This window comes from Streptomyces monomycini (assembly GCF_022271435.1).
In the GTDB taxonomy this organism is placed as follows: Bacteria; Actinomycetota; Actinomycetes; order Streptomycetales; family Streptomycetaceae; genus Streptomyces; species Streptomyces monomycini.
The window spans coordinates 1-54,212 of the sequence record NZ_JAFIQY010000046.1; the positions used below are offsets into that span (position 1 = coordinate 1).

The following is a 54,212-nucleotide window of genomic DNA, read 5'->3' on the forward strand; positions in this document are numbered from 1 at the left end:
GGGCGGGGCGGGGCGCGGGGCGCCGGGCGGGGCGGTCGCGGCCCGTACGCGGTCGGCGCGGCCCGTACGCGGCGGTCGCGGCCCCGGCGTGCGGCCGGTCACGCCAGTTCGCGCCACATCGTGATGTCGTCCCGGTAGTCGTCGTCGGCCAGTTTGATCGCCTCCGGGACCCGGCCGACCTCCTTGTAGCCGCAGGAGGTGTAGAAGCCGTCGACGCCGGTGTCACCCCGGCAGGTGAGGCGGATGCCCTGAATGCCGTCGATCGCGCGGGCGGCCTCGTCGACGGCCGCCATCAGGGCGCGGCCGGCCCCCTGTCCCTGGAGGGAGGGGTGCACCATCACGGTGTAGACCCACAGCCAGTGCTTCATCAGGCGGTGGTGGTTGAGGTGGAGGAACGCGGTGGCGAGCACCCGGCCGTCGCGCGCGTCGCGGCCCGCGATCAGCCGGGCGCGCCCCTCGGACATCGCCACCAGGTGGGAGAGCAGGTCGGGGCGGACGTCCTCGGCCGTCACCGGCGGGACGAACCCGACGGCACCGCCCGCGTTGGACACCTCGGCCCACAGCGTGCGGATGCCGTCGGTCAGTTCGGGGGTGACGGCGGGGTCCAGGTCGAAGCGGAGATCCATGGTGCGGACCCTAATCGCCTCGGGTGACACCCGCCCCCGGCGTTTCGTGCGCCTCCGGCGCCACGCCCGTTCCCGCCGTCCCGGCTGCCTCAGGCTTCCTGTCCGCCCCTGGCATCCCGTCTGCCCCTGACGTCACACCCGCATCGGCTGCGGTGCCTCGCGGCGCTCCGCGTCGGGGCCCGGGTACTCCCGGATGATCTCGTAGCGGGTGTTGCGCTCGACCGGCCGGAAGCCCGCGTCGCGGATCAGTTCCAGCAGGTCGTCACGGGTGAGCTTGTTCGGCGTGCCGTAGTTGTCCGCGTCGTGCGTGATCTTGTACTCGACGACCGAGCCGTCCATGTCGTCGGCGCCGTGCTGGAGCGCGAGCTGCGCGGTCTGCACGCCGTGCATGACCCAGAAGACCTTCACGTGCGGGACGTTGTCGAACAGCAGCCGGGAGACCGCGAAGGTCTTCAGCGCCTCGGCGCCGGTCGCCATCGTGGTGCGCGCCTGGAGCTTGTTGCGGACCTTGCCGTCCTTCATGTCCACGAAGTCGTGCTGGTAGCGCAGCGGGATGAAGACCTGGAAGCCGCCCGTCTCGTCCTGCAGCTCGCGCAGGCGCAGCACGTGGTCGACGCGGTGCCGGGGCTCCTCGATGTGCCCGTACAGCATCGTCGCCGGGGTCTTCAGCCCCTTCTCGTGCGCCAGGCGGTGGATGCGCGACCAGTCCTCCCAGTGGGTGTCGTGGTCGACGATGTGCTGACGCACCTCCCAGTCGAAGATCTCCGCGCCGCCGCCGGTCAGCGACTCCAGGCCGGCGTCGATCAGCTCGTCGAGGATCTCGGAGGCGGGCAGCCCGGAGATCTTCTCGAAGTGGTGGATCTCGGTGGCGGTGAACGCCTTGAGGGAGACCGTGTCGGGCAGCGCCTCCTTGAGGGCGCTGAGCGAGCGCGGGTAGTAGCGCCACGGCAGGGTCGGGTGCAGGCCGTTGACGATGTGCAGCTCGGTGAGCTTGTCGCCCTCCATCGCCTTGGCGAGGCGGACGGCCTCCTCGATGCGCATCGTGTACGCGTCCTTCTCGCCCGGCTTGCGCTGGAAGGAGCAGTACGCGCACGAGGCGGTGCACACGTTGGTCATGTTGAGGTGACGGTTGACGTTGAAGTGCACCACGTCGCCGTTCTTGCGGGTGCGCACCTCGTGGGCGAGACCGCCCAGCCACGCCAGGTCGTCGCACGCGTAGAGGGCGATGCCGTCCTCACGGGTCAGCCGCTCCCCGGACCGGACCTTGTCCTCCAGCTCGCGCTTGAGACCCACATCCATGGATGCAGTCATCCGGCCGCCTCCCATATCTCTGCCAAAATCGGGCTTCACCGAGCGTACTCCCCCGTTTTCCGGGCCGGCCGGGCCCCCATGCCTGTACGGCCGGGAGCCCGCCGTACAGGCGCGGGAGCGGGGTTCGGCGTGTCGTGCGGCGGGCCGCCTACGCGTCCTCGGGCAGCTCGCCCACGCGGTTCTCCCACTTGGTGGAGAGCACGATGGTGGTGCGCGTCCGGGAGACGCCCTTGGTGCCCGAGAGCCTGCGGATGGTGCGCTCCAGCCCGTCCACGTCGCCGACCCGGACCTTGAGCATGTACGAGTCGTCGCCCGCGATGAACCAGGCGTCCTCGATCTCCGCGAGGTCGCGCAGCCGCATCGCGACGTCCTCGTGGTCGGCCGCGTCCGACAGGGAGATGCCGACCAGTGCGGTGACGCCCAGGCCCAGCGAGGCCGCGTCGACGGTCGCGCGGTATCCGGTGATCACGCCGGCCGCCTCCAGGCGGTTGATCCGGTCGGTGACGCTGGGCCCGGACAGGCCCACGAGCCGGCCCAGCTCCGCGTACGAGGCCCTGCCGTTCTCCCGCAGTGCCTGGATGAGCTGCCTATCTACGGCATCCATACGCCCCTGACCTTCCATTCACTCTGCAATCCCGGCTTTTACATGTAGAATCTAAGGCATACAGGGGCTGTGACCCTGTAGACCGTCAATCCCAGTTGATCAAAGACGATCTTTCCCAGGAGATGTCACCGTGTACTCGATCGAGATGGCCTACGCCCGCATGCGTGAGCTGCAGGAGCTGGCCAATCGTTCTCGTGCTCACCGTCCCGCCGCCCCCCAGGGCAAGCGCCGCACCGGCCGCAACGGCTCCACCGCCGAGAAGCGCTAGCTCCCCTCCTTGGAGCCCGATCCGAGCTCCCCTTCCCACCGCCGGTAGAGCCGGTGCGGCACGTCCGCCGCATCCAGCACCCGGCCCGCGACGAAGTCCACCAGATCCTGGATGTGCGTCGCTCCCGCGTAGAACGCCGGCGAGGCGGGCACCACGACGGCGCCCGCCTCGTCCAGCGTCACCAGATGCCTGAGGGTCTGCCCGTTCAGCGGGGTCTCCCGCACCGCGACCACCAGCCTCCTGCGTTCCTTGAGCGTCACGCTCGCCACCCGCTGGAGCAGGTCCTTCGACAGCCCCAGCGCCACGCCCGCCACACACGCCGTGCTGGCCGGCACGATCAGCATCCCCTTGACCGGGTACGAGCCCGAGGACGGCCCCGCGGCCAGGTCACCGGCCGGCCAGTACCGCACCAGGTCCAGGTCGGCGTCCGTGACGCCAAACGTCCCCGGCTTGCCGTCCGCGCCGCGCGCCAGCCACTCCCGCAGGTCCGCGCGCCAGTGCGCGTCCCGGAAGGAGATGCCCGTCTCGTCCAGCAGCGTCAGCCGCGAGGCCCGGCTGACGATCAGGTCCACCGCCTCGCCCGCCGCGAGCAGGCCGCGCACCACGGACGCCGCGTACGGCGTGCCGGACGCGCCGGAGACACCCACCACCCAAGGGCGGCGGGGCACGTCGGCGGACCCGGCGGCAGGGCGGGCGGAGTGGCCGCCGGGCCTTGTGACACCGGGCTGACTGGGGTTGTTGTCCTGCGGTTCCACGGTTCGAGCCTATCCGGCGGAACCATCGGACCCCGCACGGCCGTTTGTTCCAGTGAACGGGGAAGGGGAGGTGCCGCGGATGATGACGCGAGCGCTGGAGCGGGCCAGGCCCGCCGCCGTACTGATGCTGGGCTGGGTCGCCCTGCTGTGGGTCCTGGAGATCGTGGACGCCGCTTCCGGCAACGCGCTGGACACCTTCGGCGTGCGCCCACGCGAGATGAGCGAGCTGGCCGACGTGCTGCCCGCCGCCTTCATCCACTTCGGCTTCGACCACCTGACGGCCAACACCCTGCCGCTGCTGCTCCTCGGCTTCCTCGCCGCGTTCCGCGTCGGCCTGCGCCGCTTCCTCGGGGTGGCGCTGCTGACAGCTCTGGCCAGCGGCCTGGGCGTCTGGCTGACCGCCCCCGCCGGAAGCAACACGGCCGGCGCCTCGGGCGTCGTCTTCGGCCTCTTCGGCTATCTGCTGATACGCGGCTTCATCGACCGCAAGCCGCTGGACATCGGCCTCGGCGTGCTGGTCGCCGTGGTGTACGGCTCGATCCTGTGGGGCGCGCTGCCCACCGACAGCGGCATCAGCTGGCAGGCCCACCTCTTCGGGCTGGTGGGCGGCGTCCTGGCGGCCTTCGTCTTCCGGCAGCGCCCGGCCGAGCGGATATCCGGGGCGGGCACCCGGGCGGTCCCGTAGGGGGTCCGGCGCCCGGACTGTGCGGTGGCCGTTGCGATGGCCGCCACAACGTACGGCGCTCCGGAGGCAGCCACCCCCGGAGCGTCACGGCTCGTACCGACCGTCAGGCCGGTCAGGTCCGTCAGACCGTCAGGCCCGTCAGACCGTCAGCCCCCGAACGATCAGATCGAGCAGCGCGCAGACGAACAGCGCTATCCCGATGAAGCCGTTGACCTGGAAGAAGGCCCGGTTGAGACGGGAGAGGTCGTGCGGCCGCACGATCGTGTGCTCGTAGAGGAAGGCACCCACGACGATCACCAGACCGGCCCAGAAGAACACTCCGGCGTGGGTGGCCAGCGCGTACCAGACCAGCAGGGCCGTGGTGACGGCGTGGCAGGCGCGGGCGCCGTGCAGCGCCGCCGGGATGCCGAAACGTGCCGGGACGGACTTCACGCCGTGCGCCCGGTCGGCCTGCACGTCCTGGCAGCCGAAGATCAGGTCGAAGCCGCCGATCCAGACGCCGACGGCGACCCCGAGGATCACCGCGTCCCAGGACCAGGACCCCGTCACGGCTATCCACGCGCCGATCGGGCCGATCGCCTGGGCGAGGCCCAGGATCGCGTGCGGAAAGTTCGTGAACCGCTTGCCGTACGGGTAGACCACCATCGGGATCACGGCGATCGGCGCCAGCGCCAGGCACAGCGGGTTGAGCAGCGCCGCGGCGCCCAGGAAGAACACCAGGGCGACCAGGGCGCCGGTCCACGCGGAGCGCACGCTCACCGCGCCGGTGACCAGTTCGCGGCCCGCGGTGCGCGGGTTACGGGCGTCGATCTCCCGGTCGATGATGCGGTTGGCCGCCATCGCGAACGTCCGCAGGCCCACCATCGCGACCGTGACCAGCAGCAGCTCGACCCAGTGGATGCTCTTGTCCGAACCGTGCATCGCGGTCAGTGACGCGATGTAGGCAAAGGGCAGCGCGAAGACCGAGTGCTCGATCATCACCAGCCGGAGGAAGGCTTTGATCTTGCCGGGCGGTGCGGGTTCGGGGGCGAAGAGTTCCGGTGTCGCTGAATCGGCGCTCATGTCTAGAACCCGTACTCCTTCCAGCGGCGGTCGACCTTCGCCGCCGTCTCGGTGTCCGACTCGACCATCTCCGGCCAGCCGCCGTCCCTCGTGTAGCCCTCCTCGGGCAGTTTGCGCGTCGCGTCGATGCCCGCCTTGCCGCCCCAGAACTGCTGGTAGGAGGCGTGGTCGAGGTGGTCGACCGGGCCCTCGACGACGGTCAGGTCGCGCGCGTAGTCCGTGTTGCCGAGGGCCCGCCAGGACACCTCGTGCAGGTTGTGCACGTCGCAGTCGGCGTCGACCACGATGATCAGCTTGGTCAGCGACATCATGTGCGCGCCCCAGATGGCGTGCATCACCTTCTGGGCGTGCTTGGGGTACTTCTTGTCGATCGAGACGATCGCGCAGTTGTGGAAGCCGCCGGACTCGGGCAGGTGGTAGTCCACGATGTCCGGAACAATGATCTTGAGCAGCGGCAGGAAGAACCGTTCCGTTGCCCGGCCCAGCGGCCCGTCCTCCGTCGGCGGCCGGCCGACGACGATCGACTGGAGCAGCGGCCGCTTGCGCATCGTGACGCAGTCGATGGTCAGCGCGGGGAACGGCTCCTGCGGCGTGTAGAAGCCGGTGTGGTCGCCGAACGGGCCCTCCGGGAGCATCTCGCCCGGCTCCAGCCAGCCCTCCAGCACGACCTCGGCGTTGGCCGGGACCTGGAGCGGCACGGTCTTGCAGTCCACCATCTCGATCCGCTTGCCCTGCACGAACCCGGCGAACAGGTACTCGTCGATGTCGCCGGGCAGCGGCGCGGTGGAGGCGTACGTCACGGCCGGCGGGCAGCCGAAGGCGATGGCGACCGGCAGCTTCTCGCCGCGCTTGGCGGCCACCTGGTAGTGGTTGCGGCTGTCCTTGTGGATCTGCCAGTGCATGCCGATGGTGCGCTTGTCGTGGCGCTGGAGGCGGTACAGGCCCAGGTTCCGTACGCCCGTCTCCGGGTGCTTGGTGTGGGTCAGGCCCAGGTTGAAGAACGATCCGCCGTCCTGCGGCCAGGTGAACAGCGCGGGGAGCCGGTCCAGGTCGACGTCGTCGCCCTGGAGCACGACCTCCTGGACCTGGGCGCTGTCGCCCTTGACCTTCTTCGGCGGTACGTGCGTCATGTTCGCCAGCTTGCCGAACGCCTCGCGCACCCCGACGAAGCCCTGCGGCAGCTCCGGCTTGAGCAGCCCGCCGATCTTGTCGCTGATGTCGTCGTACGACGTCAGGCCGAGCGCCTTGAGCAGCCGGCGGTCGGTGCCGTACACGTTCATCGCCAGCGGCATCGACGAGCCCTTGACGTTCTCGAAGAGCAGCGCGGGCCCGCCGGACTTCTGCACCCGGTCCACGATCTCGCCGATTTCCAGGTGCGGGTCGACCTCGGCCTTGATCCGCTTGAGGTCGCCCTCCCGGTCGAGCGCGCGCAGGAACGAGCGAAGGTCGTCATAAGCCATGCGTTCCAGTATCCGGTACGCACTACCCTGGACGGGTCACCGGGCCCCGCCGAGGCCCGCCCGTCAGCTCTGGGGGGCTGCTTCCGCAATGCTCAGGTATCTGCCGTTCCTCGTGATCCTGGCGCTGTGGATCTATGCGTTCATCGACTGCCTGAACACGCCGGAGAACCAGGTCCGCGGCCTGCCGAAGATCGCCTGGGTCTTCATCATCCTGCTCTTCGGCGAGGTGCTGATCGGCCCGGTCGCCTGGCTGGTGGCCGGCCGGCCCCGCCGCGAGCACGCCGGGGGCGGCGCCGCGTCGCCGTGGCCCCGCGGCGGGCGCGGCGCGGCCCGGAAGTGGGTCGCACCGGACGACAACCCCGACTTCCTGCGCTCCCTCAAGGACGAGGGCAAGAAGGGGGACGGCCCGAAGGACGAGGGCAAGCGGGACGAGGCACTCCTGAAGGACTGGGAGGCCGACCTGCGGCGCCGCGAGGAGGAACTGCGGCGCAAGGAGAACGGCCCGGCGGACGGCGAGGGCGGCAACAACCCGCCGCCGAAGAGCTGAGGCTCCGCCGAGGAGCGGGCCCTTCGCCGGCCGGCGCCCGCCCCCGCCCCGCCCTCCCCCGTACCCCTCCCGCTCCGGCCTGATCACGTCGCACGCGTTGCCCGGACGACCCGAGGCGAGGAGAGTGGCCGTCGTGAGGGACCGGGAGCGGGAGATGCTGGCGACGGCGGTCGCCGAGGCACGGGCCGGACTGGCGGAGGGCGGCATCCCCATCGGCGCCGCGCTGTACGACTCCGACGGCACCGTTCTCGGGCGCGGCCGCAACCGGCGTGTCCAGGACGGCGACCCGTCCGCGCACGCGGAGACCACCGCCTTCCGCGCCGCGGGCCGCCGCCGCGGCTACCGCGGTACGACGATGGTCACCACCCTCGCCCCGTGCTGGTTCTGCTGCGGCCTGATCCGCCAGTTCGGCATCTCGCACGTCCTGATCGGCGAGGCGCGCACCTTCCACGGCGGACATGCCTGGCTGGCGCAGAGCGGCATACGGATCGTGCTGCTGGACGACACGGAGTGCAGGACGCTGCTGCGCGAGTTCATCGCGGCCCGGCCCGCGCTGTGGAACGAGGACATCGGCCATGAGTGAGCCCCCTCCGCCCCCCGCCTCCCCCATCCCCACCATCGACCTCGCCCACTGGCGGACCGGCGACGCGGACACCCGCCGCCGTGTCGCCGAGACCGTCGACACCGGGCTGCGCGCCGGCGGCTTCCTCCTCGTCACCGGCCACGGCATCGACCAGGAGCTGCGCGACCGCGTCCGCGCCACCGCCCGTACGTTCTTCGCCCTGCCCGCCGCGGAGAAGCAGCCGTACGCCACCGAGGTCGGCGGCCGCGGCTGGCTCGGCCCCGGCGCCGAGGCCAACGGCGCCGCCGAAGGCACCGCGACCCCGCCGGATCTGAAGGAGTCGCTGTCCTTCGCCTCCGAGGAGCCGTCCGGCGTCCCGGCCGTGGACGCGGAGTGGTTCCTGCCCAACATCTGGCCCCACCAGGTCCCCGCCCTCCGCATCGACGTCCAGGACCTCCTGACCGCCCTGCGCGCCCTCTCCGACCTCCTCCTCGAACTCCTCGCCACCGCGCTCGGCGCCGCCCCCGACCGCTTCACCCGGCACACCACCCACCCCACCTGGGGCTTCAACATCAACTGGTATCCGGGTACGGAGACGGTGGGCGAGGCCCTGCCCGGCCAGTTCCGCATCGGCCCGCACACCGACTTCGGCACGGTCACGGTCCTGGACCGGCAGTACGGCAAGGGCGGCCTCCAGATCTGGACCGACCCCGCGCACGGCGGCACCGGCTGGCAGGACGCCCCGTACGTACCGGGCTCCCTCACCGTCAACATCGGCGATCTGATGGCCCACTGGACCGACGGCCGCTGGCGCTCCGGCCGCCACCGCGTCCTGCCGCCCCCGCCGGACGTCCCCACCGAAGAGCTGATGTCCCTGGTCTACTTCTACGAGTGCGACCCCGGCACCCGCGTCGGCGGCCTGGCGGACTCGCACACGTACCTCCGCGGACAGCTCGACGCCATCAACGCGCAGGGCATCTCCTGACGCCCCGGGCCACCGCCCTAATCCGGTGGCCGTCCGAGCCGCCGCTCGCCCAGACTGACCGCCCATGAACGTCACAGACGCCCAGCTCGGCCGCACCACCGGACACGCCGACCGCCCCGAACCGCTCCGCCGCGTCCGCGCCCTCCACACCGACACGACCATCACCGTCTACCAGGCGTACAGCCCGGCCCTCGGCCTCCCCGCCGCCCGCGACGGCCGCTTCCCGCCCGCGTGGAAGCGGGAGCGGATGACGTGGATCAAGCCGTCGTTCCTGTGGATGATGTACCGCTGCGGCTGGGCCACCAAGCCCGGCCAGGAGCGTGTCCTCGCCATCGAGCTCGACCGCACGGGCTTCGACTGGGCGCTGCGTCACGCCTGTCTGTCCCACTACGACCCCGCCGTCCACCCCGACCGGAACGCCTGGAAGCAGCAGCTGCGCGACTCCCCCGCCCGTATCCAGTGGGACCCCGAACGCGATCTGCGCCTCCAGGCCCTCCCCCACCGCTCGCTCCAGCTCGGCCTGTCCGGCGAGGCGTCCCGCCGCTACGCCGACGAGTGGGCCGTCGCCATCCGGGACGTCACCCCGCTCGCCCACGAGATCCACGCCCTGGTCACCCGCGGCGACCTGACCACCGCCGCCGGCCTGCTCCCCGAGGAGCGCCCCTACTCCCCGGCCGCCGCGTAGTCCGCGCGCAGCTCCCGCCACCGGTCGAGGTTCCAGGTGGACCAGTCCTTGGGGCGACCGGCGAGGGCGTCGGTCAGGAATTCGAAGTGGTGGTGCCAGCCGGCGAGGCAGTCCAGACGGAAGGCGGCCGGACCGGTGCACTCGTTGGTGAAGCACAGCAGCGTGCCGGATGCGCCGGGCCCGTCCCAGGGCCGGAGATCGAAGCGGATCCGACCGTGGACATCGACGGTGTACTCGGCCAGCCGGGTCGGCCCCCAGCCCGTCACCTGCCCGGGGGCCACCGTCGCGACACCGTGCTCGTCGGTGTTCTGCCAGCGCAGCGTGATCGCCCCACCCTCGCGCCGCACGAACGGATCGGCGGCCGCGAGCCACCCCGGCAGCCCTTCCTGGGTGGCCACCGCACCCCAGACCCGCTCCACAGGCTGGGGAAAGCTCAGCTCGTAGCGGAGGGTGTGGGTGTCGTCGGCGGACACGGCGGTGCCGTACGGAACGGGGCTCTCAAGACGATCCATGAGGCCACCGTCGCGTACGGCACGGGTTCTCGCCGGGGGACTGCTCCGACCGGGTCAGACCCCCGAGTAGGAGTGCAGCCCCGAGAAGAAGTAGTTCACCACGTAGTAGTTGAAGATGTACGTCAGGAAGGCGAACAGGCCCAGGTAGGCGGCCTTGCGGCCCTTCCAGCCGGCGGTGGCGCGGGCGTGGAGGTAGGCGGCGTAGGCGACCCAGGTGACGAAGGACCAGATCTCCTTGGAGTCCCAGCCCCAGTAGCGGCCCCAGGCCTCGCCGGCCCAGATCGCGCCCGCGATGATCGTGAAGGTCCACAGGGGGAAGATCGTGGCGTTCACCCGGTAGGAGAACTTGTCCAGGCTGGACGCGGCGGGCAGCCGCTCCATCACGGAGGTGGCGAAGGCGCCGGGCTGCTTGCCGGACGGGTCGGCCAGCTTGCTCTCGTAGCGGTCGCGGAAGAGGTAGAGCAGCGTGGAGACGGCACCGAGGTAGAGGAAGGCGCCGGAGATGATCGCGCAGCTGACGTGGATCCACAGCCAGTACGAGTGCAGGGCCGGGACCAGCTGGGAGCTGTCGGTGTAGAGCCAGGTGACGGCCACGCCCAGGTTCAGCAGGACGGTGGCGGTCAGCAGCAGGCCGATCCAGCGGACGTTCTTCTTCAGGGCGAGGAGGACGAGGTACGCGGCGACCGCGACCATGCCGAAGGTCGTGGAGAACTCGTACATGTTGCCCCAGGGGGCACGCTGCACGGACAGGCCGCGGGTGAGGACGCCGCCGAGGTGGATCAGGAACGCGAGGGTGGTCAGCGAGATGGCGATCCGGCCGTACAGGTCGCCCTTCTCGGTGCCGCCCGCGGCGCCCGGGCCGTCCGGGACGTCCCGGCTGCCGTTCGTCGCACGGGTGACGACCTTGGGGCGCTCCAGTACGGCGGTGCCGCCGCCCCGCTCCGCCGTGCGGGCCGACGCCTTGGCGGGGGCGGGCACCGTGGCGGTCAGGGCCGCCGCCGTGCGGCCGACCTTGCTGCGGCTGCCGAAGGCCCACTCGGCGAGGTGCGCGAGGAAGGCGAGGGTGTAGACGGCCATGGCCGAGTAGATCAGCACGTTGCTGATACTGGCCAGGTTCTCGTTGGTGGCTGCGGCAGCGAGGTTCACGCGCGCGCTCCTTCGGAGGGATCAGCAGGATCGGCGGAGTCGGAGGGCTTCGCCGCGTTCTCGGGCTCGGTGGGGGTGGGGGTGGGAGCAGGCTCCGAGGCCTGCGGCGCGTCCGGGCCCAGGGCTTCCGCCAGGTCCGCCAGTTCCTCCGGCAGGCGGGCGGACTCGCTGCGTCCCAGGCCCGCCATCTCGACGACGGTCACGCCGTCGGCGCCCGGCACGGCCCGTACCCACACCCGGCGGCGCTGGATGAACAGCGAGCCGGCCAGGCCGAGCAGCACGGCGATCGCGCCGATCAGCGCGAGGCCGTTGCCGGGCTGGTGGGAGACCTGGAAGGTGGCCCACTGCTTGACGCCGACGAACTTGATGCTGCCGTCGCCGCCGGGCAGCTTCATCGTCTCGCCGGGCTGCATCATCTGGGCGACGGCGCGGCCGTCCTGCTTGTACTGCTTGAGGTTCTTCTTCTCCAGCTGGTACACGCTCTGCGGCAGCCCGGAGTCCACGCCGAGGTCACCGTGGTACGCGGTCAGCGTCAGCCGCGGGTTGTCCAGCGCGGGGAACGTGGAGAACATCGAGCCCGAGCCCTTGCCGCCGTACGTCGGCACGAAGAAGCCCGAGAAGCCGAGCTGGTTGCGCTTGCCGTCCGGGGTGAGCGCGTTGGGCACCTTGACCACACCGGTGGAGGTGTAGTTCTGCATGTCCTGCGGCAGGAACGGCACCGCGCCGCTGTAGACCTTCTTGCCGCGGCCGTCGGTGACCTCGACGACCGGCGCGTAGCCGTGCGAGAGCAGGAAGATCTTGGAGTCGGCGATCTCCAGCGGGTGGTTGACCTCGATCTTGCCCTGGTGCTCCTGGCCGTCGGCGCCCCGGAAGTACGAGATGTTGGCGCGGAACTCGCGCGGGGTGCCCTTCTGGGGGCCGGTGCGCTCGTAGGACGCGTCGAAGCTCTTGAGGGTGAAGCCGAAGGGTTCGAGATCGTCGGTGTCGTAGAAGGCGCCCGACTTGAAGTTGTCGTACTGGGTGAGGCTGTTGGCGAAGCCGTCGCCCTCGGTGATCAGCTTGCCGCCCTCGGACTTCCACAGGCTGCCGACGGCGACCGCCACCAGGATCACGATCAGCGAGATGTGGAAGACGAGGTTGCCGGCCTCGCGCAGGTAGCCCTTCTCGGCGGCGACCGCGTCACCGACCGTGTGGGCGCGGAAGCGGCGCTTCTTCAGCATCCGCTGCGCGGCGCCGAGCACCTCCTCGGGCGCCCGGTCCGTACGCCACGTGGTGTACGCGGGCAGCCGGGTCAGCCGGCGGGGGGCGCCCGGCGGGCGGCTGCGCAGCTGGCCGACGAACTGCCACGTACGCGGCACGATGCAGCCGATCAGCGAGATGAACAGCAGCAGGTAGATCGCGGAGAACCACACCGAGCTGTAGACGTGGAACAGGCCCAGCTTGTCGTAGAGCGGCGCCAGCGTGGTGTGGTCGGCCCGGAACTGCTCGACCTTGGTCGGGTCGATGCTGGTCTGCGGGACCAGCGAGCCGGGAATGGCCCCCAGGGAGAGCAGGAACAGCAGGATTAGCGCGACCCGCATGGAGGTCAGCTGCCGCCAGAACCACCGGGCCCAGCCGATCGGCCCGAGGGACGGCAGGGAGACGGAGGTCTCCTCCTCGGGCGCGGTGGACAGCTGCGAGCCCGCGGCGCCGACATCGGCGTCGTCGGCGTCGCGGGCGGCGTCGGTCTTGGTGGTCATCGATCAGATCCCTGGGGTGAAGCTGTTGGTCCAGCTCTGCAGGCCGGACATCAGATCGGCCCACGCGCCGGTGAGGAGCAGGACGCCGAGCACGACCATCATGCCGCCGCCCAGCCGCATCACCCACACGTAGTGGCGCTTGACCCAGCCGAAGGCGCCGAGCACCTTGCGGAAGGCCAGGGCGACGGCGATGAAGGGCAGGCCCAGTCCCAGACAGTAGGCCACGGTCAGCAGGGCGCCGCGCCCGGCACTGGCCTGGTCGATGGCGAGCGAGCTGACCGCGGTGAGGGTCGGGCCCAGGCACGGCGTCCAGCCGACGCCGAAGAGCACACCGAGCACCGGCGCGCCGGCCAGGCCCATGGCGGGCTTCTTGTGGAAGCGCAGCTCGCGCTGGCCGAAGTTCTTCAGAATGCCGGCGAAGGCCAGGCCGAGCAGGATCAGCAGGACGCCGAGAACCTTGTTGAGCACGTCCTGGTGTTCCTGGAGCACGCTGCCGAAGAACCCGAAGAGCGCGCCGGTGGAGACGAAGACGGCGGTGAAGCCGAGGATGAAGAGGGAGGCGCCGGCGAGCATCCGGCCGCGCTTGGCGTCGGCGAGGTCCGTACCGGTCACGCCGGTGACGTAGGACATGTAGCCGGGTACGAGCGGCAGCACGCAGGGCGAGAAGAAGGAGACCAGTCCGCCGAGGAGGGCGACGGGCACGGCGAGCAGCAGCGCGCCCGAGGTGATGGTGTCGGCGGGGCCGGAGGCGGCGAGGGTGATCACGTGATCACTTCTCGTCGATCAGGGGCTGCAGCATCGTGCGCAGCTCGTCCTCGCTGAGCGGGCCGATGGACCGCGCGGCGATCTTCCCCTGCCGGTCGACGGCGATGGTGGACGGGATGGCCTGCGGGTTGAGACTGCCCTTGGGGAAGCGCAGCATCAGCTTGCCGGTCGGGTCGAACAGGCTCGGGTACGGCACCTTGTGCTGTTCCTCGAAGCTGACCGCCTGGGACTTCTGCGAGTCGCGGGTGTTGATGCCGACGAACTGGACGCCCTTGGCCTTGGTCTCGTTCGCGACCTTGGCGAAGTTGGGGGCCTCGGCGATGCAGGGGGCGCACCACGATCCCCAGACGTTGAGGACGACGACCTTGCCCTTGTAGTCCGCGATGTCCAGCTTCTCGCTCTGGGTGGTTTCGCCGGAGATGTCGGGGACGGGCTTACGGTCCGCCTTGGCGACCCGCTCGACGCCGTCCTTGCCCTCGACGAACTGGGTCTGTTCGGAACCGCCCGAGGTGCCCTCGCCGCAGGCGCTCAGCGTCAGCGCGGCGAGCGCGGCTCCCGCGGCGAACAGCGCGGTGCGGCGCTGACTGGCGAGTCGTCGGGGGACGCGGCAGGCACTCATGTGAAAAGTTTCGCATGGGGCCGTGGCGGATCTTCCGCACCCCCCTCGCCGGGGCCGTACCGGTCATGTCGGGGCACGTCAGGCGGGTTGCGGGGGCGTCGCGAGCCGTGTCGGCCCGCTCGTACCTGTTGGCAGGTACGGACCAGGAGCCGCGGGGCGGGTACGGACCGGGAAGCACGTGGGCGGGTACGGACCGGGAGGCACGTGGGCGGGTACGGACCCGGGCGCGCGGCCCCGGCCCGTACCCCCGCGCCTCAGGCGCCCGAGAGGAACGTCTTCCAGCCGCCCGTCGGCTTCCGGCCGACCGGCAGGCCCTGGAGCTTGGTGACGACCTTCGGGTCCTGCGCGTCCAGCCAGTCGGTGAACTGCCGGAAGGAGACCAGGCGCACGTCCTTGCGCTTCTCGTCGGCGATGTGCTTCAGCGCTTCCTCGACGGCGTCCATGTAGAGGCCGCCGTTCCACTGCTCGAAGTGGTTGCCGACGAACAGGGGGGCGCGGTTGGTCTCGTAGGCCCGCTCGAAGCCCTTGATGTAGGCGCCGGTGGCTTCCTTGCGCCAGCCCGGGTAGTTGGCGGGCGGGCCCTTGGTGGAGTTCTTCGACTGGTTCGCGAGGATGTTGTAGTCCATGGAGAGGACCTCGAACCGGTGTCCGGGGAAAGGTATCTGCTGGAGCGGGAAGTCCCAGATGCCCATCTTCTTCTTGGGCCACATCTGCAGGCCGCCCGGCGAGCTGGCGTCGTAGCGCCAGCCCAGCTTCTTGGCGGTGGGCAGCAGATTGTCCTGGCCGAGCAGACACGGCGTACGGCCGCCGATCAGTTCCTTCTTGTAGTCGAAGGGCAGCGGCTCAAGGTCGGTGAAACCGGTGTTGGTCCGCCATTTGGTGACGAAGTCCATGGCCTGGTCGATCTCGGACTGCCACTGGGCGGGGGTCCAGTGCTTGACCGAGGTACGGGCCTCACCGCAGAAGTGCCCGTTGAAGTGGGTGCCGATCTCGTGGCCCTCCAGCCACGCCTCGCGCACGTTCTGCAGGGTCGCCTTGATGTGCTCGTCGGAAAGATAGCCGATGTCCGAGGCGCCGACCTTGTTGTTCGGCGGGCGGTAGAGGTGCTTCTTCGACTCCGGGAGGCAGTAGAGCCCGGAGAGGAAGAAGGTCATGGCCGCGTTGTGGTCCTTGGCCAGCTTGCGGAAGCGCGGGAAGAGGCCGTTGCCGACCTCGCCCGCGCCGTCCCACGAGAAGATCACGAATTGCGGCGGGGTCTCGCCGGGCTCCAGCCGGCGGGGCTTCTCCGGCTGGTGGGGCTGCGGACCCGCGTCGGCCGTCGAGCCGTCGCCGATCGGCTTGGCCTTGGCCTGTACGGCGTTCTTGTCCTCGCCGGAGGCGGACCCGGAACCGGAGCCGGTGGAGCAGCCCGCGACGCCGAGCGCCGCGGCCGCACCCACTCCCATGCCCAGCACGTTCCGCCGACTGATCGCGCGCATAGCGTCGTCCCCATCCGTACTCGTCACACTCAATATCCGTATAAACGGACATCGAGTAAGAGGCATTGTCGAACACGGAGGTTCCGGGCTATTGGCGCGAATTTATTATTTTGCTTGTAGATGACCTCACGTCACACCGGCCTCTTGCATCCCTCACATCACACGATGCGAAAACCCGGCCGGAGGTTACGCTCCGAAGGCCTTGGATTTCCCGGCCTGCGGCTTGGCACCCGCCCGCAGGTGCGCCGGCACCAGATCGATCGCCGGCTCGCTGTAGCCCACCGAAATGATCTTGTCGCCACGGAAGGTGAAGGAGGTCAGCGAGGCGAGCGTGCACTGCCGCTTGCGCGGGTCGTGCCACAGCCGCCGCCGCTCGGCGAAGCTGCGCACGATCCAGATCGGCAGCTGGTGGCTGACCGCCACCGCCTCGTGCCCGCGGGCCGCGTCGCGCGCCGCGCCGAGCGCCCCCATCATCCGTACGACCTGCTCCAGGTACGGCTCGCCCCACGACGGGCGGAACGGGTTGGTCAGGTACTTCCAGTTGCCGGGCTTCTTCAGCGCGCCGTCGCCGACCCCGAAGGTCTTGCCCTCGAAGACGTTGGCCGCCTCTATCAGCCGCTCGTCGGTGGCCAGGTCCAGGCCGTGCGCCTTGGCGACCGGCGCCGCGGTCTCCTGCGCGCGCTCCAGCGGGGACGCCACGACGTGCGTGATGTCCCGCCCCGCCAGATGCTCGGCCACCCGGTCGGCCATGGTCCGGCCCAGCTCGGAGAGGTGGTAGCCGGGCCGCCGCCCGTACAGCACGCCCTCCGGGTTGTGCACCTCGCCGTGCCGCATCAGATGTACGACGGTGATGTCTTCGCTGCTCATGTCACCCATCTTCCGGTCCGCTCCGCCGTCCGCCGCGCTCACGCGCTCGCTTCGGCGGCGGCGCGCGCGGCCGACGGCAGGGCGGCGGCGATCCGCTCGACCGCCCGCTCGTCGTGGGCGGTCGAGACGAACCAGGACTCGAACGCGGACGGCGGCAGATACACGCCCTGGGACAGCATCGAGTGGAAGAAGGCGGTGAAGCGGAACGCCTCCTGCGCCTTGGCCGAGGCGTAGTCGGTCACGTCCTGGTCGGTGAAGGCGAACGAGAACATGTTGCCCGCGACCTGGAGGCGGTGCGCGACGCCCGCCTCCGTGAGGGCGTCGGCGACCAGCGAGCGCACCTGCTCCGAGACCGCGTCGACCTTCTCGTACGCCGCCTCGTCCAGCAGCTTCAGCTGGGCGATGCCCGCGGCGGTGGCGACCGGGTTACCGGACAGGGTGCCCGCCTGGTAGACCGGGCCGACCGGGGCGAGGTGCGCCATCACGTCGGCACGCCCGCCGAACGCCGCGGCCGGGAAGCCGCCGCCCATGACCTTGCCGAAGGTCATCAGGTCGGGCCGGACGCCGTCGATGCCGTACCAGCCGGTGCGGCTGACCCGGAAGCCGGTCATGACCTCGTCGGAGATGTAGAGCGCGCCGTTCTCCGCGCAGAGGTCCTTCAGACCCTGGTTGAAGCCGGGCAGCGGCGGGACGACGCCCATGTTGCCGGCCGCCGCCTCGGTGATCACGCAGGCGATCTCGCCGGGGTGCGCGGCGAAGGCGGCCCGGACGGCCTCGATGTCGTTGTACGGCAGCACGATCGTGTCACCGGCCTGAGCGCCCGTGACGCCGGGCGTGTCCGGCAGCCCGAAGGTGGCGACGCCGGAGCCGGCCGCGGCCAGCAGCGCGTCCACGTGCCCGTGGTAGCAGCCGGCGAACTTCACGACCTTGGTACGGCCGGTGAAGCCGCGCGCCAGCCGGATGGCGGACATCGTCGCCTCGGTCCCGGAGGAGACCAGCCGGACCTGCTCGACCGGGTCGATCCGGTCCACGATCCGCTCGGCCAGCTCCACCTCGCCCTCACCGGGCGTGCCGAAGGAGGTGCCGCGGGCGACAGCCTCCTGGACGGCGGCGATCACCTCGGGGTGGGAGTGCCCGAGGATCATCGGGCCCCACGAGCACACGAGGTCGACGTACTCGCGTCCGTCGGCGTCGGTGAGGTACGGACCGGTACCGGACACCATGAACCGGGGCGAACCGCCCACGGCGCCGAACGCGCGCACGGGAGAGTTCACCCCGCCCGGCGTCACAACGGCCGCACGGTCGAAGAGCGTCTGCGAAACTGGGGCTTCATAGGGAAAAGGCACTGTGATCCTGACCTGCGCAAATGTAGGAAGGGGCGGCGGCCGGCGGCGGCACCCGGGCGGAGCGCGGAGCGGAAATCCCCTCGCTACCGACCAGGTGTCAGACCCCGCGGGTCTGCAAAACTGGGGCAACGGACGAGTAAGTCACGCAAGCAATGGTCTCAGAGGCGCACGGGGGCGCGCGGCCGGGCGTTTCGCGCGCCGGTGACGGGGGAGGTCTCTGAGACGATGATCGGGTTGCGCGGCTGGGGCTGCGAGTGGTCGGGTGGAGATATGCATCGCGGTGGCGGACTGGGCGAGGGCACCGATGACCGGGGTCCTGAGCGCGACCAGCGGGGCCGCCACCGGCGCGAGGAGATCAAGGGCGGGGGAAACAGAGGCGGCCGCATGGGGGTGACGTACAAATACTTCGGCGCGCCGAACGGAGCCACGGCGGCGCGCGTGCCGATCTCGATGCGGCCCGAAGAGCTCGGCGGCGACGAGCTCGGCATGGGCGGCATGTTCACGAAGATCAAGCCGGAGACGATGGCCGCGATGGTCCTCACCGGCATAGAAGGCATACCGCTGCACAAGGTCCCCCCGCTCGAACTGGTCGTCCTCCATCCCGACTACGCCGTCGTCAAGCTCCCCATGACGGTCGTCGACCCGCTGCGCGGCGTCGGCGAGGAGTCGGTGGGCGCCGCGGCCTTCATCTGGTCCACGGTTCCCGACCGCGGCGGCCCCCGGGACGCCTTCACCGTCTACCAGCTGCTCCACGAGTGGCAGGACTTCTCCCACCGGCTGCACGACGCCGGGCATCAGGCGTACTGCCTGGTGTGGCCGTGACCTGCGAAGAGGTCTCAGGAGCCGGTCCGCTGCCGGGCCCCGGCAGGGGCTTCGGCGGCGGGTGACGGCTGTTTCGGCAGTGGTCGGCCGCGATCTCGGCGGCGGGTGACCGGAACCTCGGAGCGGGTGGCCAGGACCTCGGCCGCGGGTCACCAGGGCTTCCGCAGCCGGAGTACGGACGGCGGATCCGTACGGCGCGCGCCGTACGGGTGATGCGCCGTCAGCACGCCCCCGTTTCCGACCGGTCGGTCACGCATGCTGTTCGCGCCACCCGCCCCGCACTACCCTGGACCGTGCAGCCCGAGTCCCCGGCAGCGCGGAAGCCCGTCCGCCCCGAGGAGGCGCGTGCTGATGGCAGACCCCGGAACCTCCCTCGACTTCCCGCGAGTCGGCGCGGTGGGCGCTCGGGTGCCCCCGACCCGCCACAACGCCCGGCACGCACCGGCACGGACCGCCGTGCCGGCCGTTCCGCCGGGGCCCGCCCCGGACAAGGCGCCGTCGGTCCCCGTGACGGACACCGACTTCGCGGTCCTCATCGTGCGCGGCAGGGTGGACCTGGCGACGCTGCCCACCCTGCGCGAACGCCTGCGGCGCCTGCCCCGCGCCCCCGGCAGTCTCCTGATCGTCGACCTGTCCGAGGTCACCGACTGCTGCGCGCTCGCCCTCGGTCCGCTCGTCGCGGCGGCCAGGCGGGCCCGCTCCCAGGGCGGTGACCTGCGACTCGTCCAGCCGAGCCCGGTCGTCCTCGCGGCGTTGCAGGCCAGTGGGCTGAACCGGTTGCTGCCGGTCTTCGCCGGACTGGACACCGCGACCGGCAGCCCGGCCGCGGCCTAGGAAGCGTTCCGAAGGGCGGGGCGCTTCCCCTCACCCGTCACCGCACACTGTGGGAGGTGCGCAGTGTTCCCGCTTCTGCTCGTCTCGTTCCTTCTGACGGTCGCCGCCGGGTTCGCGAACCCGGTGTGGTGGCTGGCTTCCGCCGTACTGCTCTATCTCGCCGTGCGCTACCGGCAGGGCTACCTGGGCTACGACGCGGAGTACCGCGCCTACCGGGAGCGCCGCATCCGCCAGGACCGCTACGACAAGCGGTACCGCGCGGAGCGTGGCAGCGCGGCGAAGGGCAAGTGACCCGCCGGGGCCGGGCGGACGGCACGGGACGGGCGGGCACCGGGTGAGCGGTCACCAGGTGGGCCTGGCCGACACCCCGCCGTCCACCACCAGGTCGTGCCCGGTCACCCACGCCGCCATCGGCGAGGCGAGGAAGACACACGCGTCGCCGACGTCCTCGGGGCGGCCGAGCCGGCCGGCCGGTACCGCCTGCCGGTAGCGGGTCACGCCGTCCGGCCAGGCCTCCGCCAGGCCCTCGCGGTCGATCAGGCCCGGCGAGACGCTGTTGACGCGGATGCCGTCGGGCCCGTACTCCAGCGCGGCCGTGCGCGCGTGCATCACGACGGCCGCCTTGGACGCGCAGTAGTGGGCGTGGGCCGCCGTGGGCTGGTGCGCCTCGATGGAGGCGATGTGGGTGATCGAGCCGCCTCCGCCGTCCCGCATCACCGCGGCGGCGGCCTGGGTGCAGGCGAAGACGCTCAGCACGTTGGTGTCGTTGACCGCGCGCCAGTCGGCGACGGACATGGCGGCCAGGTCCTGGACGGGCTGCACGCCCGCGTTGTTCACCAGGGCGGTGAGCCGGCCACGCCACTCCGCCGCCGTACGCACCAGGCGGTGGCACTCCTCCTCGGCGGACAGGTCGGCCGGTACGGCAAGCGCGCTGCCGCCCTGCGCCTCGATACGCGCTACGAGCGCCTCGGCGGCGGTGGCGTTCGTACGGTAGTGGGCGACGACCGCGGCGCCCGCCGCGGCGAGGCGCAGCGCGATGCCGGTGCCGAGGCCGCCGCCCGCGCCCGTCACCAGGGCCACCTGACCTGCGAGGGAGGGCAGCTGCGGGCTGCCTGCGGGCGCGCTCACGGGCGGGACAGCGCGGTGATGCGCGCCGCCTCCTGGGGGTAGCGCGCGGCCAGTTCGGCGGCGTCCCCGTGCTCGTACGCGTCGAAGGTGAAGCCCGGCGCCATGGTGCAGCCGAACAGCGACCAGGCGCCGACCTCGGCGACCTCGGCGGCCATCCAGGTGCCGGCCGGCACCGTGAACTGGACGTGCTGGCCCCCCAGGACGTCCGGGCCGAGGGCGACCGTCCGGGTGCCGCCGGACGGGTCCAGCAGGAGCATCGAGAGCGGGTCGCCGAGGTAGAAGTGCCAGACCTCGTCGATGGGCAGGCGGTGGAGCGCGCTGTGGCCGTCGGGTTCCGCGGTGAGCAGGACGACGATGGCGGTGCCGTCCGGCCGCCCGTCGGGGCGTGGGGGCCCCGCCCAGGTCTGCCGGTAGCGGCCGCCCTCTCTGGGCAGCGGCTCCAGTCCGTAGAGCTCGACGATCTCCTGGGGTGACGGTGACACGGACGGCTGCCGGGCCATGCGTCTCCTTCCCGGTCCACTGCGGGTACGGCGGCACGTACGGCTGGTACGGGCACCACCGTAGAACGGCGGTGCCGCGGCGTCCGGGGATCACCGAAGTCGGGCGCGTCCGGGACGGACCGGGGCAGGAATCCGGCCGGAGTCGCACCAGGGCGCGCTCCGGTTCTACGGGTGCTCGGCGGTCAGGTAGTGCTGGATGGTCGGCCCCAGCCAGCTGACGACCTCCTCGCGGTCGAGGTCGACGGCGGGCGGCAGCAGCAGGACGTACCGCAGCATGCCCATGCCCACGAGCTGGGAGCCGACCAGTGCCGCGCGGGACGCGTCCTCCTCCGGGACCGCGCACACCGCCGCGAGCGACGGTCTGATCTGTTCGACGAAGACGCCGCGCAGCCGATCGGCGCCCGCTTCGTTGGTGACGGCGACGCGCACCATCGCAGTCAGCGTCTCGTCGCGCTCCCAGCGGTCGAGGAAGTGCCGCACGAGGGTGGCGCCGAGCTCCTCGCGCGGTACGGACGTCAGGTCGGGCAGCTTCAGGTCGATCTCGGAGGCCGCCGCGAACAGGCCCGCCTTGTTGCCGTAGTAGCGCATGACCATCGACGGGTCGATGCCCGCGTCCCGGGCGACGGCCCGGATGGTGGCGCGTTCGTAGCCGTCGGCGGCGAAGCGCTCACGGGCGGCTTCGAGGATCGCGGCACGGGTGGCGTCGGAGCGGCGGGGGCGGTCCGGCGCGGCGTCCGGTGCGAGGGGGGAGGAGGGGGTATCAGCCATGCCAACGACTGTAGGCCAACAACTGTTGACCGGCCAGCAGGCCGGCCCTATCGTTGCCAACAAGCGTTGACCAACAACCGTTGGCAAACACTCGTTGGCATTGGAGGCGGCCATGCACCGCGATCCCGGCACCACCGACGACCCGAACCCCACGACCCTCATGGACACCACGCACACCGGCGGGACCGCCGACGTCCTCGTGGTCGGCGCCGGCCCCACCGGACTGCTGCTCGCCGGGGACCTCGCCGTCGCCGGCCTGCGCGTCACCCTGCTGGAGCGCCGCGCCCCCGGCCTCAGCAACCTGACCCGCGCGATGGCCGTGCACGCCCGCAGCCTCGAACAGCTCGACGCGCGCGGCCTCGCCGACGAACTGCTGACGCACGGCCACGCGCTGCGGAGCATGCGGCTCTTCGGCGGCGTCGTCCTGAAGCCGACCCGGCTGCCCTCCCGCTTCCCGTTCGTGCTGATCGCCCCGCAGTACGAGGTCGAGCGGCTGCTGGAGCGGCGCGCGCAGAAGGCCGGCGTCACCTTCCGGTACGGGGCCCGGGTGACCGGCCTGGACCAGGACGGCCACGGCGTGCAGGCCCGCGTACAGGAGGAGGACGGGACCACCACGGCCTACCGCGCGTCCTACCTGGTCGGCACGGACGGCGTGCGCAGCACCGTCCGTGAGGCACTCGGCCTGCCCTTCCCCGGCCGGTCCGTGGTCAGCTCCGTCGTCCTCGCCGACGTACGGCTCGACGAGCAGCCCGACCTCCCGATGGTCGGCAACGCCACCGGCGACGCCATCGCGGTCGTCGCCAACTTCGGCGACGGCTGGTACCGCGTCGTCGGCTGGGACCGCCGCCGTCAGATCCCCGAGGACACCCCCGTCGGCCCCGACGAGATCCGCGGGTACCTGCGACTCGCCCTCGGCACCGACTACGGGATGGGCGAGGTGCGCTGGACCTCCCGCTTCCACAGCGACGAGCGCCAGGTGCCCCGCTACCGCGTCGGCCGCGCCTTCCTCGCGGGTGACGCCGCGCACGTCCACTCCCCGGCCGGCGGCCAGGGCATGAACACCGGGCTCCAGGACGCCGCCAACCTCAGCTGGAAGCTGGCCGCCGTACTGCGCGGCGACGCGCCCGACAGCCTGCTGGACAGTTACGACGCGGAGCGCCACCCGGTGGGGAAGATGGTGCTGCGCAGCAGCGGCACGCTCATCCGGGCGGCCCAGCTGCGCAGCGCGCCGGCGCGGGCGCTGCGCGCGTCGGTCGCCGGGCTGCTGAACCTGGCGCCGCCCCTGACGGACCGGGCGCTGGGGGAGATCAGCGGGGTGGGCATCTCCTACCGGGCCGAGCGCGGCGCCCACCCGCTCACCGGCAAGCGGGCCCCCGACCTGCGGCTGGCGGGCGGCACCCGGCTGTACGAGGCCCTGCGCGGCGGCCGGTTCGTCCTCGTCGTGCCGCGGGACGACGACCTGCCGGGGACCGAGGGGCTGCCGAGGGCCGAAGCGCCGGCGGACGCCGGGTCGCCGGACGCCGGGTCGCCGGACGCCGGGTCGCCGGACGCCGGATCGCCGCTCGCCGGGACCGCCGAACCGCACGACGGGACCGCTGCGGAGGGCGGTTCCGCCGCCGGCCCCCGTCTCGTACGGGCCGCCTGGGCCGGTGACCGGCGTACCGCGCTGCTCGTGCGCCCCGACGGCTACATCGCCTGGGCCACCGACTCCGCCGACCCGGACGTACGCGCCGAGGCCCTGCGCGGCGCCCTCGGCCGCTGGACCGGCTCGGGCCTGGCCGCGGTACGCGCGACGGCCCTGGCCTGACCGGCACGCCACCGTCCGCACCCGGTGCGGCTCGCGCGGACCCGTCCCCCGGCCATGAACGGGGGACGGGCCCGCGCCGCCCGGTACGCCCGGCCGTCCCCGGGCCGGGCGGACGGACGCTCGCCGGGCCTGGCGGCCGGACCGGATCCCGCAGCTGCCCGGTGCCCGCCGCCCGCCACCGAAGTCCGTACGGTCGCGTGCGCTGGAAGGTGAGACCGGTCCCCGAAGAAGCGGAGCGGGCCGGGCGCGCCGGTGCGCACCCGGATGCTCCGCCCGGAATTCGAGGTGGTCACCCGTTGTCGTCCGATCAGCGGAAAGCCGCTTTCCCGCTCTGTCCGCCACCCGCCGATCAGCGTCGTACCCCCCGGTAAAAGGGGAATCTAGGGACGCCTCTGCCGCCTGACAAGGGGCCCGGCCAGGGCATGTGACGCCCTGTACGGTTTTTGGCCAGTGGTTCGCCGTTCACGCAGCGGCGACCGTCGGCGCGGCCCCCTCACCCGTCGATCCCCGCTTCCGGACAACGCTCCCCGGCCTCTCTCCCGGCCCTCCCTTGCGGGCCACGCTCCCTTGCATCACCCCCGGCTCAGTCGATGATGTGCCGCAAATACGCCCGAGGGTCGGTGAGATAGCGCCGCCAGTGGTCGACGAGGGCCAGCTCGTCCCACTCCACCGACCGCATGCCGTGCTCACCGACCTCGACTATCTCCGCGCCGGGCAGGGCCGTGAGCAGCGGGGAGTGCGTGGCGCAGACGACCTGGGCACCGCCGCGGCGCAACTCGTGCAGCACCCCCAGCAGTTCCAGGCAGGAGGAGAACGACAACGCGGCCTCCGGCTCGTCCAGCACATACAGCCCCGGCTGCCGGAACTTCTCCCGGAACGCCATCAGGAACCCTTCGCCGTGACTCATCTCGTCCGGCGCCCCCGACAGCCGCTCACGGCCGAGCGCGTCCCACGCCGTCTCGGCCCGCAGGAAGAAGCCGCGCCGGCGCGTGCGCGGCCCGCGGACCATCCGGCGGCCCGCCGTCGTCGCGTCGAAGCGCATGGCCATGCCCAGTACGGACGGCACGCGTGAACTGGCGTACTTGTAACCGGCCGAGCCGCCGTACGAGTCGAGCCCGAAGCCCTCCGCCAGGGCCTCGGCCAGGGTGGACTTGCCGGAGCCGTTCTCCCCCACGAGAAAGGTGACCGGCGCGCTGAACTTCAGCCCGTCCGCGACCAGCCGGCGCACGCACGGCACCGTCCAGGGCCAGCTGTCCCCGGTCTCCGCCCGCTCCTCCTCGGAGAGATCCACGTACGCGCGTTCGATGAGCATGTCCCGAAGCTCTCACACACCACTGACAATCGCCCCACGCACCGACCGCCCGGTCACCTCCGCAACGCCCCGCCCGCCACCCCCGCCCCGCTCCCCCGTCTCCTTACGCTGGCCCCATGCTCATCGCCCGTTCCGTCGCCCTCTTCGTCCTCGCCGCCCTCTTCGAGATCGGCGGCGCCTGGCTCGTCTGGCAGGGCGTGCGCGAACACCGCGGCTGGATCTGGATCGGCGCGGGCGTCCTCGCCCTCGGCGTGTACGGCTTCGTCGCCACCCTCCAGCCGGACGCCGACTTCGGCCGCATCCTCGCCGCGTACGGCGGTGTCTTCGTCGCGGGCTCGCTGGCCTGGGGCATGGTCGCCGACGGCTACCGCCCGGACCGCTGGGACGTGGCCGGCGCCCTGATCTGCCTGGCCGGTATGGCCGTGATCATGTACGCGCCCAGGGGCCGCTGACCCGCGCATATCCTGCGTAGGCACCACGACCGACGCCCGCAGCGCCCGAGGAGCCCGCCGCATGACCGCCGTACCCGACGCGCCCGCAGACCGTACCCGTACCGCCGTCGTCACCGGAGCCAGCAGCGGCATCGGCGCCGCGACCGCCCGCCGGCTGGCCGCCGAGGGCTACCGCGTCGTCCTCGCCGCCCGGCGCAAGGACCGCATCGAGGCGCTCGCCGCCGAACTGCCCGACGCCGAGGCCCACCAGCTCGACGTCACCGACCGAGCCGCGGTGGACGCCTTCGCCGCCCGCCTGCGGGAGCAGCACGCCTCGGTGGACGTGCTGGTCAACAACGCCGGCGGCGCCCTGGGCGCCGACCCCGTCGCCACCGGCGACCCGGCCGACTGGCGGACCATGTACGAGGTCAACGTCCTCGGCGTCCTCCACGTCACCCAGGCCCTGCTGCCCGCCCTGACCGCCTCCGGGGACGGCACCGTCGTGGTCGTCTCCTCGACCGCCGGGCACGGCACCTACGAGGGCGGCGGCGGTTACGTCGCCGCCAAGCACGGCGCGCACGTCATCGCCGAGACCCTCCGGCTGGAGCTGTGCGGCGAGCCCGTCCGCGTCATCGAGATCGCCCCCGGCATGGTCAAGACCGACGAGTTCGCCACCACCCGCTTCCGCGGTGACACCGCCAAGGCCGCCAAGGTCTACGCGGGCGTCGCCGAGCCCCTGACCGCCGACGACGTCGCCGACACCATCGGCTGGGCCGTCACCCGCCCGGCCCACGTCAACGTCGACCTCCTCGTCGTACGCCCCCGCGCCCAGGCCTCCAACTCCAAGGTGCACCGCGCCTCCTGAGGCACCACAGCGTCCCCGGGGGCCCCACCTCGTGAGGCACCACGGCGTCCCGTGCCCCGCCTCCTGAGGCACCACAGCGGCCCGGTGGCCCCGCGACACCCCTCGCCGGAGCCCTGGGCCCACCCCCGCCCGGGCGGGGGTGGGCCCAGGGCGCGGCACTTCTCGCGGGTGTCTTCCCCTCCCTCGTCCTGGCGGTCCCGGCCGTCCGGTTCGCCCCGACCGGCTTCAGCAACCAGCTCTCGCCGGCCGTCCTGGGCGTCCTGTGGGCCGCGACGGGCGTCGCCGGCCTCCGCGCGGGCCGTCGTCGCCCATCTGGACGCCCCCTTCGCGTACGGTGACCGGCTCGCCGCCGCCCACGACATCACCACCGCCGGCTCCTGGTTCCCGCTCCTGCTCAACCTCGTCGTCGCCGAGGCCTGGGTCCGGCGCCGCGCCCGGAAAACCGCTGGCGCCGCGGCCGCCCCCGCCCGTACCGTTTCCTGAGCCGACGCACCAGCGCGTCGTCGCACGTGCGTTTTCTCGCGCGTGCCCCCTCTCTCGGGCCTCGCCCTGGAAAGCAGTGTCTATGCCCCGGCCGGCGCTGAGCGCGCCTCACCACCGCGCGGACGAACCCCGCCGCTGACCTTCACCGTCCGACGGCCGCCGTCCGCCGTGCCGGCCCGGCCGCACCCGCCTTCGCGCGGTGCGCCCACCGCCCGTACCACCGAGGCCGCTCGGCCTGCTCCCGCTGCCCTTCGCACGCTTTTCCGGCAAGGAGTACCCGAGTGCTGTCCAACAGCCCCAAGAGCCCGAACCGTCCGAACCCGCTGCCGCGCACCGACACCTTCACCTGCGTCCGGTGCGGGCTGACCGTCACCACCCTCGACCCCGTCGGCGACCGCCGCAACCACTGCCCCAGTTGCCTGCACTCGCAGCACGTACGGGACGCGGCCGAGGGCGGCCCGTCCGCCTGCCGGGGCCGGATGTCGCCCATCGCCATCGCGGTGCTGCGCACCGACGACTGGATGCTCGTCCACCGGTGCACCCGCTGCGACGAGCTGACGTCCAACCCGGTCTCCCCGGACGACAACCAGCTGATCCTGATGCGGATCGCGGTCCGGCCGCTGGCCCACCCGCCGTTCCCGCTCGAAGCGTTCGGCGACCTGTGAGCGGGGAGTGACGACCGTGCCACGACGCCGTACACCCAAGCAGCAGCGCCGCGCCCAACGGCCCAAGGACGTCCTCCACGGGCCGGGCGGCGCCTCCGGCGACACCTTCCGCTGTGTCGGATGCCGCCTGGAGGTCCCGCTGGCCGCACCGGGCACCGCCCACCGCAACCACTGCCCGCACTGCCTGGCCAGCCGCCACGTGGACCGCCGGATACCGGGCGACCGGGCCGCGGACTGCGGCGGCCGGATGCGGGCGCTGTGCCTGTCCGCCCGGCAGGACGGGGAGTGGCTGCTGGTCCACCAGTGCCTGGCCTGCGGTGAGCTGAGCACCAACCGCACCGCGGGCGACGACAACGCCCTGGCCCTGGTACGCCTGGCCGTCCGGCCGCTGGCCGACACCAGGATGCCCGTACGGGCGCTGATCTCCCTGTGAGGGACCTGTGAGGGATCAGGAGGCCTGAGCGATCAGGGACCCGGACCGGCGGAGAAGCCGGCCCGGGTCCCTGTCCCGGCCCGCTTTGCCGGCGTCCGTCTTCGGGCGTCAGGTCCGGGTCGGTGGTGCGCTCATCGCCGCGGTCAGGAACGTGATCGCCCATCGCCGGGCCGCCTGGCCCACTGCCGGGGACGCGCAGCCAGGGGTGGGCCGCTGCTGGATCTCAAGGCGGTCGACGGCCGTCACGGAAAGGATTCCCCGCATCCGGAACCTCAGCTCCTCCGGGGAAAGGCCGGGCAGTACGCGCGCGAAGGCCGCGAGATAGCGCTCGCGGACCGAGTCCTCGGCCGGGCCGGCCCAGCTGCGCGCCTCCTCGGCCGGGTCGCTGAGGATCGTCATGATCAGCCGGGATGTCCGGGCGCCGCCCTCGTCGCCGGCCGGCATCTCGTCGAACAGCGGCCCCGCGAACGCCTCCACCAGGTCGCCGACCGGTGGCTCGGGGGTCCGGGCGAGCAGCGCGTCGAGCCCGGCGCGCTGGGCGGCGTTGACGGGCTCGATCACGCGGCGGACGACCGCGGCCATCAGTTCCGCCTTCGAGCCGAAGTGGTAGCCGACGGCGGCCAGGTTCGCTCCGGCGCGTGTGGTGATCGCGCGGATCGAGGTACCGCGGTACCCGTGCTCGGCGAAGAGGTGCTCGGCCGCGTCGAGGATCTGGGTGCGGGTGTCTGGGGTCGCCACACGGGGGACTCTACCCATGCTTGAATGATACGTACGTATGAATAAATCGAACGCATGAAAGAGGAACGGTCATGAAGCTGCTCGTGTACGGCGCCGGGGTCTGCGGCAGCCTGTTCGCCGCCCGCATGCACAAGGCCGGACACGACGTCTCGCTCCTCGCCCGGGGCGAGCGCCTGACCGCCCTGCGCCGGCAGGGAGTGCGGCTCGCCGAGGGGAACGGCCCGGCTGTCGAGCGGGTGCCGGTTCCGGTGGTCGAGCACCCGGACGGCGGGTACGACCTGATCACCGTCTTCGTCCGCACCCACCAGGTGGACGCGGTGCTGGAATCACTCGCCGGCGTCCGGGGTGACGTGCTGTTCCTGCTCAACTGGGCAGCCGGGCCGGAGACGCTGGGCGCGGCGATCGGCCACGGGCGGGTGCTGCTCGGCTTCCCCACGACGGGCGGCACGATGGACGGCGACGTCGTCCGCCACCGCAGGAGTGGTTTCCTCACCCGCCGGGTCGCGATGCCGGTCGGCGAGCCCGACGGCCGCACCACGCCGCGCCTGCTACGGATCGTGGAGACGTTCCGTACCGCCGGGATCAACGCCGAGGCCGAGCCCCGGATGGCTGCCTGGCTCCGGACGCACGCCGCGTTCGAGGTCCCGCTCGGGCAGGCGGTCCACGCGGCGGGCGGGCCGGCGGCGCTGGCCGACGACCCGGACGCGGTCGGCGGCATGCTCCACCTCATGCGGCAGAACCTCACCGCGATGGAGACGCCGCCGGTGCCTCGCGCGTTCGGCGCGTTGCGGGCCCTGCCGCAAGGGCTCCTCGTCGCCGCGCTCCGGCGGTTCCTGAAGAGCCCGACGGCCGCGCACAGCGGACTCGGCGCCCCCTCGCCCGCCACGGCAGCCGAACTCGAACGGCTGGCCGAACAGCTCCGCGCCGCCGCGGGCGCCCGCTGAGCGGGGGAGCCCGTCCTCACCCCTTCACACACACCACCTGCTTGAGCTTGGCCACGACCTCCACCAGGTCCCGCTGCTGGTCGATGACCTTCTCGATCGGCTTGTACGCGCCCGGGATCTCGTCCACGACACCGGAGTCCTTACGGCACTCCACGCCCCGCGTCTGCTCCTCCAGGTCCCGCGTCGAGAAACGCTTCTTCGCCGCGTTGCGGCTCATCTTCCGGCCCGCGCCGTGCGAGGCGGAGTTGAAGGACGCCGGGTTGCCGAGGCCCTTGACGATGTACGAACCGGTGCCCATCGAGCCGGGGATGATGCCGTAGTCACCGCTCCCGGCGCGGATCGCGCCCTTGCGCGTGACGAGCAGGTCCAGGCCGTCGTACCGCTCCTCCGCCACATAGTTGTGGTGGCAGGAGATCACCGGCTCGAACGTCGGCCCGGCCTTCTTGAACTCCTTGCGGACGACGTCCTGGAAGAGCGCCATCATGATCGCGCGGTTGTGCCGGGCGTACTCCTGCGCCCAGAACAGGTCGTTGCGGTACGCCGCCATCTGCGGGGTGTCCGCGACGAAGACGGCGAGGTCGCGGTCGACCAGCCCCTGGTTGTGCGGCAGCTTCTGCGCCTGGCCGATGTGGAAGTCGGCCAGCTCCTTGCCGATGTTGCGGGAGCCGGAGTGCAGCATCAGCCACACCGTGCCGGCCTCGTCCAGGCAGAACTCGATGAAGTGGTTGCCGCCGCCGAGCGACCCCATCTGCCTGACGGCGCGCTCCTCACGGAACCGGACCGCTTCGGCCACTCCGCCGAAGCGGCTCCAGAAGTCGTCCCAGCCGCTGGTCGCCAGGCCGTGCAGCCGCCCCGGGTCCACCGGCTCGTCGTGCATGGCCCGCCCGACCGGGATGGCCTCCTCGATCTTGGAGCGGAGGCGGGAGAGGTCGCCGGGAAGGTCCTCGGCGGTGAGCGAGGTCCGCACGGCGCTCATCCCGCAGCCGATGTCGACACCGACGGCCGCCGGGCAGACCGCCCCGTGCATGGCGATCACCGAACCGACCGTCGCCCCCTTGCCGTAATGCACGTCCGGCATCACGGCCAGGCCCTTGATCCATGGCAGGGTGGCCACGTTGCGCAGCTGCTGCATGGCCACGCCCTCGACCGTGGACGGGTCCGCCCACATCCGGATCGGAACCTTGGCTCCGGGCACTTCGGTGTACGACATAACTTCCTCATTCCCCCGAAAATCAACAAATAGCAAAAGCCGGACAAGCAGCCTGATCGAGGACAGGGGACCGGCGTATGCGGCAGAACGTGCGGTAGACATTGTGTCCATCCGCCGTCTGGGCGCGGCAACCAGATTTCCTACGGAAGGAGCCGGGAACGGTGCAGCGAAGGTCGTTCGTACCGGGGACCGCGCTGGCGACCGTGGCGGCGCTGGCCGCCACGCTCACCGCCTGCACCGACGGCTCCGGATCCGGCGGCGGCTCCGCCGACACCAAGGGCGGCGGCGCGGCCGCCACGTCCGCGTCCGCCGAGCCCGGCAAGTACAAGACGCTCCCCGAACCCTGCGGCCTGCCCTCCAAGGGCATCCTGCGCCGGCTGCTGCCGCCCGGCGGCACGGAGAGCCCGCAGGACGCCGACAAGGTCTACGCGGGCACCGCCGACATCACGTACGACACGGACCGCCGTGTGGGCTGCCGCTGGAAGCGCGAGGCGCCCGACGGCACCCGCCACCTCACCCTGGACTTCGAGCGGGTCGTCTCCTACGACCCCGCGGTCAGCGACGACGACAAGGCGCAGACGGTCTACGGGAAGAAGGAACTGGCCGCCGAGCTGCCGGCCGGCGGCAAGAGCGCGACGCCCACGCCCACCGCCCCCTCCGGCAAGGACGAGCGGGGCGACCAGAGCGGCCAGGGCGACCAGAGCGGCAAGCCCGACGGCGGCCAGGACGGCAGTCCCGGCGGCGACCAGGAGGCCGGCAAGGCCGCCGCGGGCGGCAAGGCGTCCCCCGCCCCCACGTCACCCCCCGCCTCATCCCCCTCCTCACCGCCCGCCTCACCGAGCGACGCACCCGGCTCCGACATCGCGCCGCGCATCCTGGACGGCCTCGCCGACGCCGCCTTCCTCAACGACAAGCTGATCACCGCGGACAGCGGCGTGCACCGTGACGTCACGATCGTCTTCCGGTCCTCGAACGTCATCGTGACCCTCTCCTACGACCAGTGGTCGGCCGACAAGACGACGCTGCCCGACAGCCGGGACCTCCAGGAGAAGGCACAGGCGCTGGCCCAGGAGCTGGCCGACCGCTTCAACGAATAGTCCGCTTTGTCCGGCGAGTAACGTCACGAATCGCCCTCCGGCCGCCCTCCGCCGCGTACCGTGTGCCCCCGAGCCCCGCGCGCGGCAGCGTCGCCGCGCGCTCCGAAGGACGTACCGCGTACGGACCGCACCCGGCCCGTGCACGGCACCCGACGGCGTCCAGTGCGACGCGCCGAACGACGACGAACAGCGAAGGAACCATGCACCGTTCAGCCAAGCGACTCGCCAGCCTCCTCGCCTGCGCAGCCGTACCGGTGATGCTCGTCGCCGGCTGCTCCTCCGACGACGACTCCGGCAAGAAGGAGTCGGGCGGCGGCGCATCGAAGACCGCCACCCCCAGCAAGAGCGGCAGCTCCTCCCCCAGCGTCACGCCCGCCAAGCTCAAGAAGCTGCCCAACCCCTGCCAGGCCGTGTCCAAGGACACCGTCAAGAAGCTGGTCCCCAAGACCAAGAACGAGAACGGCGAGCAGGGCAAGTCCTCCGACGCCATGGCCCGCGGCTACTGCGCCTGGAACAGCTCCGACTCCCAGGGCGTGGACGGCACCCAGTACCGCTGGCTGGACGTCGGCTTCCAGCGCTACGACTCCGACCCGACCCTGGGCACCGGCGAGAAGCGCGCCACCGACTTCTACAAGAAGCAGCTCGACACGGCCAAGGCCACCCAGGGCGCCAAGAACACCAAGACCGGCGCGGTCGACGGCAACGGCGACGAGTCCAGCTGGATCACCTACGACCTGAAGAAGGACGGCTCCGACTTCAAGAACCAGACGGTGATCGCCCGCACCGCGAACGTCGTGGTCACCGTCAACTACAACGGCGCGGGCCTGGCCGGCGCCGACGCCCCCGACCCGAGCGACCTCCTCAAGTCCGCCGAAACCGCCGCCAAGGAAGCCGTGGCGGCAGTCGGCAAGGCCAACCAGTAGGCGCCTGAGGCCCCTCCCCGGCCCCGGGACCGGCCGGGCAGCCGGCCGCCGGGCGGGGAGGGACCTCGGACCTCAGCGGCTCATGGCCGGGACGCACCGCCCTGCCCGCTCAGTGCCTCCGCAGCGGCCGCCTCCCCGGCGGCTGCGTCGGCTCCGGACGAGCGGCCAGTTCGGGGATCTCCCGTTGCTGGGGGGCCTTGTCGGAGACGGTGAGCGGTTCGCCGTAATGCTGTATTTCCAGCGGTGCCCCCTCGACCATGCTGTACGCCACCGACTTGGCGGTGATCTCGACGCGCAGCCGCCGTCCCAGCACCTGGACCGAGAACGCCAGGCGGGTGAGCTTTTCGGGGAGGCGGGGGGCGAAGGTCAGGCCCTGGGCCGTGTGGCGCATGCCGCCGAAGCCGGCGACGAGGGCGATCCAGGTGCCGGCCAGTGAGGCGGTGTGCAGGCCGTCGCGGGTGTTGTTCTCCAGGTCGTGGAGGTCCATCAGGGCCGCTTCGCCCAAGTAGTCGTAGGCCAGGCGCAGATGGCCGACCTCGGCGGCCACGACGGCCTGGACGCAGGCGGAGAGGGAGGAGTCGCGTACGGTCAGCGGCTCGTAGTAGGCGAAGTTGCGGGCCTTGTGCTCGTCGTCGAAGCAGTCGCCGCGCTTGTACAGGGCGAGGACCAGGTCGGCCTGTTTGACGACCTGTTTGCGGTACAGGTCGAAGTACGGGAAGTGCAGCATCAGCGGGTACTGGTCGGTGCGGGTGCCGGAGAAGTCCCAGGTCTGGTGGGTGGTGAAGCCCGCCGACTGTTCGTGCACCCGCAGGCTGCGGTTGTACGGTACGGCCACCGCCTCGGCGGCGTCCCGCCAGGACGCGCTCTCCTCGTCGTCGACGCCGAGCGCCTCGGCCTCGCGCGGGTGGCGTTCGGCCACGTCGGCGGCGGCGCGCAGGTTCGCCTGGGCCATGAGGTTGGTGTAGACGTTGTCGTCGGCGACCGCGCTGTACTCGTCGGGGCCGGTGACACCGTCGATGTGGAACGTGCCGTGGTGGTCGTGGTGGCCCAGCGAGTGCCACAGCCGGGCGGTCTCCACCAGGATCGGTACGGCCGTCTCCCGCTCGAACTCCTCGTCGCCGGTGGCGCACACGTAGCGGACGACCGCGTCGGCGATGTCGGCGTTGACGTGGAAGGCCGCGGTGCCGGCCGGCCAGTACGCCGAGCACTCCGAGCCCTCGATGGTCCGCCAGGGGAACGCCGCGCCGCGCAGGCCCAGTTGGGCCGCGCGCTCGATGGCCGCGCCCATCGTGTTGTGCCGCCAGCGCAGCGCCTCGGAGACGGCGCCGGGCGAGGTGTACGTCAGCATCGGCAGGACGAACGTCTCGCTGTCCCAGAACGTGTGGCCGTCGTACCCGGAACCGGTCAGGCCCTTGGCGGGGATGGCCCGCTGCTCGGCCCGCGCGCCCGCCTGGAGGACGTGGAAGAGGGCGAAGCGGACGGCCTGCTGGATCTCCGCGTCGCCGTCGACCTCGACGTCCGCGCGGTCCCAGAAGTCGTCCAGGTAGGTGCGCTGCTGGTCGGCCAGGCCCTGCCAGCCCGTACTGCGGGCTCCGGCGAGCGCCGCGTCCACCTGGTCGCGCAGGGCGGGCAGCGAACGCGCGCTGGACCAGCCGTACGACACCGTCTTCTCCAGACGCAGCCGCTGGCCCTGCTCCAGGAGCGAGGTGACGGTGAAGCGGGCGGTGTCGTCGCCGCTCTCGCTGTCGGTGCGGGTCCTGCCCTCCGGGCCGTCGACGAGGTGGTCGGCGGCGGCCGCCACCCGCAGTCCGCTGCGGCGCGTGCGGTGGATCAGGCGCAGGCGCGCGCCGGAGGCGAAGTGTTCCTCCGCCTCCAGCGGGTTGTGCAGCGCCGAGGAGACCCGGGGGTCACCGCCGGACTCGGGCAGTTGCTCGTTGGTGACGAGTTCGGACTGCAGGACGACCCGCACCTCGGAGTCCAGCGGCTCGACCTCGTAGGCGACGGCGGCGACGGCCCGCTGGGTGAAGGAGACCAGCCGGGTGGAGGTCACCCGCACGGTGCAGCCGGCCGGCGAGGTCCACTCGCAGGTACGGCGCAGCACGCCGGCCCGCAGGTCCAGCACGCGTTCGTGGCTGCGCAGCCGCCCGTAGCGCAGGTCGAACGGTTCGTCGTTGACGAGCAGCCGGATCAGCTTGCCGTTGGTGACGTTGATGACGGTCTGCCCGGACTCGGGGTAGCCGTAGCCGGCCTCGGCGTACGGGAGCGGGCGCAGTTCGTGGACGCCGTTGAGGTAGCTGCCGGGCAGCCCGTGCGGCTCGCCCTCGTCCAGGTTGCCGCGCCAGCCGATGTGCCCGTTGGACAGCGCGAAGACCGACTCGCTCTGCGGCAGCACGTCCAGGTTGAGGTCGGTCTCGCGCAGGAGCCAGGGGTCGCAGGCGTACGAGGAGTGGGTGATCATGCCTGGCTGTCCTCCTTCGGGTGGCCGGGGTTCGCGTGGCCGGGGTTCGAGTGGCCGGGGTTCGGGTGGCCGGGCGCTGACTGTTCGGGCGTCGGCTGACCGGGTTTCAGCAGCTCGGCGAGGTCCTTGACGACGACATCGGCGCCGTGCCGCCGCAGCGCGTCGGCCTGTCCTACCCGGTCGACGCCGACGACGTACCCGAAGTGGCCGGCCCGCCCGGCGTCCATCCCGGCGAGGGCGTCCTCGTAGACCACCGCCTGTGTGGCGGGGACGCCCAGCTCCTTGGCGGCCTCCAGGAAGGTGTCGGGGTGCGGTTTGCCCGGCAACTTCCGCTCGGCGGCCACGTTCCCGTCGATCCGTACGTCGAAGAGACCCGCCATGTCCACGGACTCCAGCACCTCGCGGCAGTTGGCGCTGGAGGAGACGACGGCGGTGGCCAGACCCTGTTCGCGTACGGCATTCACATAGCGGCGGGAGCCTTCGTACGCCTCGGCGCCCTGCTCGCGGAGTTTCTTCAGCAGCAGATTGTTCTTGCGGTTGCCCAGCCCGTGCACGGTCTCGCGGTCGGGCGGGTCGTCAGGGCCGCCCTCCGGCAGCTCGATGCCGCGCGAGGCGAGGAAGGTACGCACACCGTCGGCGCGCGGGCGGCCGTCCACGTACTCGTCGTAGTCGGAGACCGGATCGAAAGGGGTGTAGCCAGGGCCGTCCCGGTGACGCAGGAAGTCGTCGAACGTCTCCTTCCAGGCGGCCGTGTGCACGACGGCCGTCTTGGTCAGGACGCCGTCGAGATCGAACAGGCAGGCCCGGACACGGTCCGGCAGGCCGAGTGAGGTGAGCGAATCCGTCATGGGACACGAGTCCCCGCCCGGTGTTCGACGTATGTCTGTTCCGGGCAATTCCTGCCCGGAACGCCGCCGGGCGGGGCGGTACGGCGGGCCGCTACGGCGGGGCGGCGGACGGCTACGCGCCCGAGCCCGCCCGCTTCCTGCGCTTCTTGCCCGCCTCCCCCCATACGAAGAGGGCCAGGCCGGCCGCGGCCATACCGGCGTACGCGAACGTCGGCAGGTCGTACCAGTGCGGCAGGATGCCCCAGCCCGTACTGTCCGTGAAGATCCGGCCCAGGGCGCCCATGGCCCCCTGGATCAGGACGATGATTCCGAGGACTCCGATGATTTCTCGCATGGATCCACCCTCACGCGAACGGCCCCGGGGATCGTCGTCCCCGGGGCCGAATCGGCACTCCGTCGAAAGGCGCAGCGGCCCGGTCAGGACCTCATACCCGTACGCGCACCACGGCAGCCGTCAGCGCGCCCCGGGCCGCCCGTCAGGCGCTCACGCCGCCAGCAGCTTGCGCACCCGGTCCGCGCCGACCGCGAGCAGCAGCGTGGGCAGCCGCGGACCGGTGTCGCGCCCGACGAGCAGGTTGTAGAGCAGCGCGAAGAACGAGCGCTGCGCGACCTTCAGCTCGGGCGTCGGCTTGGCGTCCGGCGCCAGCCCGGCCTGGATTTTCGGTACGCCGTAGACGAGCGTGGTCAGCCCGTCCAGCGACCAGTGCTCGTCCAGCCCGTCCAGCAGCAGCCGCAGCGACTCGCGGCCCTGGTCGTCGAGCGAGCCGAGCAGCTCGGTGTCCGGCGTCTCGCGCACGATCGTGCGCTGCTCGGCCGGGACCTGGGTGTTGATCCAGTACTCGGCCTTGTCCAGCCGGGGCCGGGTCTCGTCCAGGGACGTGACCGGGTCGGCCGGGTCGAGCTCACCGAGGATGCGCAGCGTCTGCTCGTCGTGCCCGCCGGTGATGTCGGCGACCGAGGCCAGCGTGCGGTACGGCAGCGGGCGCGGGGTGCGGGGCAGCTCACCGGCGGCCGTGCGCACCGCGCGGGAGTGCGCGGCGGCGTCGGCGGGCAGCACCGAGCCGTCGGCGACCTTGGCCTCCAGCTTGTCCCACTCGTCGTAGAGCCGCTGGATCTCCTGGTCGAAGGCGATCTTGAACGACTGGTTGGGCTTGCGGCGCGCGTACAGCCAGCGCAGCAGCGGCGCCTCCATGATCTTCAGCGCGTCGCCCGGGGTCGGCACGCCGCCCTTGGAGGACGACATCTTGGCCATGCCGCTGATGCCGACGAAGGCGTACATCGGGCCGATGGGCTGCGCGCCGTCGAAGATCTCGCGCACGATCTGGCCGCCGACGACGAACGACGAGCCCGGCGAGGAGTGGTCCACACCCGACGGCTCGAAGATCACGCCCTCGTAGGCCCAGCGCATCGGCCAGTCGACCTTCCAGACCAGCTTGCCGCGGTTGAACTCGCTGAGCCGGACCGTCTCGCCGAAGCCGCAGGCCGTGCAGGCGTACGTCAGCTCGGTCGTCTCCTCCACGTAGGAGGTGACCGTCGTCAGGTCCTTGTCGCACTGGCCGCAGTACGGCTTGTACGGGAAATAGCCCGCCGAACCGCTGCTGCCGTCGTCCTCGGCGGCCGCGCCGGAGCCCTCGGCGGCCTCCAGCTCGGCCTCGTCGACCGGCTTCTGCGACTTCTTCGCCGGGGCCTTCTTGGTGCGGTACTGGGCGAGGATCGCGTCGATGTCGGCGCGGTGCTTCATCGCGTGCAGGATCTGCTCGCGGTAGACCCCGGAGGTGTACTGCTCGGTCTGGCTGATGCCGTCGTACTCCACGCCCAGCTCGGCGAGCGCCTCGGTCATGGCCGCCTTGAAGTGCTCCGCCCAGTTCGGGTGGGCGGAGCCGGCCGGGGCCGGGACCGAGGTCAGCGGCTTGCCGATGTGCTCGGCCCAGGACTCGTCGACCCCCGCGACACCGGCCGGGACCTTGCGGTAGCGGTCGTAGTCGTCCCAGGAGATCAGGTGACGGACCTCATGGCCCCGGCGGCGGATCTCGTCCGCGACCAGGTGCGGCGTCATGACCTCACGCAGATTGCCGAGGTGGATCGGGCCGGAAGGGGACAGGCCAGAGGCGCAGACGATCGGTTTGCCGGGGGCGCGGCGCTCCGCCTCGGCAATGACCTCGTCCGCGAACCTGGAGACCCAGTCGGTCTCGGTGCTCTGCTGAGCCACGATCGGCCCTTCCTCTTCTCACCACTCGACGTGCCTGACGGCCCCATTCTCCCAGACGGAGCGGCAGCCGATTTTTCCCTGTGGAAAACCGATGGAACCGCCGTGGGATACTCGGTGGCAAACCCTTTCCACACCAACGGAACGGCCTTCATTCCATGACAGCGGTCCCTTCCCTCGCAGCCACGGTCAACCAGCGCGTCGCGGACGCCCTCTCGGCAGCCCTGCCGGAGGCCGGCGCCGCGGACCCGCTGCTGCGACGAAGCGACCGGGCCGACTTCCAGGCCAACGGCCTGCTGGCGCTGGCCAAGAAGCTCAAGGGCAACCCGCGGGAGCTGGCCTCCCAGGTCGTCGGGCAGCTCGCCGCCGGTGACGTGATCAAGGAGATCGAGGTCTCCGGACCCGGCTTCCTGAACATCACCGTCTCCGACGAGGCGATCGTCCGGACGCTGGCCGCGCGCGCCGCCGACGACCGTCTCGGCGTCCCGTACGCCGAGAACCCGGGCACCACGGTCATCGACTACGCCCAGCCGAACGTCGCCAAGGAGATGCACGTCGGCCACCTGCGCTCCGCCGTGATCGGCGCCGCGATGGTCGAGATCCTGGAGTTCACCGGCGAGAAGGTGGTCCGCCGCCACCACATCGGCGACTGGGGCACCCAGTTCGGCATGCTCATCCAGTACCTGATCGAGCACCCGCACGAGCTCGACCACAAGAGCGACGACGCCTCCGCCGAGGACTCCGGCGAAGAGGCCATGTCGAACCTGAACCGCCTCTACAAGGCGTCCCGCGCGCTGTTCGACTCCGACGAGGAGTTCAAGGAGCGCGCCCGCCGTCGCGTCGTCGACCTCCAGGCCGGCGACGAGCAGACGCTCGCCCTGTGGCAGCGCTTCGTCGACGAGTCGAAGGTCTACTTCTACTCGGTCTTCAACAAGCTCGACATGGACATCCGGGACGCGGACGTGGTCGGCGAGTCCGGCTACAACGCCATGCTGGAGGAGACCTGCCGGCTGCTGGAGGAGTCCGGCGTGGCAGTCCGCTCCGACGGCGCGCTCTGCGTCTTCTTCGACGACGTCAAGGGCCCGGACGGCAACCCGACCCCGCTGATCGTCAAGAAGTCCAACGGCGGCTACGGCTACGCGGCCACCGACCTGTCCGCCGTCCGCGACCGGGTGCAGGGCCTCGGCGCCTCGACCCTGCTGTACGTGGTCGACGCCCGCCAGTCGCTGCACTTCAAGATGGTCTTCGAGACCGCCCGCCGGGCCGGCTGGCTGGGCGAGGACGTCGCCGCCGTCCAGCTCGCCTTCGGCACCGTCCTCGGCAAGGACGGCAAGCCGTTCAAGACCCGTGAGGGCGAGACGGTACGGCTGGTGGACCTGCTCGACGAGGCGGTGGACCGGGCGACCGCCGTCGTACGGGAGAAGGGCGAGAACATCGGCCTGACCGAGCAGGAGATCACCGAGAACGGCTTCCAGGTCGGCATCGGTGCCGTGAAGTACGCGGACCTGTCCACCTCGGCCTCCCGCGACTACAAGTTCGACCTGGACCAGATGGTCTCGCTCAACGGCGACACCAGCGTGTACATCCAGTACGCGTACGCCCGTGTCCGGTCCATCTTCCGGCGCGCCGGGGACGCCGCCCCCAAGGCCCACCCGGAACTGGAGCTGGCCCCGGCGGAGCGCGCGCTGGGTCTGCACCTGGACCAGTTCGGCGAGGTCCTGGCGGAGGCGGCGGCCGGTTACGAGCCCCACAAGCTGGCCGCGTACCTCTACCAGCTCGCCTCTCTCTACACGACCTTCTACGACCAGTGCCCGGTCCTGAAGGCCGAGGGCGGCAGCGAGCAGGTGGAGAACCGCCTGTTCCTGTGCGAGCTGACGGCCCGCACGCTGCACCGCGGCATGGCGCTGCTGGGCATCCGGACGCCTGAGCGGCTCTGACACCCGCCTGCCTGACACGTCGCGTACGGGAAGGCCCCGCCGGAACCGATCGTTCCGGCGGGGCCTTCCCGCTGTCCGCGCTCAGCTCCCGTAGGGCGCCCAGGCGTTCTGGTCCCACCGGTAGATGTACTGCGGACGGCCCTTCATCGCGCTCGTACGGAACGGCTTGCCGTGGTCGTCCAGGCGCAGCGTGCCGCGCCGCCCGCCACTGCTCCACTCCAGCTCCAGGTACCAGCTGACGTCGTTCGCCTCCGCGTGCGCGTCCACGTACAGCATCTGCGGATCGGACGCCGACACCTTGAACGGGAAGTCGGTCGCCGGAATCCTCCGGTCCCCCTGCTCCCCGGCCACCGGCCGGGTCACCGGCTGCGCCGCGTCCAGCCCGATGTCGAACGAGGCCGGGGTGAGCCCGCCGCCGCAGCCGTCGCCCATGGAGTACGCCGAACCCGCCACCGACGCCGTGCGCGTCGTGGTCCGTACCGTCAGCGAGTGCAGGACGACGGCCTGGTCGTTGGTGCCCTGCACGGCCAGCGCCACCCTGAGGTGGCCGCCGGGCAGCGCGCCGAGCGCGTTCGCCCAGCCGCGCGCGCTCACCCCGGTGGGCGGCGGCGGGACCTCGGTGGGCGGTTTGTCGAGCATGTACCAGCGGTCGCAGGGGTCGTCCCAGTTGTTCGTACGGACGTCGACGGTCAGCGGGGTGCCGCTGCTCCGGCCGCTGCTGCCGCCCGCCTCGCCCTTGTCCTCGCCGGACGCGTCCCCGGGCACGCTCGGGGTGGCCGACGCGCTGCCACGCTTCGGCTCGTCGGCCGCCCCCGAAGCGGACGCGGACGAGGACGGGGACGGGGACGGCGTACCGGAGACGCCGCCGTCCGGCGCCGGACCGCTCCCGCCACGAGCCGTACGGTCGGCCGTCTGCGCACCGGCCCGGGCCGGCCGCTCCGGGTCCGAGGAGGACGCGGTGCCGATGGCGATGGCGGGCGCGGCCATCGCGACCACGGCGGCAGCCGCGAGGGCCAGGCGGAGTTTTGGGCGGGTGGGACGGGAGGGACGGGTGGGACGGGGGGTGGCTGACTTGGGGGTGGGGGGTGTCGTGGGGGTGGGAGTGTCCGCAGCGGTGGGAGTGGAAGCCGGCTCGGGAACCGGTACAGGTACGGGCTCGGGAGCCGGTACGGGCTCGGGGTCCGGCGCGGACTCGGGGCCGGCGGTCTCCGGCTCCGTCTTGTCCGCCGCCTTGTCCGCCGCCTTGACCGCCGCCTTGTCCGCCGCCTTGTCCGCCGCCCCCTCCTTGTCGTCCTCCGCCGCCGTCCGCCGCCCACGCGCCGCGTCCGCCAGAATCCACTGGCGGTGCAGCTCGACCAGTTCCTCGGGCTGCGCGCCGCACAGCCGGGCCAGCCGCTCCACGGGCGCGTAATCCGCCGGCACCGCGTCGCCGTTGCAGTAGCGGTGCAGCGTGGACGTACTCATGTGCAGGCGTTTGGCCAGGGCGCCGTAACTCAGCCCTGACCTCGTCTTCAACGTGCGCAGCAGTGCCGCGAAACCGTGCGTGCCGGAAGCCGTGCTCACTGTTTCCCCTCCTGCCCGTCCCGGAACCCCGTTCCAGGGAGCACCCATTCCCCCAGGTCAGAGTACGCGCAATCGTTCCAGCGTCCCGGATGTCCCGGCGGCCGTTGTGGCCGGGACGGACCGTCGCCCAGGCTGTGATCACTGACGACGCCCTGACCAGGGGCCTTACCGGGGAGCAGCCGTGCGGATCCGATTCCGCTGTCCTCTCGAACCGGCCGATCTCGCGGCACTGGGCGTACTGACCGTCTGTGTCGTCGTCGTAGCGGCCGTACTCCACAGCTTCTGACCGCGCCAGACCAACCGTCCCTTTCCCATCACCTCACGGGGAGCACCACCCATGCGTTCGCGTCTCTTCTCCACCCGTACCGCCCGGGTCGCCGCCTCCGCCGCGGCCGTCACCGCCGCCCTCTCCCTGACCGCCTGCGGCGGTGCCGAGGACGGCAAGAAGGCCGCCGGGGCCGGGCAGCCCGTGGCCGCGGCCGGTTCGGCCCCCGCCGCCGGCCAGGACCCCTCGGCCGGTACCGATGCCGGTTCGGGTTCCGGTTCCGCGGACGGCTCGGGTGGTACGGGACCGTCGGCCAAGGCCCCCTCGGGCGCCGGCTCGCAGAGCGGCCACGGCTCGCAGGCGTCTCCCACCCGGGCCGGTGCCGGCAGCAAGCACGGCACCTCTACGGGCGGGAAGTCCACCACCTGCTCCGCGGCCAACACCAAGGTGACCGTCTCCAAGCTCAGCCGCCCCATCAACCACATCCTCCTCACCCTCACCAACACCGGCTCGACCCGCTGCGACGCGTACCACTACCCGGCCCTGCGCTTCGACGACGCCCAGGCGCCCACCGACGTCCTGCAGAGCAGCAAGCCGCAGTCCGTGGTGTCCGTCGAGCCGGGCCGGTCCGCGTACGCGGCGGTGCGCACGTCGGACGCCACCGGGGAGGCCGGCGGCGGGAGGACCGTGCACAGCCTGGAGCTGTTCTTCGCGAACCGGGACGGCGGCTACGCGGAGCGCTCGGCCCATCCCAAGCTGCCGAAGGGTACGTACATCGACGACTCCGCCCAGGTCACGTACTGGCAGAGCGAGCTGGACAACGCCCTCTGACCGCCGCCCCCGGCTCGCGCAACCGCCCCTCCCGTCCCGACGTCCCCACCAGCAACAGCCAACCGGGGGACTGGGGAAAGGACACACCATGCGCAAGCCCACGCCGGCACTCACCCGCCGGTCCGTACTCGGCACCGGACTCGGCCTCGGCCTAGGCGGTGCGCTCGCCCTCGGCACCACCACGGCGAGCGCCGCCCAGGCCGGCCCCTCCGCACACCCCGCCGCCACCCGCCGCCTCCGCGAGCTGGAGCGGGAACACCAGGCCCGGATCGGCGTCTTCGCCCTCAACCTCGCCACCGGCGCCACCCTGCTGCACCGCGCCCACGAACGCTTCCCCATGTGCTCCGTCTTCAAGGGGCTCGCCGTCGCGGCCGTACTGCGCGACCTCGACCACGACGGCACCCAGCTGTCCCGCGTCATCCGCTACACCGAGGCCGACGTGCGGAAGGCCGGCCACGTACCCGTCACGTCCCGGCACGTCGCCGACGGCATGTCCGTACGGGACCTGTGCGACGCGGCGGTCCGGTACAGCGACAACTGCGCCGCCAACCTCCTCCTGCGCGAGCTGGGCGGTCCGACCGCCGTCACCCGCTTCTGCCGGTCCCTCGGCGACCCGGTGACCCGCCTCGACCGCTGGGAGCCCGAGCTGAACTCCGGCGAACCGGACCGCCGTACGGACACCACCTCCCCGTACGCCGTCGCCCGCACCTACCGCCGCCTCGTGCTCGGCAACGCCCTGGACCGCCCCGACCGCGCGCTCCTGACCGACTGGCTGTTGCGCAGCACCACCAGCGTGGAACGTTTCCGCGCGGGGCTGCCGAAGGACTGGAAGGTGGCGGACAAGTCCGGCGGCGGCAGCACGTACGGGACGAGCAACGACGCGGGCATCGCCTGGACCCCGGACGGCACCCCCATCGTCCTCGCGGCCTTCACCCACAAGCCGGCACTTCCGAACGCCTCGGGTGACACCCCCCTGATCATCAAGACCGCCACCGTCATGGCCGAAACGATCGCCCCGGCCTGACCCCCGCCCCACCCCCTCTCCCCCCTCTCCCCCGCTACCTCTCGCTGCCCCGGCCGTCGCCTCCAGCCCTCCCCGACGGCCGGGGCAGCCCCGCCTCACACCCATTTGCCGAGACACCCGGCATCCCGTAAATTCCTCCTCCTCCCGCCCAAGGGCGGGCATTTTCATGTTCAGGAGAGTTACTCAGCCATGTCTCACATACCCGCCGGCCCTCCGCCCCCCGGTTTTCCGCCGTCCGAGGGTTTCCCGCCCACCGGTGGCCCGGCACTCCGGCCGACGTGGGGCCTCGGCATCGCCCTCACCGTGCTGCTCTGCCTGGTCATCGCCACCGACGCCCTCGCACTCGGCGCCGACCTCAACATGCGCGCGGTGCTGGGCAGCCTGGCCACCACCACCGAACAGCAGGCCCACCGCGCCGACACGCTGTACGGGGTGACCGCCATCCTCCAGGGCACCCTGGTGATCCCCACCGCCGTCGTCTTCATCATCTGGTTCCACCGGTCCCGGAAGAACGCAGAGCACTACACGCGGGACGTGTGCACGCTGGGCAGCGGATGGGCCATCGGGTCCTGGTTCATCCCGATCGGCAACCTGTGGCTGCCCTTCCGCGTCGCCAAGGAGACCTGGCAGTCCAGCGCCCAGTCGGCGCCCGACGGCTCATGGCGCAAGGTCTCCATCATGCCGGTACGGGCCTGGTGGCTGCTGTGGGTCCTCACACTGGTCATCGGCCGGATCGCCAACAAGCTCTACGAAAAGGCCGAGCTCCCGGACACCATCCGCGTGGCCGTGACCGTGGTCGCGCTCGCCGACCTCCTGGACATCGCCGCCGCCGTCCTCGCCATCCTCTTCGTCCGCAAGCTGTCCCGTATGCAGCAGATCCCCGCAGCGCCGTACGCGGTCGCGCCCACCGGCCCTGCCCCGTACACCTCCGCCTGACCGCCCCTCACGGCCGGCACCGGCCCCGTACCCCCCAGGTCGAGGCGCCTCCATCGGCGCCTCGACCTTCACACCGGTGTCGATGCCTACGGTCTGTGCACGCCCCCCGGACGGCGGGCTTCCTGCCCTCTGCCCCTACCCCTGCCCCTCGCCGGTACGGCCATCACCCTCCCGCCGCGAGCCCGCCCGCGCTGCCCCACAACGGACACTCCTCCCCCAACTCGAACCACATCACCTTGCCCCCGCCCGACCCCAACGCCCCCGACCCGTAAGCGAACCCGCCAAAACTCTCGGCACACAGCCTGACCAGCCCCAGCCCCCTCCCGGCCTCGGCCCCCGGCCCGGGCACCGCGCCCGCCCCGAAACCGGGCAGCTCCGGATTCCCGTCCCACACGCTGACGCGCAGGCGCGCCCCGATCCGCTTCACCCGCACATGGGCGGGCCCCTTCGCGTACCGGTACGAGTTGGCGATCAACTCCGCCGCCAACAGCTCCGCCCCGTCGACCAGCCCCGTCTCCCCGTGCTCCTCCAGCACCAGCCGCACCACCCGCCGCGCGACGCGCGGAGCCCGGGGGTTGTCGGACATCTCGAACGCGTACTCCCAGTCACCGGACATGCGAAGCCTCCGTTGCGGATGCGCAGTTGACTCACGCGGAGCGTGAGTGACGTGCGACACACAGTAGTGCCGCGGGTGCCACTATGCACCACCTTCCGGCACATAAATGCTCCGCTGGACCACGACTGGCTGCCCCGGCAGACTGTCCGCGACACGAGAGTGAGGGTCGATGCCGCCCAGGACCACACCGACAGTGCGCCAACAGCGTCTAGGCGCCGAGCTGCGCAAACTGCGCGAGAGCGCTGGGATGACCGCTTCGGCCGCAGGCTCCCTGCTCGGCGTCGATCAAGCACGCATCAGCAACATCGAGCGTGGGCGAGCGGGCATCAGCGCCACCCGCCTGCGCACCCTGGCTTGCAACTACGCTTGCGGCAACCAGGAACTCATCGACGCACTCGCGGCCATGGCCGGCGACCGCGTCCGCCACTGGTGGGAGGAGTACCGCGGCACCCTGCCGGCCGGGCAACTCGACATCGCCGAGATGGAATTCCACGCCACCGAACTCCGCACGGCACAAACCTCCACCTTGCCCGGCCTGCTCCAGACCATCGACCATGCGCGCGTCGTCTTCAACCAGGGCGTGCCGCCCCTGCCGCCGCACGAGGTCGAGCACCGCACCTCGTTCCGCATGAAACGGCAGGCTGCCATTTACCGGGACGGCGCCGCACGCTATACCGCGATCATCCACGAAGCGGCCCTGCGGATGCAGTTCGGCGGACGCGCGATCGCCCGCAAACAGCTTGAGCACATCACCGCGACGAGTGAACGTGACAACGTGACCGTGCTCGTGATCCCGTTCTCACGGGGCGAGTTCCCCGGCTCCGGACAGACGATCACGTATGCGTCCGGGCCGACGCCGGAACTCGACACCGTTCAACTCGACCAAATGGGCGGACCCGCGTTCCACGATGCCACCGCGCAACTGTCGCGACACCGCGCCGTCATGGAGCTGCTGGCCCAAAAGGCGCTCACCGCAGCCGCATCCCGGGATTTCATCCACAGCATCGCCCGCGAACTCTGAAAGGCATTACCGTGCCGTCCACCCCCTGGCAGAAGTCGTCCTACTGCGCCGACTCCAGCAACTGCCTCCATCTCGCCGCCCTCCCCGACCACACCATACGCATCCGGGAAAGCGAAGCCCCGCACACGGTGGTCACCACCACCCGGAATCAGCTCGGCCTTCTCATAGCTGCCATCAAGTCGGGGGGCCTGAACCGTCTCTGAGTGCTTCCGGAGCCCGTCAACCCACAGCGCGCGGAGCCACCCCCGCGGGCGATCGCGGGGCCGCGTCTTTCAAAGTACTTTCGAAGTCATGAGCACCGATGACGCGGCGGCCGTGAACTTCTCCGAGCTGGTGAACAAGAACAAGCAGACGCTCGACCGGTTACGAGCAGCTCCGCGCCTGCTGCTGCACCGCAGGGACGGTGAGGACCTGGTCCTCACCACCGCGACCCGGGCCGAACAGGACCGGACGGTCGTGTCGGCGGCCACGCGCATGCTGACAGCTATCGCACGGCACGATCCGGACAGTAGGGAGTTGCTGCTCGACATACTGCCGGACGCCTTTCCCTGGGTCCGGTTCCTACCCGATCCGGATGCTCACGCCTTCGCCGTCGAACTGGTCGACACCATGCGCGCCGCCGACTCCGTCGGCAATACCGCGTCCGTTGCCCGGACGCTGACCGCCTGGCAGCACACGGCCGAAGCCCATTCCGATCCGGAACTGCCGCCCGTCGCGATACGTACGGCCCCACGACCGGCCACGGACCGCTGACAAGGCCGTCGGCCGATGCCCCCCTCCGCCCCGGCGGAGCCCCTCACCCCACCTCCTTGTAGAAGAACGTGCAGTCCCGCAGTTCCCCCTCCGGGTCCGTCGCGTACGCGGGGACCGTGCCGTACGGGGTCCAGCCGGTGCTGCGGTACAGGCGGTCCGCCGCGCTGTCCGCCTCCGTATCGAGGAGCAGGAGGCGGAAGCCGGAGCGGGCGGCGGACTGTTCGGCCGTGGTGAGGAGGGCGCGGCCGAGGCCCTGGCCGCGGGCGGGCCGGTGGACGAGGAGTTTGACGATCTCGGCGCGGTGGCGGCCGTTCGGTTTGCTGGGGTGGGCGAGGCTGATGGTGCCGGTGATGCCTCCGGGGGTTTCGGCCACCCAGATGTCCAGGGTTCCGTCGGCTACAGCGGGGCGTTGGGTCCGCCACCAGGCCGTCGCCGCTTCGCGGTCGAAGGGGGCCACGAAGCCGAGTGAGGACCCGTCGGCGACGGTTTCGGCGAGGAGGGCGGCCAGGCCCGGGACGCTGCGGTCGAAGGCGGTGGGGGTGAGGTGGGTGAGGGTGAAGGCGGGAGTGGTGGTGTGGCTCATGGCAGGACGACCAAGAGGGCGTACCGGGCGGCGGAGGAACCCGTACAGCGGAAGCGGGTGGGGCCCCAGAGGCGGAAGCGGAGGCAGTCGCCCGGGGTGAGGGTGTGTGCCGTACCGGCGGTGGTGATCTCCAACTGGCCGTCGAGGAGCCAGATGTGCTGTTCCAAACCGGGTACGGGCGGCGGGCTGTCGTACGTGATGTCGGCGCCGGGGCGCAGGGTGCCTTCGACCACTTCGCCACGGAGGTTGGGGTGGGGCGGGGAGACGGAGCGCCGGGTGAAGCCGGAGGGGTCGTCGCGCCAGACGGGCTGTTCGGCGGTCCGTACGAGTTGGGGCGGCTCCGACTCGACCTCGGCCAGCAGCCGGGACATCGGCCGTTCGTACGCCGCGCACAGCCGGTTCAGCAGCGCCGCCGTGGGGCTGATCTCGGCCCGCTCCAAGCGCGAGAGGGTCGACCGGCTCACGTCCGTACGCCGGGACAATTCGTCGAGCGACCAGCCGCGCTCCGTACGCAACTCCGCCAGCCGGGCCGCGAGTCGGGACTCCATGGGGTCGGTGTGCCCGCCGTCGTCGGCATCTCGGACCGCCTTCTCGGTTCTCATATTCGGGAATCTATCCCGGATATGAGAGGCAGGGAAGGGGCCCGGCACATGGCGGCGCCCCGGACCGCCCGTGCGGCCCGGGGCGCGTCCGCTCAGCCGACCGTCAGCGCGCCGACAGCTTGTTGGCGGCCTTCTCGATCTGCGCGGAGAAGGCGCTCACCTTCGTGTAGACGCCGGGCTTGCCCGGCCGCGCGCAGCCCTCGCCCCAGCTGGTGATGCCGACCTGGACCCAGTCGCCGTCCCCGTCGCGGCGGAACAGCGGGCCGCCGGAGTCGCCCTGGCAGGTGTCGACCCCGCCCTCCGCCACGAAGCCGGCGCAGAGCTCCTCGCCGGGGGTGAGCAGATCGCCGTACGCCTGCTTGCAGGCGGTCATGTTCACGAACGGCACCTGCGCCTTGCGGAGGTAGCGCTGCTGCGCGCCGCCTTCGCGGCTGGCACCCCAGCCGGTGATGGTGAACTTGCCGCGGTCGAAGTTGTCGTCCTCCGCGATGTGCAGCGTCTCCTGGTTCTTGATCGGCGTGGCGAGCTTGATCAGCGCCCAGTCCTTGCCCTTGCCGTCGTACCCGGGTGCCTGCGCGACCTCGGCGGACTTCACCTTGATCGCCTTGGGGTTCTGGAGGTCCACGACGCCCGCGGTGACGGTGATGCTCGTGTTGGGGCCGCTGCCGTCCACGCAGTGCGCGGCGGTCAGCACGACGTCCTCCCGGATGAGGGAGCCGCCGCAGCCCATCGAGAGCCGCACCATGAACGGGAACTCGCCCTGTTTGGCGGGCGGTCCGCCGATGATCTGCTGGCCGGGGGTCGGCGACGGGGCCGGCGCGGCGGTGGCGCCGCCTGCCGACTGGAGGGCCACCGCCGCCGCCACGGCGGCACCAACGGCTATGGATCTCTTGACACATCTCGCGGAGCGCTTCAAGGACTTCCCTCTCGCGTCGGAGGCACATCGGTCCCCAGCTGTTGCCGCACGGCACACCGCGCCACGACCGGACGCGAAGAGCTGTGCCGGACGTGCCGTGGTGAAGCTGGAGCGTTGTGATTATGTGGACGCGCCCCAAAGATGCACAAGGTTCTGAAACCGGCCACTTCCCGAGTACGGCGACGTATCCGTATCTGCGTGGTTCGGACCAAATGCCGTACGGGCACGGGCGGGTGGGCGGTGCCGCGGTCCGGAACGGCTGCCGCTGCGCGGCGGCCCCACCCGCCCGTCCGGCCTCAGCGCCGCAGCTGGTCCGCCGCCTTCGCGATGGCCTGCGAGAAGGCGCTCACCCGCGTGTAGACGCCCGGCTTGCCGGGCCGCGCGCAGCCCTCGCCCCAGCTCACGATGCCGACCTGGACCCACGCGCCGGCGTCGTCCTTGCGGAACATCGGCCCGCCGGAGTCGCCCTGGCAGGTGTCCACGCCGCCGGTCCGCATGATCCCGGCGCAGATCTCCTCACCGGGGATGTACGCGCTCCCGTACACCCGCTGGCAGGTGGGGGTGTCGACGAACGGCACCGTCGCCTTGCGCAGGTAGCGCTGCTGCCCGCCGCCCTCGCGGGCGGCGCCCCACCCGGCCACGACGAAGTCGCCCTGGTCGTACCGGCCGTCCGTGGTGGTACGCAAGGTGGACAGATTGGTGATCGGGCGAGCCAGCTTGATCAGTGCCCAGTCCTTGCCGTTGCCGTTGTAGCCGGGCGCCTGGAGCACCTTGGTGGACTTCACCTTGACCGCGCTGGAGCTCTGGAGGTCCACGACGCCGGCCGTGGCGGTGATGGAGGTGTTGTTCCCGCTGCCGTCCACGCAGTGGGCGGCGGTGAGCACGATGTCCTGGCGGTAGAGCGAACCGCCGCAGCCCATGGACAGCCGGACCATGAACGGGAATTCGCCCTGGGCGGCGGGGACCCCGCCCACGACCCGCGTGCCGGGCGTGCCGCTCGACGGGGTCGGCGCGCCGGCGGCGCCGGCGGTGGAGGGCTGGAGCGACAGGGCCGCCAGGGTGGCGGCGCCGAGGGCGACGGATCTCTTCAGGAATTTCGCGGAACGGGTCACCGGGTTTCCTCTCCGAGGGGGTGGCACGCGCCCGGCGGGCGCCGGGGCACGCCGGACCGGCTGATCAGGTCATGCCAAGTTCACGCGTCCGAGGACCCCGGGGACGGGACGTACGTGGGGGAAGGGGCGCCACGACGCGGCAGAGCGTTGTGATTATGTGGACACCACGAAGGGGGCACAAGCCACGGAACCGGCCAACAGTGACCGCAGGCACGGCAGTTGAGCTCGATGTCGAAAGAAGCGTGACGGGCGAGCGCGGCGCCCCCGCGACTGATATCCGGCCGCCCGGTATGTATCCAACTTTTCCACCGCCCCCTCGGCCGCCTCCCCCGGCGTCCTCGCCGCGACGGCAGGCACGCGCTGGTCGGACGCCGCGCCCCCACGCCGTAGGACGTCCGAGGCAACGGCCGGCCCTGCCCGGACTCCCCCGCGGAAGTCGTTCGTCGGCCAACTACCGCACTCGCCCCATCGGTTTCTGTTGCGCGTTTTTGGCTCTGCCGCAACACCCCCGGGCCCTGCTTGGCTTTACCTCGCATGTACGAAACAGCCGACAGGTGCGACAGACCCGACATGCGTCATCTGTACCCCGACGCGCCCCTCCCCCGGCGCACCACCCGGGACACCGACCAAGGAGAGCCATGAAGCCCGTGCTCAGACCCGCGTTGGCCGTAGCCGCCCTCGCGCTCGCCGCCACCGCCACGACGGCCTCCCCCGCCACCGCCACCACCCCCGCCCCCCAGGGCAAGTACTGCACCTACATCGTCGACACCGGCCAGGGCGGCTGCTTCGCCACCCGCGCGCAGGCCGACCGGTTCGGCAACGCCAGGGCCGACTACAAGATCCTCGGCAAGATGTGGACCGACGCCAACTCCGGCGGCTCCGAGCTGGCGCTGCGCGGCAGCGTCGGCTGCAACTGGCGCTACCCGGAGTTCAACAGCCTCGGCAAGTGGGGCTACAACGACAACATCAGCTCCGTGGAAGGCGTGGCCTGCCCGATCACGCTCTGGGAGCACGGCGACTTCCGCGGCGCCAAGCAGACGTACTACGGGTACGTCCCCTACGTCGGCGACGGCATGAACGACAAGGCCAGCTCGGTCAGCTTCGACCTGCGCTGACGGCCGACGCGCGTCGCGGGCCGCGCCCTCCGGGAGGGCGCGGCCCGCACCACACGGTTACGGAGGCCGGTCAGGCCGCGTGGTGGATGGTGCCCGACATGCCGGCCGTGCCGCCGCCGCACACCTGCCGGTAGCGGGCGAAGAGGCCGGTCACCTTGCCCTCGTCGGTGAAGTACAGGCGGTCGACGGTGAATTCGCCCCGGGCGTCCGCGCAGGAGCGCCCGTTGCCGTATACCTCCAGAGTGGCACCGCCCTCGGCGCCGGTGACCTGGTACGTGCGCCCGGCGGTCAGCCGCTCGCCCAGCGGCGGCCGGAGCACCGCCGTCCAGTACTCCCGCTTGCCCTCGACGCCGAACTCGACGCCGCCGCCGTAGCTGTTGGACAGCCGGAAGGTGCTGGTGGCGCCCGTGTGCGTCACCGACTTGCCCTGCCCGACCCAGTCACCCGCGTCGCTCTTGTACGCGTAGGACAGCGGCAGCGCACGGTACTTGACCGTCCCCTTCAGCGGCTGGGCCGTCGCCGACTCGCAGTTCTGCGTGTACGAGGCGTCGAGCAGCGTGATGGCGCCCGCTTCGTCCGTGGCGATCTGGTGGACCGTGAACCGGCCGTACACCTCGTTGCAGCCCCGGCCGTTGCCGCCGACATCGAGGCCGGGCGAGCGGCCGGTGCGGAACGCGGCCCGCTCGGCGTCGCGGTAGACGCCGGGGCGCAGCTTCTCGCCCTTGGGGGCGGCGAGATCGATGTCCCACCACTCCTCGGCGGTGGAGACCCGGACCCGGGCGTACCCGGCGTCGCCCGCCACCGTGATCTTCGCGTTCGGCTCGCGGTACGTGCCGGCGTGGCCCTGCCCGATGTAGTCCCCCGCCACGCTGGTGTACGTGTACGAGGTCACCGGCGCCGGACCGCTCGCCGCCTCGGCCGGTGTGGCCAGCGCCCCGCCGAGGGCGGCCGCCGTGCACAGCGCGACGGCGGCGCTCCCCACGGAGCGCCGCCATCTCTTCAGCCGATTCCTCATGTCTGTACCCCTCCCTGTCGATACGTCGCATCTCCTGTGCCCCGTACGGGACTTGGGTACACGCGTGCGACGCAGCAACAGCAGAGGTACGTATGGGGAACTAGAGCTTGCGCGCGACCTCCGTCGCCCAGTAGGTCAGGATCATGTCCGCGCCCGCGCGCTTGAAGCCGGTCAGGGCCTCCAGGATCGCCGCGTCGCGGTCGATCCAGCCCTTCTCGGCGGCGGCCTCGACCATCGCGTACTCGCCCGAGATCTGGTACGCGGCGACCGGCACGTCCACCGCTTCCGCGATCTTCGCCAGCACGTCCAGGTACGGCATGCCCGGCTTGACCATCACCATGTCGGCGCCCTCCTGGAGGTCGAGCGCCAGCTCGCGCAGCGACTCGCGGGAGTTGCCGTAGTCCTGCTGGTAGGTCTTGCGGTCGCCCTTGAGCGACGAGCCGACCGCCTCGCGGAACGGGCCGAAGAAGGCCGAGGCGTACTTCGCGGTGTAGGCCAGGATCGAGACGTCCTCGTGGCCGGTCTGGTCCAGCGCGTCACGGATGACGCCGACCTGGCCGTCCATCATGCCGCTCGGACCCACCACGTGGACGCCCGCGTCCGCCTGGACCTGCGCCATCTCGGCGTAGCGCTCCAGCGTCGCGTCGTTGTCCACCCGGCCCTGGTCGTCCAGGACGCCGCAGTGGCCGTGGTCGGTGTACTCGTCCAGGCACAGGTCCGACATGATCACCAGGTCGTCGCCGACCTCGGCGCGCACGTCGCGGATGCCCTGCTGGAGGATGCCGTCCGGGTCCGTGCCGGCCGTACCGGCCGCGTCCTTCTTCGCGTCCTCCGGCACGCCGAACAGCATGATCCCGGCGACGCCCGCCTCGGCCGCCTCGACGGCGGCCTTCCGCAGCGTGTCACGGGTGTGCTGCACGACGCCCGGCATCGCGCCGATCGGCACCGGCTCCGAGATCCCCTCCCGCACGAACGCGGGCAGGATCAGGTCCGCCGGGTGCAGGCGGTGCTCCGCCACCATCCGGCGCATGGCCGGCGTGGTGCGCAGCCGGCGCGGCCGGGCGCCGGGGAAGTTGCCGTACGTGCTGCTGCTCAACTGCGAGCCCTCCTACGCGATCCGGGCCGGCGCTCGCTGGGACGGGTGACCGGGTCCCCGGCCTCCAGCGCGGCATCGCGCCGCGCCGCCCCGAAGTCCGCGAGCGCTTCGGCCAGCTTGTGCACCGAGGGCTCGGGCGACATGACGTCCACGCGCAGCCCGTGCTCCTCGGCGGTCTTGGCGGTGGCCGGGCCGATGCAGGCGATCACGGTCACGTTGTGCGGCTTGCCGGCGATGCCGACCAGGTTGCGCACCGTGGAGGACGAGGTGAACAGCACGGCGTCGAACCCGCCGCCCTTGATCGCCTCGCGGGTCTCCTGCGGCGGCGGCGAG

58 protein-coding genes (1 of these 58 running past the window's edge) are annotated in these 54,212 nt (G+C 71.6%); 25 read left to right on the plus strand and 33 right to left on the minus strand.

Annotated features, from left to right (window positions below):
• Positions 1-98 precede the first annotated feature (98 nt).
• From JXZ78_RS34065 to JXZ78_RS34075, 3 genes are all read right to left on the minus strand, one after another.
• Positions 99-626 carry a GNAT family N-acetyltransferase gene (locus JXZ78_RS34065; protein ID WP_030017846.1) on the minus strand — a complete coding sequence of 176 codons (528 nt, stop codon included), beginning with the start codon at positions 624-626 and terminating at the stop codon, positions 99-101.
• A gap of 132 nt (positions 627-758) precedes the next feature.
• A complete protein-coding gene (gene mqnE / locus JXZ78_RS34070; RefSeq protein WP_030017844.1) occupies positions 759-1,925 on the minus strand; it encodes an aminofutalosine synthase MqnE in 1,167 nt (388 codons plus the stop codon).
• Between the two features lie 160 nt (positions 1,926-2,085).
• Positions 2,086-2,541, minus strand: coding sequence for an Lrp/AsnC family transcriptional regulator (locus tag JXZ78_RS34075; protein WP_030017842.1), 456 nt, complete (start codon positions 2,539-2,541; stop codon positions 2,086-2,088).
• Positions 2,542-2,671: 130 nt separating this feature from the next.
• Between JXZ78_RS34075 and JXZ78_RS34080 the strand changes: the two genes are divergently transcribed.
• Positions 2,672-2,809 (plus strand): hypothetical protein, encoded by a 138-nt coding sequence (locus JXZ78_RS34080; protein WP_167745381.1) that lies wholly within the window; start codon positions 2,672-2,674, stop codon positions 2,807-2,809.
• Here JXZ78_RS34080 and JXZ78_RS34085 read toward each other — a convergent pair.
• Entirely contained in the window at positions 2,806-3,477 is a 672-nt protein-coding gene (locus tag JXZ78_RS34085; protein ID WP_033037080.1) for a UbiX family flavin prenyltransferase, read from the minus strand. The two genes, JXZ78_RS34080 and JXZ78_RS34085, sit on opposite strands and share 4 nt — an antisense overlap.
• Before the next feature lie 166 nt (positions 3,478-3,643).
• On the opposite strand from JXZ78_RS34085, the gene JXZ78_RS34090 reads away from it, so the two are divergent.
• Positions 3,644-4,249, plus strand: coding sequence for a rhomboid family intramembrane serine protease (locus JXZ78_RS34090; protein WP_033037079.1), 606 nt, complete (start codon positions 3,644-3,646; stop codon positions 4,247-4,249).
• 138 nt (positions 4,250-4,387) lie between these two features.
• On the opposite strand, the gene mqnP is transcribed toward JXZ78_RS34090, so the two are convergent.
• Entirely contained in the window at positions 4,388-5,311 is a 924-nt protein-coding gene (mqnP, locus tag JXZ78_RS34095) for a menaquinone biosynthesis prenyltransferase MqnP (RefSeq protein WP_030017838.1), read from the minus strand.
• 2 nt (positions 5,312-5,313) lie between these two features.
• Positions 5,314-6,771 carry a menaquinone biosynthesis decarboxylase gene (locus tag JXZ78_RS34100; protein ID WP_030017837.1) on the minus strand — a complete coding sequence of 486 codons (1,458 nt, stop codon included), beginning with the start codon at positions 6,769-6,771 and terminating at the stop codon, positions 5,314-5,316.
• 88 nt (positions 6,772-6,859) lie between these two features.
• Between JXZ78_RS34100 and JXZ78_RS34105 the strand changes: the two genes are divergently transcribed.
• From JXZ78_RS34105 to JXZ78_RS34120, 4 genes are all read left to right on the plus strand, one after another.
• Positions 6,860-7,318 (plus strand): PLD nuclease N-terminal domain-containing protein, encoded by a 459-nt coding sequence (locus tag JXZ78_RS34105; protein WP_030017836.1) that lies wholly within the window; start codon positions 6,860-6,862, stop codon positions 7,316-7,318.
• A gap of 154 nt (positions 7,319-7,472) precedes the next feature.
• The gene (locus JXZ78_RS34110; protein WP_030024733.1) at positions 7,473-7,901 is read left to right on the plus strand and encodes a nucleoside deaminase; all 429 of its coding nucleotides are present in this window, start codon (positions 7,473-7,475) and stop codon (positions 7,899-7,901) included.
• A complete protein-coding gene (locus JXZ78_RS34115; RefSeq protein WP_030024735.1) occupies positions 7,894-8,865 on the plus strand; it encodes an isopenicillin N synthase family dioxygenase in 972 nt (323 codons plus the stop codon). Before JXZ78_RS34110 ends, JXZ78_RS34115 begins: the two co-directional genes overlap by 8 nt.
• Positions 8,866-8,929: 64 nt before the next feature.
• A complete protein-coding gene (locus JXZ78_RS34120; protein WP_030024736.1) occupies positions 8,930-9,550 on the plus strand; it encodes a DUF4291 domain-containing protein in 621 nt (206 codons plus the stop codon).
• Here the strand turns inward: JXZ78_RS34120 and JXZ78_RS34125 are convergent.
• The 8 genes from JXZ78_RS34125 to hemL all read right to left on the minus strand — a co-directional run bounded on the left by JXZ78_RS34125 (position 9,529) and on the right by hemL (position 18,022).
• On the minus strand, positions 9,529-10,062 hold the full coding sequence (locus JXZ78_RS34125) for an SRPBCC family protein (protein ID WP_030024738.1): 534 nt from the start codon (positions 10,060-10,062) through the stop codon (positions 9,529-9,531). The two genes, JXZ78_RS34120 and JXZ78_RS34125, sit on opposite strands and share 22 nt — an antisense overlap.
• A 54-nt stretch (positions 10,063-10,116) precedes the next feature.
• Positions 10,117-11,208, minus strand: a complete 1,092-nt coding sequence (gene ccsB, locus JXZ78_RS34130) for a c-type cytochrome biogenesis protein CcsB (RefSeq protein ID WP_030024739.1) — start codon at positions 11,206-11,208, stop codon at positions 10,117-10,119.
• Positions 11,205-12,947 carry a cytochrome c biogenesis protein ResB gene (gene resB / locus JXZ78_RS34135; RefSeq protein ID WP_030024740.1) on the minus strand — a complete coding sequence of 581 codons (1,743 nt, stop codon included), beginning with the start codon at positions 12,945-12,947 and terminating at the stop codon, positions 11,205-11,207. Before resB ends, ccsB begins: the two co-directional genes overlap by 4 nt.
• A gap of 3 nt (positions 12,948-12,950) precedes the next feature.
• Positions 12,951-13,712 (minus strand): cytochrome c biogenesis CcdA family protein, encoded by a 762-nt coding sequence (locus JXZ78_RS34140; protein WP_030024742.1) that lies wholly within the window; start codon positions 13,710-13,712, stop codon positions 12,951-12,953.
• Positions 13,713-13,716: 4 nt separating this feature from the next.
• Positions 13,717-14,331, minus strand: a complete 615-nt coding sequence (locus tag JXZ78_RS34145) for a TlpA family protein disulfide reductase (protein WP_030024744.1) — start codon at positions 14,329-14,331, stop codon at positions 13,717-13,719.
• Between the two features lie 254 nt (positions 14,332-14,585).
• Entirely contained in the window at positions 14,586-15,809 is a 1,224-nt protein-coding gene (locus JXZ78_RS34150) for a polysaccharide deacetylase family protein (RefSeq protein WP_030024746.1), read from the minus strand.
• A 186-nt stretch (positions 15,810-15,995) separates the two neighbouring features.
• Positions 15,996-16,676 carry a histidine phosphatase family protein gene (locus tag JXZ78_RS34155; RefSeq protein ID WP_033040187.1) on the minus strand — a complete coding sequence of 227 codons (681 nt, stop codon included), beginning with the start codon at positions 16,674-16,676 and terminating at the stop codon, positions 15,996-15,998.
• A gap of 38 nt (positions 16,677-16,714) precedes the next feature.
• The gene (hemL, locus tag JXZ78_RS34160) at positions 16,715-18,022 is read right to left on the minus strand and encodes a glutamate-1-semialdehyde 2,1-aminomutase (RefSeq protein WP_078624705.1); all 1,308 of its coding nucleotides are present in this window, start codon (positions 18,020-18,022) and stop codon (positions 16,715-16,717) included.
• A 270-nt stretch (positions 18,023-18,292) separates the two neighbouring features.
• On the opposite strand from hemL, the gene JXZ78_RS34165 reads away from it, so the two are divergent.
• The 3 genes from JXZ78_RS34165 (at position 18,293) to JXZ78_RS34175 (ending at position 19,969) form a co-directional block, all read left to right on the plus strand.
• Positions 18,293-18,844 carry a hypothetical protein gene (locus JXZ78_RS34165; protein ID WP_078624706.1) on the plus strand — a complete coding sequence of 184 codons (552 nt, stop codon included), beginning with the start codon at positions 18,293-18,295 and terminating at the stop codon, positions 18,842-18,844.
• Positions 18,845-19,195: 351 nt separating this feature from the next.
• Positions 19,196-19,678 carry an STAS domain-containing protein gene (locus tag JXZ78_RS34170; RefSeq protein WP_157851755.1) on the plus strand — a complete coding sequence of 161 codons (483 nt, stop codon included), beginning with the start codon at positions 19,196-19,198 and terminating at the stop codon, positions 19,676-19,678.
• A gap of 63 nt (positions 19,679-19,741) precedes the next feature.
• The gene (locus JXZ78_RS34175; RefSeq protein ID WP_030024753.1) at positions 19,742-19,969 is read left to right on the plus strand and encodes a hypothetical protein; all 228 of its coding nucleotides are present in this window, start codon (positions 19,742-19,744) and stop codon (positions 19,967-19,969) included.
• Between the two features lie 51 nt (positions 19,970-20,020).
• On the opposite strand, the gene JXZ78_RS34180 is transcribed toward JXZ78_RS34175, so the two are convergent.
• The 3 genes from JXZ78_RS34180 to JXZ78_RS34190 form a co-directional block, all read right to left on the minus strand.
• A complete protein-coding gene (locus JXZ78_RS34180) occupies positions 20,021-20,806 on the minus strand; it encodes an SDR family NAD(P)-dependent oxidoreductase (protein ID WP_030024754.1) in 786 nt (261 codons plus the stop codon).
• Positions 20,803-21,306 carry a cupin domain-containing protein gene (locus JXZ78_RS34185; protein WP_030024755.1) on the minus strand — a complete coding sequence of 168 codons (504 nt, stop codon included), beginning with the start codon at positions 21,304-21,306 and terminating at the stop codon, positions 20,803-20,805. The genes JXZ78_RS34180 and JXZ78_RS34185 overlap by 4 nt, the downstream gene beginning before the upstream one ends.
• Positions 21,307-21,471: 165 nt before the next feature.
• Positions 21,472-22,074: a TetR/AcrR family transcriptional regulator gene (locus tag JXZ78_RS34190; protein ID WP_030024756.1), complete on the minus strand. Its 603-nt coding sequence runs from the start codon at positions 22,072-22,074 to the stop codon at positions 21,472-21,474.
• Positions 22,075-22,186: 112 nt separating this feature from the next.
• Between JXZ78_RS34190 and JXZ78_RS34195 the strand changes: the two genes are divergently transcribed.
• Positions 22,187-23,881, plus strand: a complete 1,695-nt coding sequence (locus JXZ78_RS34195) for an FAD-dependent monooxygenase (RefSeq protein ID WP_372498465.1) — start codon at positions 22,187-22,189, stop codon at positions 23,879-23,881.
• Between the two features lie 583 nt (positions 23,882-24,464).
• Here the strand turns inward: JXZ78_RS34195 and JXZ78_RS34200 are convergent.
• Positions 24,465-25,193, minus strand: coding sequence for an AAA family ATPase (locus JXZ78_RS34200; protein WP_030024759.1), 729 nt, complete (start codon positions 25,191-25,193; stop codon positions 24,465-24,467).
• A gap of 116 nt (positions 25,194-25,309) precedes the next feature.
• On the opposite strand from JXZ78_RS34200, the gene JXZ78_RS34205 reads away from it, so the two are divergent.
• The 4 genes from JXZ78_RS34205 to JXZ78_RS34220 all read left to right on the plus strand — a co-directional run bounded on the left by JXZ78_RS34205 (position 25,310) and on the right by JXZ78_RS34220 (position 28,070).
• A complete protein-coding gene (locus JXZ78_RS34205) occupies positions 25,310-25,645 on the plus strand; it encodes a YnfA family protein (RefSeq protein ID WP_030024760.1) in 336 nt (111 codons plus the stop codon).
• Between the two features lie 61 nt (positions 25,646-25,706).
• Positions 25,707-26,489, plus strand: a complete 783-nt coding sequence (locus JXZ78_RS34210) for an SDR family NAD(P)-dependent oxidoreductase (protein ID WP_030024761.1) — start codon at positions 25,707-25,709, stop codon at positions 26,487-26,489.
• 764 nt (positions 26,490-27,253) lie between these two features.
• Entirely contained in the window at positions 27,254-27,637 is a 384-nt protein-coding gene (locus JXZ78_RS34215) for an RNHCP domain-containing protein (RefSeq protein WP_372498466.1), read from the plus strand.
• Positions 27,638-27,653: 16 nt separating this feature from the next.
• On the plus strand, positions 27,654-28,070 hold the full coding sequence (locus tag JXZ78_RS34220) for an RNHCP domain-containing protein (RefSeq protein ID WP_030024763.1): 417 nt from the start codon (positions 27,654-27,656) through the stop codon (positions 28,068-28,070).
• 108 nt (positions 28,071-28,178) lie between these two features.
• On the opposite strand, the gene JXZ78_RS34225 is transcribed toward JXZ78_RS34220, so the two are convergent.
• Entirely contained in the window at positions 28,179-28,808 is a 630-nt protein-coding gene (locus JXZ78_RS34225) for a TetR/AcrR family transcriptional regulator (protein ID WP_030024764.1), read from the minus strand.
• A gap of 71 nt (positions 28,809-28,879) precedes the next feature.
• On the opposite strand from JXZ78_RS34225, the gene JXZ78_RS34230 reads away from it, so the two are divergent.
• Positions 28,880-29,752, plus strand: a complete 873-nt coding sequence (locus tag JXZ78_RS34230; protein ID WP_030024766.1) for a ketopantoate reductase family protein — start codon at positions 28,880-28,882, stop codon at positions 29,750-29,752.
• A 16-nt stretch (positions 29,753-29,768) separates the two neighbouring features.
• On the opposite strand, the gene JXZ78_RS34235 is transcribed toward JXZ78_RS34230, so the two are convergent.
• On the minus strand, positions 29,769-30,962 hold the full coding sequence (locus JXZ78_RS34235) for an RtcB family protein (RefSeq protein ID WP_030024767.1): 1,194 nt from the start codon (positions 30,960-30,962) through the stop codon (positions 29,769-29,771).
• A 161-nt stretch (positions 30,963-31,123) separates the two neighbouring features.
• Here JXZ78_RS34235 and JXZ78_RS34240 point away from each other — a divergent pair, with 161 nt between their 5' ends.
• Both JXZ78_RS34240 and JXZ78_RS34245 read left to right on the plus strand, forming a co-directional pair.
• Positions 31,124-32,059 (plus strand): hypothetical protein, encoded by a 936-nt coding sequence (locus tag JXZ78_RS34240; protein WP_238783561.1) that lies wholly within the window; start codon positions 31,124-31,126, stop codon positions 32,057-32,059.
• 200 nt (positions 32,060-32,259) lie between these two features.
• Positions 32,260-32,982, plus strand: coding sequence for a DUF3558 family protein (locus JXZ78_RS34245; protein WP_030024789.1), 723 nt, complete (start codon positions 32,260-32,262; stop codon positions 32,980-32,982).
• Positions 32,983-33,091: 109 nt separating this feature from the next.
• Here the strand turns inward: JXZ78_RS34245 and JXZ78_RS34250 are convergent, their stop codons facing one another.
• The 4 genes from JXZ78_RS34250 to lysS all read right to left on the minus strand — a co-directional run bounded on the left by JXZ78_RS34250 (position 33,092) and on the right by lysS (position 38,497).
• Positions 33,092-35,440 (minus strand): glycoside hydrolase family 65 protein, encoded by a 2,349-nt coding sequence (locus JXZ78_RS34250; RefSeq protein WP_030024791.1) that lies wholly within the window; start codon positions 35,438-35,440, stop codon positions 33,092-33,094.
• The gene (locus JXZ78_RS34255) at positions 35,437-36,288 is read right to left on the minus strand and encodes an HAD family hydrolase (RefSeq protein WP_238783562.1); all 852 of its coding nucleotides are present in this window, start codon (positions 36,286-36,288) and stop codon (positions 35,437-35,439) included. Before JXZ78_RS34255 ends, JXZ78_RS34250 begins: the two co-directional genes overlap by 4 nt.
• A 112-nt stretch (positions 36,289-36,400) precedes the next feature.
• Positions 36,401-36,622: a hypothetical protein gene (locus JXZ78_RS34260; RefSeq protein ID WP_030024795.1), complete on the minus strand. Its 222-nt coding sequence runs from the start codon at positions 36,620-36,622 to the stop codon at positions 36,401-36,403.
• A 150-nt stretch (positions 36,623-36,772) separates the two neighbouring features.
• Complete coding sequence (gene lysS / locus JXZ78_RS34265) at positions 36,773-38,497, minus strand: lysine--tRNA ligase (protein WP_030024797.1); 1,725 nt, start codon at positions 38,495-38,497, stop codon at positions 36,773-36,775.
• A gap of 155 nt (positions 38,498-38,652) precedes the next feature.
• Here lysS and argS point away from each other — a divergent pair, with 155 nt between their 5' ends.
• The gene (argS, locus tag JXZ78_RS34270) at positions 38,653-40,431 is read left to right on the plus strand and encodes an arginine--tRNA ligase (RefSeq protein WP_030024799.1); all 1,779 of its coding nucleotides are present in this window, start codon (positions 38,653-38,655) and stop codon (positions 40,429-40,431) included.
• Between the two features lie 81 nt (positions 40,432-40,512).
• Here the strand turns inward: argS and JXZ78_RS34275 are convergent, their stop codons facing one another.
• Positions 40,513-41,994, minus strand: a complete 1,482-nt coding sequence (locus JXZ78_RS34275) for a helix-turn-helix domain-containing protein (protein ID WP_030024800.1) — start codon at positions 41,992-41,994, stop codon at positions 40,513-40,515.
• A 337-nt stretch (positions 41,995-42,331) separates the two neighbouring features.
• Here JXZ78_RS34275 and JXZ78_RS34280 point away from each other — a divergent pair, with 337 nt between their 5' ends.
• From JXZ78_RS34280 to JXZ78_RS34290, 3 genes are all read left to right on the plus strand, one after another.
• Positions 42,332-43,090 carry a DUF4232 domain-containing protein gene (locus JXZ78_RS34280; protein WP_030024802.1) on the plus strand — a complete coding sequence of 253 codons (759 nt, stop codon included), beginning with the start codon at positions 42,332-42,334 and terminating at the stop codon, positions 43,088-43,090.
• Positions 43,091-43,178: 88 nt separating this feature from the next.
• Positions 43,179-44,114, plus strand: coding sequence for a class A beta-lactamase (gene bla / locus JXZ78_RS34285; protein WP_030024803.1), 936 nt, complete (start codon positions 43,179-43,181; stop codon positions 44,112-44,114).
• Between the two features lie 189 nt (positions 44,115-44,303).
• A complete protein-coding gene (locus JXZ78_RS34290; protein ID WP_238783563.1) occupies positions 44,304-45,050 on the plus strand; it encodes a DUF4328 domain-containing protein in 747 nt (248 codons plus the stop codon).
• A gap of 163 nt (positions 45,051-45,213) precedes the next feature.
• Here the strand turns inward: JXZ78_RS34290 and JXZ78_RS34295 are convergent, their stop codons facing one another.
• Positions 45,214-45,666 (minus strand): ATP-binding protein, encoded by a 453-nt coding sequence (locus tag JXZ78_RS34295; RefSeq protein WP_030024806.1) that lies wholly within the window; start codon positions 45,664-45,666, stop codon positions 45,214-45,216.
• A 169-nt stretch (positions 45,667-45,835) separates the two neighbouring features.
• Between JXZ78_RS34295 and JXZ78_RS34300 the strand changes: the two genes are divergently transcribed.
• The 3 genes from JXZ78_RS34300 (at position 45,836) to JXZ78_RS34310 (ending at position 47,440) form a co-directional block, all read left to right on the plus strand.
• Positions 45,836-46,687 carry a helix-turn-helix domain-containing protein gene (locus tag JXZ78_RS34300; protein WP_167745490.1) on the plus strand — a complete coding sequence of 284 codons (852 nt, stop codon included), beginning with the start codon at positions 45,836-45,838 and terminating at the stop codon, positions 46,685-46,687.
• Between the two features lie 11 nt (positions 46,688-46,698).
• Positions 46,699-46,890, plus strand: coding sequence for a DUF397 domain-containing protein (locus JXZ78_RS34305; RefSeq protein WP_030024809.1), 192 nt, complete (start codon positions 46,699-46,701; stop codon positions 46,888-46,890).
• Between the two features lie 88 nt (positions 46,891-46,978).
• A complete protein-coding gene (locus tag JXZ78_RS34310; protein ID WP_050503056.1) occupies positions 46,979-47,440 on the plus strand; it encodes a hypothetical protein in 462 nt (153 codons plus the stop codon).
• 43 nt (positions 47,441-47,483) lie between these two features.
• Here the strand turns inward: JXZ78_RS34310 and JXZ78_RS34315 are convergent, their stop codons facing one another.
• The 4 genes from JXZ78_RS34315 to JXZ78_RS34330 form a co-directional block, all read right to left on the minus strand.
• Positions 47,484-48,023: a GNAT family N-acetyltransferase gene (locus JXZ78_RS34315; protein ID WP_238783564.1), complete on the minus strand. Its 540-nt coding sequence runs from the start codon at positions 48,021-48,023 to the stop codon at positions 47,484-47,486.
• A complete protein-coding gene (locus tag JXZ78_RS34320; protein ID WP_050503057.1) occupies positions 48,020-48,625 on the minus strand; it encodes a helix-turn-helix domain-containing protein in 606 nt (201 codons plus the stop codon). The genes JXZ78_RS34315 and JXZ78_RS34320 overlap by 4 nt, the downstream gene beginning before the upstream one ends.
• Before the next feature lie 103 nt (positions 48,626-48,728).
• Entirely contained in the window at positions 48,729-49,541 is an 813-nt protein-coding gene (locus JXZ78_RS34325) for a S1 family peptidase (RefSeq protein WP_030024814.1), read from the minus strand.
• Positions 49,542-49,837: 296 nt separating this feature from the next.
• Entirely contained in the window at positions 49,838-50,653 is an 816-nt protein-coding gene (locus JXZ78_RS34330) for a serine protease (protein WP_238783565.1), read from the minus strand.
• A 638-nt stretch (positions 50,654-51,291) separates the two neighbouring features.
• Between JXZ78_RS34330 and JXZ78_RS34335 the strand changes: the two genes are divergently transcribed.
• Positions 51,292-51,768 (plus strand): hypothetical protein, encoded by a 477-nt coding sequence (locus JXZ78_RS34335; protein WP_030024817.1) that lies wholly within the window; start codon positions 51,292-51,294, stop codon positions 51,766-51,768.
• A 70-nt stretch (positions 51,769-51,838) separates the two neighbouring features.
• Here the strand turns inward: JXZ78_RS34335 and JXZ78_RS34340 are convergent, their stop codons facing one another.
• The 3 genes from JXZ78_RS34340 to JXZ78_RS34350 form a co-directional block, all read right to left on the minus strand.
• Positions 51,839-52,783, minus strand: coding sequence for a hypothetical protein (locus tag JXZ78_RS34340; protein ID WP_030024818.1), 945 nt, complete (start codon positions 52,781-52,783; stop codon positions 51,839-51,841).
• Positions 52,784-52,883: 100 nt separating this feature from the next.
• The gene (hemB, locus tag JXZ78_RS34345; protein WP_030024819.1) at positions 52,884-53,879 is read right to left on the minus strand and encodes a porphobilinogen synthase; all 996 of its coding nucleotides are present in this window, start codon (positions 53,877-53,879) and stop codon (positions 52,884-52,886) included.
• Positions 53,876-54,212: the 3' end of a bifunctional uroporphyrinogen-III C-methyltransferase/uroporphyrinogen-III synthase gene (locus JXZ78_RS34350; protein ID WP_030024820.1), read on the minus strand. Its footprint extends 1,313 nt past the window's final position; the window shows 337 of its 1,650 coding nt (coding positions 1,314-1,650); its start codon lies off the right edge, out of view; its stop codon occupies positions 53,876-53,878. The genes hemB and JXZ78_RS34350 overlap by 4 nt, the downstream gene beginning before the upstream one ends.

What these genes read in the sequence shown, in the direction of transcription:
- JXZ78_RS34065 (WP_030017846.1), bottom strand. Translation starts at nt 626, where the DNA reads ATGGATCTCCGCTTCGACCTGGACCCCGCCGTCACCCCCGAACTGACC.
- mqnE (WP_030017844.1), bottom strand. Translation starts at nt 1,925, where the DNA reads ATGGATGTGGGTCTCAAGCGCGAGCTGGAGGACAAGGTCCGGTCCGGG.
- JXZ78_RS34075 (WP_030017842.1), bottom strand. Translation starts at nt 2,541, where the DNA reads ATGGATGCCGTAGATAGGCAGCTCATCCAGGCACTGCGGGAGAACGGC.
- JXZ78_RS34090 (WP_033037079.1), top strand. Translation starts at nt 3,644, where the DNA reads ATGATGACGCGAGCGCTGGAGCGGGCCAGGCCCGCCGCCGTACTGATG.
- mqnP (WP_030017838.1), bottom strand. Translation starts at nt 5,311, where the DNA reads ATGAGCGCCGATTCAGCGACACCGGAACTCTTCGCCCCCGAACCCGCA.
- JXZ78_RS34100 (WP_030017837.1), bottom strand. Translation starts at nt 6,771, where the DNA reads ATGGCTTATGACGACCTTCGCTCGTTCCTGCGCGCGCTCGACCGGGAG.
- JXZ78_RS34105 (WP_030017836.1), top strand. Translation starts at nt 6,860, where the DNA reads ATGCTCAGGTATCTGCCGTTCCTCGTGATCCTGGCGCTGTGGATCTAT.
- JXZ78_RS34110 (WP_030024733.1), top strand. Translation starts at nt 7,473, where the DNA reads ATGCTGGCGACGGCGGTCGCCGAGGCACGGGCCGGACTGGCGGAGGGC.
- JXZ78_RS34115 (WP_030024735.1), top strand. Translation starts at nt 7,894, where the DNA reads ATGAGTGAGCCCCCTCCGCCCCCCGCCTCCCCCATCCCCACCATCGAC.
- JXZ78_RS34120 (WP_030024736.1), top strand. Translation starts at nt 8,930, where the DNA reads ATGAACGTCACAGACGCCCAGCTCGGCCGCACCACCGGACACGCCGAC.
- JXZ78_RS34125 (WP_030024738.1), bottom strand. Translation starts at nt 10,062, where the DNA reads ATGGATCGTCTTGAGAGCCCCGTTCCGTACGGCACCGCCGTGTCCGCC.
- resB (WP_030024740.1), bottom strand. Translation starts at nt 12,947, where the DNA reads ATGACCACCAAGACCGACGCCGCCCGCGACGCCGACGACGCCGATGTC.
- JXZ78_RS34145 (WP_030024744.1), bottom strand. Translation starts at nt 14,331, where the DNA reads ATGAGTGCCTGCCGCGTCCCCCGACGACTCGCCAGTCAGCGCCGCACC.
- JXZ78_RS34150 (WP_030024746.1), bottom strand. Translation starts at nt 15,809, where the DNA reads ATGCGCGCGATCAGTCGGCGGAACGTGCTGGGCATGGGAGTGGGTGCG.
- JXZ78_RS34155 (WP_033040187.1), bottom strand. Translation starts at nt 16,676, where the DNA reads ATGAGCAGCGAAGACATCACCGTCGTACATCTGATGCGGCACGGCGAG.
- JXZ78_RS34165 (WP_078624706.1), top strand. Translation starts at nt 18,293, where the DNA reads ATGCATCGCGGTGGCGGACTGGGCGAGGGCACCGATGACCGGGGTCCT.
- JXZ78_RS34170 (WP_157851755.1), top strand. Translation starts at nt 19,196, where the DNA reads ATGGCAGACCCCGGAACCTCCCTCGACTTCCCGCGAGTCGGCGCGGTG.
- JXZ78_RS34185 (WP_030024755.1), bottom strand. Translation starts at nt 21,306, where the DNA reads ATGGCCCGGCAGCCGTCCGTGTCACCGTCACCCCAGGAGATCGTCGAG.
- JXZ78_RS34190 (WP_030024756.1), bottom strand. Translation starts at nt 22,074, where the DNA reads ATGGCTGATACCCCCTCCTCCCCCCTCGCACCGGACGCCGCGCCGGAC.
- JXZ78_RS34195 (WP_372498465.1), top strand. Translation starts at nt 22,187, where the DNA reads ATGCACCGCGATCCCGGCACCACCGACGACCCGAACCCCACGACCCTC.
- JXZ78_RS34200 (WP_030024759.1), bottom strand. Translation starts at nt 25,193, where the DNA reads ATGCTCATCGAACGCGCGTACGTGGATCTCTCCGAGGAGGAGCGGGCG.
- JXZ78_RS34205 (WP_030024760.1), top strand. Translation starts at nt 25,310, where the DNA reads ATGCTCATCGCCCGTTCCGTCGCCCTCTTCGTCCTCGCCGCCCTCTTC.
- JXZ78_RS34210 (WP_030024761.1), top strand. Translation starts at nt 25,707, where the DNA reads ATGACCGCCGTACCCGACGCGCCCGCAGACCGTACCCGTACCGCCGTC.
- JXZ78_RS34230 (WP_030024766.1), top strand. Translation starts at nt 28,880, where the DNA reads ATGAAGCTGCTCGTGTACGGCGCCGGGGTCTGCGGCAGCCTGTTCGCC.
- JXZ78_RS34235 (WP_030024767.1), bottom strand. Translation starts at nt 30,962, where the DNA reads ATGTCGTACACCGAAGTGCCCGGAGCCAAGGTTCCGATCCGGATGTGG.
- JXZ78_RS34245 (WP_030024789.1), top strand. Translation starts at nt 32,260, where the DNA reads ATGCACCGTTCAGCCAAGCGACTCGCCAGCCTCCTCGCCTGCGCAGCC.
- JXZ78_RS34250 (WP_030024791.1), bottom strand. Translation starts at nt 35,440, where the DNA reads ATGATCACCCACTCCTCGTACGCCTGCGACCCCTGGCTCCTGCGCGAG.
- JXZ78_RS34255 (WP_238783562.1), bottom strand. Translation starts at nt 36,288, where the DNA reads ATGACGGATTCGCTCACCTCACTCGGCCTGCCGGACCGTGTCCGGGCC.
- JXZ78_RS34260 (WP_030024795.1), bottom strand. Translation starts at nt 36,622, where the DNA reads ATGCGAGAAATCATCGGAGTCCTCGGAATCATCGTCCTGATCCAGGGG.
- argS (WP_030024799.1), top strand. Translation starts at nt 38,653, where the DNA reads ATGACAGCGGTCCCTTCCCTCGCAGCCACGGTCAACCAGCGCGTCGCG.
- JXZ78_RS34280 (WP_030024802.1), top strand. Translation starts at nt 42,332, where the DNA reads ATGCGTTCGCGTCTCTTCTCCACCCGTACCGCCCGGGTCGCCGCCTCC.
- bla (WP_030024803.1), top strand. Translation starts at nt 43,179, where the DNA reads ATGCGCAAGCCCACGCCGGCACTCACCCGCCGGTCCGTACTCGGCACC.
- JXZ78_RS34290 (WP_238783563.1), top strand. Translation starts at nt 44,304, where the DNA reads ATGTCTCACATACCCGCCGGCCCTCCGCCCCCCGGTTTTCCGCCGTCC.
- JXZ78_RS34295 (WP_030024806.1), bottom strand. Translation starts at nt 45,666, where the DNA reads ATGTCCGGTGACTGGGAGTACGCGTTCGAGATGTCCGACAACCCCCGG.
- JXZ78_RS34300 (WP_167745490.1), top strand. Translation starts at nt 45,836, where the DNA reads ATGCCGCCCAGGACCACACCGACAGTGCGCCAACAGCGTCTAGGCGCC.
- JXZ78_RS34310 (WP_050503056.1), top strand. Translation starts at nt 46,979, where the DNA reads ATGAGCACCGATGACGCGGCGGCCGTGAACTTCTCCGAGCTGGTGAAC.
- JXZ78_RS34315 (WP_238783564.1), bottom strand. Translation starts at nt 48,023, where the DNA reads ATGAGCCACACCACCACTCCCGCCTTCACCCTCACCCACCTCACCCCC.
- JXZ78_RS34320 (WP_050503057.1), bottom strand. Translation starts at nt 48,625, where the DNA reads ATGAGAACCGAGAAGGCGGTCCGAGATGCCGACGACGGCGGGCACACC.
- JXZ78_RS34335 (WP_030024817.1), top strand. Translation starts at nt 51,292, where the DNA reads ATGAAGCCCGTGCTCAGACCCGCGTTGGCCGTAGCCGCCCTCGCGCTC.
- JXZ78_RS34340 (WP_030024818.1), bottom strand. Translation starts at nt 52,783, where the DNA reads ATGAGGAATCGGCTGAAGAGATGGCGGCGCTCCGTGGGGAGCGCCGCC.